Annotated in this window: 47 protein-coding genes (2 of these 47 cut by a window edge); 25 read left to right on the top strand and 22 right to left on the bottom strand. The window is 63.1% G+C overall.

The genetic code is table 11. The features are described from left to right. Nucleotides 1-1096 carry the 5' portion of a 5-methyltetrahydropteroyltriglutamate--homocysteine S-methyltransferase gene (gene metE / locus ACODTW_RS03365; RefSeq protein ID WP_488944479.1) on the bottom strand. Its footprint begins 1199 nt before the window's first position, so the window shows 1096 of its 2295 coding nt (coding positions 1-1096); the start codon lies at nucleotides 1094-1096; its stop codon lies beyond the left edge, outside the window. Nucleotides 1097-1206: 110 nt separating this feature from the next. Between metE and ACODTW_RS03360 the strand changes: the two genes are divergently transcribed. Further along, on the top strand, nucleotides 1207-2112 hold the full coding sequence (locus ACODTW_RS03360; protein ID WP_488944478.1) for a LysR family transcriptional regulator: 906 nt from the start codon (nucleotides 1207-1209) through the stop codon (nucleotides 2110-2112). Between the two features lie 507 nt (nucleotides 2113-2619). On the opposite strand, the gene ACODTW_RS03355 is transcribed toward ACODTW_RS03360, so the two are convergent. The 3 genes from ACODTW_RS03355 to ACODTW_RS03345 form a co-directional block, all read right to left on the bottom strand. After that, on the bottom strand, nucleotides 2620-2757 hold the full coding sequence (locus ACODTW_RS03355) for a hypothetical protein (protein ID WP_488944477.1): 138 nt from the start codon (nucleotides 2755-2757) through the stop codon (nucleotides 2620-2622). A gap of 117 nt (nucleotides 2758-2874) precedes the next feature. Further along, a complete protein-coding gene (locus tag ACODTW_RS03350) occupies nucleotides 2875-3819 on the bottom strand; it encodes an MmgE/PrpD family protein (protein WP_488944476.1) in 945 nt (314 codons plus the stop codon). Then, nucleotides 3816-4229 (bottom strand): acyl-CoA thioesterase, encoded by a 414-nt coding sequence (locus tag ACODTW_RS03345; RefSeq protein WP_488944475.1) that lies wholly within the window; start codon nucleotides 4227-4229, stop codon nucleotides 3816-3818. Before ACODTW_RS03345 ends, ACODTW_RS03350 begins: the two co-directional genes overlap by 4 nt. 135 nt (nucleotides 4230-4364) lie before the next feature. Here ACODTW_RS03345 and ACODTW_RS03340 point away from each other — a divergent pair, with 135 nt between their 5' ends. Beyond that, nucleotides 4365-5786 carry a short-chain fatty acyl-CoA regulator family protein gene (locus ACODTW_RS03340; RefSeq protein WP_488944474.1) on the top strand — a complete coding sequence of 474 codons (1422 nt, stop codon included), beginning with the start codon at nucleotides 4365-4367 and terminating at the stop codon, nucleotides 5784-5786. A gap of 103 nt (nucleotides 5787-5889) precedes the next feature. Here ACODTW_RS03340 and maiA read toward each other — a convergent pair whose 3' ends face one another. The 6 genes from maiA to ACODTW_RS03310 all read right to left on the bottom strand — a co-directional run bounded on the left by maiA (nucleotide 5890) and on the right by ACODTW_RS03310 (nucleotide 11923). Beyond that, nucleotides 5890-6516, bottom strand: a complete 627-nt coding sequence (maiA, locus tag ACODTW_RS03335) for a maleylacetoacetate isomerase (protein ID WP_488944473.1) — start codon at nucleotides 6514-6516, stop codon at nucleotides 5890-5892. A 13-nt stretch (nucleotides 6517-6529) separates the two neighbouring features. Next, nucleotides 6530-7849 carry an MFS transporter gene (locus ACODTW_RS03330; RefSeq protein ID WP_488944472.1) on the bottom strand — a complete coding sequence of 440 codons (1320 nt, stop codon included), beginning with the start codon at nucleotides 7847-7849 and terminating at the stop codon, nucleotides 6530-6532. Between the two features lie 50 nt (nucleotides 7850-7899). Beyond that, nucleotides 7900-8598 (bottom strand): fumarylacetoacetate hydrolase family protein, encoded by a 699-nt coding sequence (locus ACODTW_RS03325; protein WP_488944471.1) that lies wholly within the window; start codon nucleotides 8596-8598, stop codon nucleotides 7900-7902. Further along, a complete protein-coding gene (gene gtdA / locus ACODTW_RS03320; RefSeq protein ID WP_488944469.1) occupies nucleotides 8595-9641 on the bottom strand; it encodes a gentisate 1,2-dioxygenase in 1047 nt (348 codons plus the stop codon). Before gtdA ends, ACODTW_RS03325 begins: the two co-directional genes overlap by 4 nt. A 337-nt stretch (nucleotides 9642-9978) precedes the next feature. Beyond that, nucleotides 9979-10749, bottom strand: coding sequence for an IclR family transcriptional regulator (locus ACODTW_RS03315; RefSeq protein ID WP_488944468.1), 771 nt, complete (start codon nucleotides 10747-10749; stop codon nucleotides 9979-9981). A gap of 103 nt (nucleotides 10750-10852) precedes the next feature. Further along, nucleotides 10853-11923, bottom strand: a complete 1071-nt coding sequence (locus tag ACODTW_RS03310; protein ID WP_488944467.1) for a LacI family DNA-binding transcriptional regulator — start codon at nucleotides 11921-11923, stop codon at nucleotides 10853-10855. A 366-nt stretch (nucleotides 11924-12289) separates the two neighbouring features. Here ACODTW_RS03310 and ACODTW_RS03305 point away from each other — a divergent pair, with 366 nt between their 5' ends. The 8 genes from ACODTW_RS03305 to ACODTW_RS03270 all read left to right on the top strand — a co-directional run bounded on the left by ACODTW_RS03305 (nucleotide 12290) and on the right by ACODTW_RS03270 (nucleotide 26189). Further along, the gene (locus tag ACODTW_RS03305) at nucleotides 12290-14692 is read left to right on the top strand and encodes a TonB-dependent receptor (RefSeq protein ID WP_488944466.1); all 2403 of its coding nucleotides are present in this window, start codon (nucleotides 12290-12292) and stop codon (nucleotides 14690-14692) included. An 85-nt stretch (nucleotides 14693-14777) separates the two neighbouring features. After that, complete coding sequence (locus ACODTW_RS03300; protein WP_488944465.1) at nucleotides 14778-16679, top strand: sulfatase-like hydrolase/transferase; 1902 nt, start codon at nucleotides 14778-14780, stop codon at nucleotides 16677-16679. A gap of 13 nt (nucleotides 16680-16692) precedes the next feature. Beyond that, nucleotides 16693-18432 carry an arylsulfatase gene (locus tag ACODTW_RS03295; RefSeq protein ID WP_488944464.1) on the top strand — a complete coding sequence of 580 codons (1740 nt, stop codon included), beginning with the start codon at nucleotides 16693-16695 and terminating at the stop codon, nucleotides 18430-18432. Further along, on the top strand, nucleotides 18429-19889 hold the full coding sequence (locus ACODTW_RS03290) for a sulfatase family protein (protein ID WP_488944463.1): 1461 nt from the start codon (nucleotides 18429-18431) through the stop codon (nucleotides 19887-19889). The genes ACODTW_RS03295 and ACODTW_RS03290 overlap by 4 nt, the downstream gene beginning before the upstream one ends. A gap of 27 nt (nucleotides 19890-19916) precedes the next feature. After that, a complete protein-coding gene (locus ACODTW_RS03285; RefSeq protein ID WP_488944462.1) occupies nucleotides 19917-21824 on the top strand; it encodes a glycoside hydrolase family 3 protein in 1908 nt (635 codons plus the stop codon). Nucleotides 21825-21870: 46 nt separating this feature from the next. Then, on the top strand, nucleotides 21871-23508 hold the full coding sequence (locus ACODTW_RS03280) for a sulfatase family protein (RefSeq protein WP_488944461.1): 1638 nt from the start codon (nucleotides 21871-21873) through the stop codon (nucleotides 23506-23508). A gap of 40 nt (nucleotides 23509-23548) precedes the next feature. Then, the gene (locus tag ACODTW_RS03275; RefSeq protein WP_488944460.1) at nucleotides 23549-25159 is read left to right on the top strand and encodes a sulfatase; all 1611 of its coding nucleotides are present in this window, start codon (nucleotides 23549-23551) and stop codon (nucleotides 25157-25159) included. A 28-nt stretch (nucleotides 25160-25187) separates the two neighbouring features. Next, the gene (locus tag ACODTW_RS03270; protein ID WP_488944458.1) at nucleotides 25188-26189 is read left to right on the top strand and encodes a formylglycine-generating enzyme family protein; all 1002 of its coding nucleotides are present in this window, start codon (nucleotides 25188-25190) and stop codon (nucleotides 26187-26189) included. A gap of 44 nt (nucleotides 26190-26233) precedes the next feature. On the opposite strand, the gene ACODTW_RS03265 is transcribed toward ACODTW_RS03270, so the two are convergent. After that, on the bottom strand, nucleotides 26234-26560 hold the full coding sequence (locus tag ACODTW_RS03265) for a hypothetical protein (protein WP_488944457.1): 327 nt from the start codon (nucleotides 26558-26560) through the stop codon (nucleotides 26234-26236). A gap of 305 nt (nucleotides 26561-26865) precedes the next feature. Beyond that, nucleotides 26866-27504: a hypothetical protein gene (locus ACODTW_RS03260; RefSeq protein ID WP_488944456.1), complete on the bottom strand. Its 639-nt coding sequence runs from the start codon at nucleotides 27502-27504 to the stop codon at nucleotides 26866-26868. A 42-nt stretch (nucleotides 27505-27546) separates the two neighbouring features. Between ACODTW_RS03260 and ACODTW_RS03255 the strand changes: the two genes are divergently transcribed. From ACODTW_RS03255 to ACODTW_RS03245, 3 genes are all read left to right on the top strand, one after another. Next, entirely contained in the window at nucleotides 27547-27960 is a 414-nt protein-coding gene (locus ACODTW_RS03255) for a helix-turn-helix transcriptional regulator (protein WP_488944455.1), read from the top strand. A gap of 235 nt (nucleotides 27961-28195) precedes the next feature. Beyond that, a complete protein-coding gene (locus tag ACODTW_RS03250; RefSeq protein ID WP_488944454.1) occupies nucleotides 28196-29419 on the top strand; it encodes a serine hydrolase domain-containing protein in 1224 nt (407 codons plus the stop codon). 61 nt (nucleotides 29420-29480) lie between these two features. Next, on the top strand, nucleotides 29481-31694 hold the full coding sequence (locus ACODTW_RS03245) for a TonB-dependent receptor (RefSeq protein WP_488944453.1): 2214 nt from the start codon (nucleotides 29481-29483) through the stop codon (nucleotides 31692-31694). A 687-nt stretch (nucleotides 31695-32381) separates the two neighbouring features. On the opposite strand, the gene ACODTW_RS03240 is transcribed toward ACODTW_RS03245, so the two are convergent. Continuing rightward, complete coding sequence (locus tag ACODTW_RS03240) at nucleotides 32382-33317, bottom strand: LysR substrate-binding domain-containing protein (RefSeq protein ID WP_488944452.1); 936 nt, start codon at nucleotides 33315-33317, stop codon at nucleotides 32382-32384. 108 nt (nucleotides 33318-33425) lie between these two features. Here ACODTW_RS03240 and ACODTW_RS03235 point away from each other — a divergent pair, with 108 nt between their 5' ends. From ACODTW_RS03235 to ACODTW_RS03210, 6 genes are all read left to right on the top strand, one after another. Then, a complete protein-coding gene (locus ACODTW_RS03235; protein WP_488944451.1) occupies nucleotides 33426-34808 on the top strand; it encodes an MFS transporter in 1383 nt (460 codons plus the stop codon). Between the two features lie 2 nt (nucleotides 34809-34810). Then, complete coding sequence (locus ACODTW_RS03230) at nucleotides 34811-35698, top strand: VOC family protein (protein WP_488944450.1); 888 nt, start codon at nucleotides 34811-34813, stop codon at nucleotides 35696-35698. 29 nt (nucleotides 35699-35727) lie between these two features. Continuing rightward, a complete protein-coding gene (locus ACODTW_RS03225; RefSeq protein WP_488944449.1) occupies nucleotides 35728-36777 on the top strand; it encodes a class I SAM-dependent methyltransferase in 1050 nt (349 codons plus the stop codon). After that, nucleotides 36774-37088, top strand: a complete 315-nt coding sequence (locus tag ACODTW_RS03220; protein ID WP_488944448.1) for a hypothetical protein — start codon at nucleotides 36774-36776, stop codon at nucleotides 37086-37088. The genes ACODTW_RS03225 and ACODTW_RS03220 overlap by 4 nt, the downstream gene beginning before the upstream one ends. 11 nt (nucleotides 37089-37099) lie before the next feature. Next, entirely contained in the window at nucleotides 37100-37924 is an 825-nt protein-coding gene (locus ACODTW_RS03215; protein WP_488944447.1) for a cupin domain-containing protein, read from the top strand. 65 nt (nucleotides 37925-37989) lie between these two features. Further along, nucleotides 37990-40272, top strand: a complete 2283-nt coding sequence (locus tag ACODTW_RS03210; RefSeq protein ID WP_488944446.1) for a TonB-dependent receptor — start codon at nucleotides 37990-37992, stop codon at nucleotides 40270-40272. A 143-nt stretch (nucleotides 40273-40415) separates the two neighbouring features. Here ACODTW_RS03210 and ACODTW_RS03205 read toward each other — a convergent pair whose 3' ends face one another. The 4 genes from ACODTW_RS03205 to ACODTW_RS03190 are packed head-to-tail and all read right to left on the bottom strand — an operon-like array spanning nucleotide 40416 to nucleotide 42885. After that, nucleotides 40416-40586 (bottom strand): hypothetical protein, encoded by a 171-nt coding sequence (locus ACODTW_RS03205; RefSeq protein ID WP_488944444.1) that lies wholly within the window; start codon nucleotides 40584-40586, stop codon nucleotides 40416-40418. Further along, nucleotides 40555-41136, bottom strand: a complete 582-nt coding sequence (locus ACODTW_RS03200) for a type II toxin-antitoxin system VapC family toxin (RefSeq protein WP_488944443.1) — start codon at nucleotides 41134-41136, stop codon at nucleotides 40555-40557. Before ACODTW_RS03200 ends, ACODTW_RS03205 begins: the two co-directional genes overlap by 32 nt. Beyond that, complete coding sequence (locus ACODTW_RS03195) at nucleotides 41129-41950, bottom strand: hypothetical protein (protein WP_488944442.1); 822 nt, start codon at nucleotides 41948-41950, stop codon at nucleotides 41129-41131. The genes ACODTW_RS03200 and ACODTW_RS03195 overlap by 8 nt, the downstream gene beginning before the upstream one ends. Before the next feature lie 14 nt (nucleotides 41951-41964). After that, a complete protein-coding gene (locus tag ACODTW_RS03190; RefSeq protein WP_488944441.1) occupies nucleotides 41965-42885 on the bottom strand; it encodes an IS1595 family transposase in 921 nt (306 codons plus the stop codon). Between the two features lie 377 nt (nucleotides 42886-43262). Between ACODTW_RS03190 and lhpI the strand changes: the two genes are divergently transcribed. Next, entirely contained in the window at nucleotides 43263-44225 is a 963-nt protein-coding gene (lhpI, locus tag ACODTW_RS03185) for a bifunctional Delta(1)-pyrroline-2-carboxylate/Delta(1)-piperideine-2-carboxylate reductase (RefSeq protein WP_488944440.1), read from the top strand. A gap of 42 nt (nucleotides 44226-44267) precedes the next feature. Here the strand turns inward: lhpI and ACODTW_RS03180 are convergent, their stop codons facing one another. The 5 genes from ACODTW_RS03180 to ACODTW_RS03160 all read right to left on the bottom strand — a co-directional run bounded on the left by ACODTW_RS03180 (nucleotide 44268) and on the right by ACODTW_RS03160 (nucleotide 52043). Next, nucleotides 44268-45551 carry an NAD(P)/FAD-dependent oxidoreductase gene (locus ACODTW_RS03180; protein ID WP_488944438.1) on the bottom strand — a complete coding sequence of 428 codons (1284 nt, stop codon included), beginning with the start codon at nucleotides 45549-45551 and terminating at the stop codon, nucleotides 44268-44270. A gap of 222 nt (nucleotides 45552-45773) precedes the next feature. Next, nucleotides 45774-47459 (bottom strand): GMC oxidoreductase, encoded by a 1686-nt coding sequence (locus ACODTW_RS03175; protein ID WP_488944437.1) that lies wholly within the window; start codon nucleotides 47457-47459, stop codon nucleotides 45774-45776. Further along, nucleotides 47456-48079: a gluconate 2-dehydrogenase subunit 3 family protein gene (locus ACODTW_RS03170; protein WP_488944436.1), complete on the bottom strand. Its 624-nt coding sequence runs from the start codon at nucleotides 48077-48079 to the stop codon at nucleotides 47456-47458. The genes ACODTW_RS03175 and ACODTW_RS03170 overlap by 4 nt, the downstream gene beginning before the upstream one ends. Before the next feature lie 37 nt (nucleotides 48080-48116). Beyond that, the gene (locus ACODTW_RS03165) at nucleotides 48117-49679 is read right to left on the bottom strand and encodes a carboxylesterase/lipase family protein (RefSeq protein WP_488944435.1); all 1563 of its coding nucleotides are present in this window, start codon (nucleotides 49677-49679) and stop codon (nucleotides 48117-48119) included. Between the two features lie 81 nt (nucleotides 49680-49760). Next, nucleotides 49761-52043 (bottom strand): TonB-dependent receptor, encoded by a 2283-nt coding sequence (locus tag ACODTW_RS03160; RefSeq protein WP_488944434.1) that lies wholly within the window; start codon nucleotides 52041-52043, stop codon nucleotides 49761-49763. A 292-nt stretch (nucleotides 52044-52335) separates the two neighbouring features. Here ACODTW_RS03160 and ACODTW_RS03155 point away from each other — a divergent pair, with 292 nt between their 5' ends. The 5 genes from ACODTW_RS03155 to ACODTW_RS03135 form a co-directional block, all read left to right on the top strand. Further along, entirely contained in the window at nucleotides 52336-53010 is a 675-nt protein-coding gene (locus tag ACODTW_RS03155; protein ID WP_488944433.1) for a TetR/AcrR family transcriptional regulator, read from the top strand. Between the two features lie 91 nt (nucleotides 53011-53101). Then, a complete protein-coding gene (locus ACODTW_RS03150) occupies nucleotides 53102-54568 on the top strand; it encodes an MFS transporter (RefSeq protein WP_488944432.1) in 1467 nt (488 codons plus the stop codon). A 125-nt stretch (nucleotides 54569-54693) separates the two neighbouring features. After that, the gene (locus ACODTW_RS03145; protein WP_488944431.1) at nucleotides 54694-55845 is read left to right on the top strand and encodes a Gfo/Idh/MocA family protein; all 1152 of its coding nucleotides are present in this window, start codon (nucleotides 54694-54696) and stop codon (nucleotides 55843-55845) included. A gap of 20 nt (nucleotides 55846-55865) precedes the next feature. Beyond that, entirely contained in the window at nucleotides 55866-56918 is a 1053-nt protein-coding gene (locus ACODTW_RS03140; RefSeq protein WP_488944430.1) for a sugar phosphate isomerase/epimerase family protein, read from the top strand. 282 nt (nucleotides 56919-57200) lie between these two features. After that, a protein-coding gene (locus ACODTW_RS03135; protein ID WP_488944429.1) for a sugar phosphate isomerase/epimerase family protein crosses the window boundary here: on the top strand, nucleotides 57201-57671 show its 5' portion. 534 nt of this gene lie beyond the right edge of the window; 471 of the gene's 1005 nt are visible here — the first part of the coding sequence; it begins with the start codon at nucleotides 57201-57203; its stop codon lies off the right edge, out of view.

Below are 57671 nucleotides of genomic sequence, written 5' to 3'. Positions count from 1 at the left end.
CCAGCAGCTTGATCTCTGCCAACTTCTGGATGGCGAAAGCCAGCCAGGATTTGACTTCATCGTCCAACTGGCGCTCGCCAGCCAGATCGACGGGGACGTGCAGCAGCGAGCAGGAGGGGGCAATCCACAGCCGGTCACCCAACTGCGCGGCCGCGGGCTCCAGCCAGTTCAGCACGGCAGCCAGGTCGGTCTTCCAGATGTTGCGGCCATTGACAACACCCAGGGAGATCACCCGGTCGGATGGGACAGCGCGGATCAGCGCGTTGACCTCGTCACGGGCATTGATGGCGTCCAGATGGATGCCCTGGACCGGCAGCCCGGTGACCAGGTCCAGGTTTTCGCGCAACTGACCGAAATAGGTGGCCAGCAGCAGCTTGACGCCACTGTCCTTCAACGCCGCATAGGCCTGGGTGAAGGCGTCGCGCCATGCGCCATCCAGTTCGGTGACCAGGATGGGTTCATCGATCTGCACCCATTCCACGCCTTGGCCGGCCAGGGCCTTCAGCAACTCGGCATAGACGGGCAGCAGGCGGGGCAGCAGGGCCAGCTTGTCGGAGCTATCCTTGGACTTGCCCAGTGCCAGGTAGGTGACGGGGCCGACGATCACCGGCTTGGCCTTCACACCCAGCGACTTGGCCTCGGCCAGCTGTTCCAGCAGGCGCGACGCGTCGAGCTTGAACTCGGTGCCGACATCGAATTCCGGAACGATGTAATGGTAGTTGGTGTCGAACCACTTGGTCATTTCACCGGCGGCCACACCGCCGCAGCAGGCGGCATGGTCCTCGGTGCCCTTGGCCGAGCGACCGCGCGCCACGCGGAAGTAATTGTCCAGCTTGTTGCCATGGAAGCCCTGTACCCGCTCCGGCAGGTTGCCCAGCGTGAAGCTCATGTCCAGGACCTGGTCGTAGAAGGCGAAGTCGCCCACGGGCACGAGGTCCAGGGCGGCCTGGTCGCGCCAATGGCGGGCGCGAAGCTCAGCGCCGACGGCGATCAGCGCGTCACGGGAGGAGGCACCCTTCCAGTAGGCTTCCTGGGCGAATTTCAGTTCGCGCTTGGCGCCGATGCGGGGGAAGCCGAGATTGTGGGTCGTTGCCATGGTCTTCACCTTGGGAATGGGGAACGACCCGGACCATATGACCTGTAAATGATGAAGAAAAATGGTATGATTTCATGATTCAATGAAACAGATTCATGCTTGGAAACATCATGTCGATTCTGGAGCGCATTCATCTTTCCATCATCCGTGAGGTGGATCGCCAAGGCTCGCTGACCGCCGCCGCCAGCCAGTTGAACCTGACGCAATCGGCGCTGAGCCATTCCATTGCCAAGCTGGAGAAGCAGATCGGCATCGCCATTTGGCATCGGGAAGGGCGCAGCCTGCGGCCGACCCAGGCCGGGGAATGGCTGCTGGCTGTCGCCAACCGGTTGCTGCCGCAACTGACCCATGCCGAAGAGCGGTTGCGCCAGTTCGCCAAGGGGGAAAGGGGCAACCTGCGCATCGGCATGGAATGCCATCCCTGCTATCAATGGCTGCTGAAGATCGTGGCGCCCTATCTCGACACCTGGCCCCTAGTGGATGTGGATGTCCGGCAGAAGGTGCAGTTCGGCGGCATCGGTGCCCTGTTCGGCTATGACATCGACATGCTGGTGACGCCGGACCCCTTGTTCAAGCCGGGCCTGCGCTTCGAGCCGGTGTTCGATTACGAGCAGGTGCTGGTGGTGGGACCGGACCACAAGCTGCGCGACGCCGACTATGTCGAGGCCCGGCAGGTGGCTGAGGAAACGCTGATCACCTATCCGGTGCCCACCGATCGGCTCGACATCTACACCCGTTTCCTGATGCCGGTGGGTGTCAACCCGAAGCGGCACAAGGAGATCGAGACGACGGACATCATGCTGCTGATGGTCTCCCACGGTCGCGGCGTGGCCGCCCTGCCGCGTTGGATGGTGGAGGAGTTCGGGCCCAGGTTCGGCGTATCGCCCGTGCGGTTGGGGCCTGACGGCGTTGACAAGCAGATTTTCCTGGGTTTCCGGGAGGCCGACGCCGATATCGACTATCTGCGTGCATTCGTGGATATGGCGCTGGCCCACCGGGAAGCGTCGGAGAAATGAGCCTGCCGATGGCCCGGTCCATCTCCATCAGGACGTCCTTGGGAATCGGAGCGTGATCCAGCAGAAGACGCGCCTTCTCCTTCGGTTGCCATATGGTCTTGCCAAGCCGGCGCAGGCGTAGATCAACGCATTGCCTGAGTTCCCGCTCTCGGGGCCTCATACCAGGTTGCGGTGAGTGGAACTCACCGCAACCTGGTTGGCGCGGTACGAGCGCTCGCGCGCCCATGCGCGCGTGAGCCAAGCCGCCGGATGGCGGCGCCCGGCGCATGAGGGCTGCATGGATCAGGACCGTAGGTTCTGATCCATGCAAATAGGTATCAGTCCCAGGCATTCCATCAAACATCCGGCAAGGTGGAAGTGCCAACCCTGGGCATCCCGCTTGATCTGGAAGAAACGGCTTTGGGGCAACGCCGATCGCCTGGGGGCCGCGCCAAGCTGCCGTCGTTCATCGGTCATATAGGCAACCTGCGAACACTGGTGCTGGAGGCGGAAAGATCATCGTGGAGGTCAGGCCTGATCGTGCTGGCCGCGCTGGCGCTGTGAAATGAAGGAACCGATGACAAGCCCCAGCCCGGCCCCCAGAGTCGGGCCGAACGGTGCGGCGTTGCCCCGCAGGGGGCCGAACAGGATGCCGGCTCCGGCCACCCTGCATCATGCCCGAATGGCTGCTCAGCGGTCGTTCTTTCGCGGATCATGGTGCTCAAGATAATTCACCATGATCCAGGGTGCTGGGACAGTCCGGGCCTTGAAGGGGCTGGGACCTTATCTCTTGCGGTCGAACAGGCCGGTGCCGCCGCGTTGAAGGATGTCGGGATCGACGGTGAAGCCCAGCCCGCCCAGTTCCTCAGCCTTCAGATCTGGCAACCGGTCGACAGCCCTGAGGAACCGGTCCTGTTCGGGTACGGAGATGATCCCGTCCGCCAGGGCACGGAATTTTTCGACGCACTGGTCGCGGGTGAAATAGACACTCTCCAGTACGGCGCGCCGCCGCTCGTCCTTTTCCGGCAGGATGGAGATGCCATTATTCCCATCCTCAAGGGCAGATGGTGCCGCACCTTCACCGCGAAGCGCCCAATCCACGGCTTCCACCGACATCTTGCCGGCAAGGGCCTGGGCGTGGCCGCTGGAAGCCGCATCCCGTGACGGTGTGGGGATGACCAGCCGGGCGGCCCGCTGGATTACCGTCCTGCCCAGGCCCAATGCCGCGCCGATGCCCGCAATGGCACCGGGTGCCAGATGAGCCCCCTGTCCGTCCAGGCTTTTGACAAGCCCAACCTGGATTTCCCAGGCAACTGCCACGCCCCGTACCAGGTCGGCGCCCGTCAGCCCCCAATGCTGAGTTGCCGCCAATATGGGCGGGATACTGCCGCCCTGATGGGAGGCGCCGTGCAGTTCGTCTCCACAAACGGCCAAGCCGTTTGCCCATGCAACCCATTCCGGGGAATAGCGGCGGTAGGGCGACAGGCCGAACAGAATGGCGCCCGGTTGATGCGGATGGGCGATGGCCTGATCGCGGCTGCTAACGACAGGGGCATTGTTCAGGGAGGCAGCAGCCACGGCGGCATTGCCGATGATGAGGTTGCCAACCGCTATCGCCATCTCGGCATCGACCGGCAGGGTGTCGATTGCCGCGGACGCGATCCTTCCGGCCAGTTGCTCCTCCTGGGGCGTGTTCTCGGCGAATTGGTGGCGCTGATACTGGGTCACCGGGGCGTGCTCCTGCGGTGGGTCGAATGGTTGGTGTTATCGACGGCGATCATCTGGAAATAGCCGCTCAGTGCCAGGGTGCGGCGGCCGCCGGCCGGCGATTGGATCATCCCGTCGACCAGGATGGTCATGGCGGTTTGGTTTGTGTGGATCACACGGGCCGTCAGTTCCAGGATGTGGCCGATGGGCACCGGCTGGTGGAAACGCAAGTTGTCCGTTCGCGCCATCGTCACCTTGCCGTTGGTATGGCGGCTGGCGGCGGCCAGCGCGGCCTTGCCCATGAGGCGCAGGGCGTTACCGCCGAACAGCGTGCCGTCATGGTCGCCTGCCTCGGCAAGCACGGTTTCCATCAGCACGGCGCTGGTTTCCATCGGCAGTTCTTCAGCCGCCATCATTGCGGTCACGGGCATGTTGCTCTTCCAATCCGCTTGCCAATTGCGTCGTCATTCTCAATATTTGCAAACGCAGGGCAGGGAAATGCCTGAAGTGGTGAACGTTTGCGCAGGATGTTCTGCGAATTTGTGAATGATGTGAATGGCGGGGTCATGCGCAAACAATTCGTCGGTGTCCGGTTGCGCCGGTTGCGGGAGGAGAAGGGGCTGAGCCAGGCGGCGCTGGCCCGGGCGCTGGAGCTGTCACCCAGCTATTTGAACCAGTTGGAACAGAACCTGCGACCACTGACGGTCCCGGTGCTGCTGAAGATTAACGCCGTGTTCGGCGTCGATGTGCAGCTTTTCTCCGAGGATGAGGAGGCGCGTCTGGTCGCCGACCTGCGCGAGGCGTTGACCGAGGCCGGTGTGGCTGACGGCGTGGCACTGGCGGAGTTGAAGGAACTGGCATCCAGCATGCCGTCGGTGGGTAGGGCACTCCTGTCCCTGCATCGCCGGTACCGCGAGGCGTCGGGGCGGCTGGAACAGGTATCGGCTCGGCTGGGGGAGGAATGGCAAGCCACGCCCAAGCCCCTGATGCCGTTCGAGGAGGTGCGCGATTTCTTCTATGCCCGCCACAACCATGTCGAGCCGCTGGACATGGCGGCGTCGATGCTGCACCGCAGCGCCAACCTGGCTGTCGGCAACATGGCGCCCGGCCTGCTGGTCCATTTGGCCCGTCGCCACGATGTGCGGGTGGTGATGGTCGAGAGTGGCGTGGAAGGCGACCGCGCATCCCGCCGTTTCGACCGGTCCAGCCGAACGCTCTACCTGTCCACAGATCTGACGGCGGGACAGCGGGCCTTCCACATGGCGACGCAGGTGGCCTTCCTGGAGCAGGCAGACGAGTTGGACCGGCTGACAGCCCAGGCCGACTTCTCCGGGGAGGAGGCGCGGCGCCTGGCCCGCATCGGTCTGGCCAACTATTTCGCGGGTGCGGTCATCCTGCCCTATCAGCCCTTCCTCGCGGCCGCGGAAAGCCTGCGCTATGACATCGAACGGCTTGAGCGGCAATTCGGCGTGGGGTACGAGACCATCTGCCACCGGCTTTCCACCCTGCAAAGGCCCGATGCGCGCGGCGTGCCCTTCTTCTTCGTGCGTGTGGATCGGGCCGGCAACATCTCCAAGCGGCAGTCGGCAACCGATTTCCACTTCTCCCGCGTCGGTGGCTCCTGCCCGCTCTGGAATGTGTATGAAGCCTTCGCCCAGCCCGGTCGCATCCTCATCCAGCGGGCGCTGATGCCGGACGGACGGCAGTATCTGTGGGTGGCGCGCACGGTCAGCCACGGGGCCGGCGGTTATGGCGCGCCCGCCAAGCAGTTCGCCATCGGCCTGGGCTGCGACATCCGCCATGCCGGACGGCTGGTCTACACCAAGGGAATGGATTTGTCGGACATGGAAGCGGCCACGCCGATCGGTGCCGGGTGCAAGGTGTGCGAGCGGACAGATTGCGCCCAGCGGGCCTTTCCTGCCATCGGTCGGCATCTCGCGGTGGACGAGGCGGTAGCGCGTTTCGCCCCCTATCGGGCGGAGGCCTGAAAATTCCCTGCTGCTTCACGCGGGAGGAGGGGGCGTCTCTATGGAACTGACTTCGCGCTCATCCAGGGAACGGGGGCTGCACCGTGAACCGGTTGGCAACTCATCACTCAGCGTCCGGCTGCTGTTCGGGCGATGCGTTGATGAAGGGGGCAAGTGCGAGACAGCGGGCTTCGATATCCAGCAATTTCTGCCATTTTAGGGTCAGGCCGAAGCGGCGGGCATTCACCAATTGCGGGACGAGGCAAATATCCGCGAGGCTGGGGCTGTCGCCGAAACAGAACGGATCGTTGCGGTCATCAATGAGGGCAGCACAGGCCGACAGGCCTTCCTCAATGGTGGTCCTGGCCCAGTTCGTCACTTCATCCTCCGCGATGCCCAGCCCCCGGAGGCGTGCCAGAATCTTCAAATTCTGGATGGGATGGGTGTCGCAGGCAATGATCTGGGCGAAGGCGCGCACCTTGGCCCGCAGCAGCGGGTCTGTGGGAAGCAGCGCCGGCGTTGGCACGGTTTCATCAAGATATTCACAAATGGAAAGGGATTGCGTCAGCACATCCTGCCCAACCTCCAGCGCGGGCACCAGACCCTGTGGATTGAGGCGGAGATAGGCGCTGTCATTCTGCTCGTTCCGTCGCAGATGGTGGAAGGCATCCTGATAGGCAATGCCCTTCAGGTTCAGGGCGATGCGGACGCGATAGGACGCAGTGGAACGGAAATAGCCATGGAGGATCATGTCACTTCTCCTGTCAGCGTTTGGGGAGGAAGAAAACGACGGAAGCGGCCAGCAGGGATGGGATGACTGCGACCAGGATCAGATCACGACTGGACCAACCCAGGCCTAGCAAGGTGCCCCCGGCCACCGGCCCCAGGATCGAGCCGACACGCCCCACACCCAGCGCCCAGCCCACACCGGTGGAGCGGATGGAAGTGGGATAGGAGGACGCCGTCACGGCGTTGAGGGCGATCTGGCCGCCGACAATGCCGAACCCCGCCAGTGCGGCGCTGGCGAGTAACAGTGGGACGTTCGGTCCCGCCAGTGCGATGAGGGCGATGAAGCCGGCTGAGCCCGCATAGGCAATAGCCAGGATGGTGGCCGGTTCATGCTGGTCGATGACGCGGCCCAGGATGATCGCCCCGCAAACGCCGCCCAGATTGAGCAATGCCGTGGAAAGGATGGCGGTTTCCAGGGACAGGCCAAGAGAGTGCAGCAGGGAGGGAAGCCAGTTGACCAGGAAATACATGACCAGCAGGTTCATGAAGAACGCCACCCAGACCAGCAGCGTCAGTCTGGCCCGGCCGGCAGCGAAAAGCTCGATCAGCGGGAAACGGGGAGGTGCGGCGGCACTCTCCCGCCGCACCTCCATCATGAACTGGTCGACAGAGGCGTCGGGATCGATCCTGGCCAGAATCCCGGCGAGCTTGCCGCCGGCATCGCCCCGGAGCGCCAGGAACCGGGCCGATTCCGGCAGCAGGACATAAAGTGCTGGCAGCAGGATCAGCGGCAGGAACCCGCCCAATATGAAGACTGACTGCCATCCATACTGCGCGATCAACGGTGCGCTGATGATGCCGCCGATGGTGGAGCCTAATGGAAACCCGCAGAACATGGTCATGACCAGCGTCGCCTTGAGCCGGGCTGGCGCATATTCGTTGGTCAGCGCGATCAGGTTGGGCATGGCGCCGCCAAGCCCGATGCCGGTAAGCAGACGATAGACCAGCAGTTGTTCCGTGTTACTGGCGGTCGCGGTCAGCAGACCGAAAAGCCCGAAGATGGCGCAGCAGAACAGGATCACCGCCTTGCGTCCGATACGGTCGGCAACGGGGCTGAGGGTGAAGGCACCGATGGTGAGGCCCAGCAACCCGGCCCCGAAAATGGGGCCGAACGCCGCCTTGTCCAACTGCCAGGCCTCGGCGATCGACGGCGCGACATAGGCGATGGCCTGCGTGTCGAAACCGTCAATGCCGGCGATGAGCGCACATAGTGCCGCGATACCGAACTGGAACGCACCAGGACGTGCATTATCGATGGCTGAGGCCGAATTGGCCTGCCCGGTCATTCCTGCCATTTCCATCCTCCCAGGGCTGGCGCTTCAGGTCGCCTTCGCCGTTATCTTGTCTATTCCCCCGCCGGCGCGCCGATCGTGATCCGGAGCGGGGTCAGGCCGTCGATGGACACCGTTATTTCGTCCCCCGGGACGACGGGGCCCACACCGGCCGGCGTACCGGTATAGATCAGGTCACCGGGCTCCAGCCGGTAGAACCGGGAGACATAGGCGACAGTCTCCGGCACATCCCAGATAAGATCGGCGAGGTCAGCATCCTGCCGGACCTGACCATTCAGGCTCAGCATGATCCGACCCTTGGCCAGGGGACCGGTTTCCGATGCGGGATGGATCAGCCCCAGCGGCGATGATTGCTCGACATTCTTGCCGGTGTCCCACGGACGCCCCTTGTCGCGCGCCTCCAATTGCAGGTCGCGGCGCGTCATGTCCAGGCCAGCCGCATAGCCGAATACATGGTCCAGCGCGGCTTCACTGGCAATGTTGCGCCCCGGCTTGCCGATGGCGACGACCAGTTCTGCTTCATAGTGAAAATTGGCGGTTTCCGGCGGATAGGCGATCACGGTGCCTGACGGAACCACGGTTTCCGCCCATTTCGTGAAGAAGAAGGGTGGTTCGCGGTCCGGATCCCGGCCCATCTCGCGCGCGTGCGCGGCGTAGTTGCGACCGATGCAGAAGAGCCGCCGGACCGGGAAAACCCGCCCATCCGTGGTGGCGGCCAGTGTCGGCGCCGGAGCGGCGAAAAGCGAGGTCATGCACAATTCTCCTTGAAGAGGCCGAGTTTCTGCTGTGCCGCCTTGTCCGAGTAACCAAACAGAACCAGATCGGTGCGCGCCTGCAGACGCAAGGCCTGCCAGGAAGGCACGACCACGATGTCCCGCGGCGCGAGCGGCATGTCCATCCCGTCGAGCGTGGCGGTTCCGCTGCCTTCAACGACGACGAACACCGTGCCGTCGGTTGAACGCCGGCTTTTTGTCTCGAAGCCTGCGGGCAGAAGCCGGACATGCGCCGATATGGTCGGCATGACCGGGCCGCCATCCGCTGGGTTCACGAATTCTAGGGCATGCCCCAGATGCGGATCGATGGGCGCCGAGCGGGCCATTGCGTCCAGGGCCGGCCGCCAGTTCTGATAAGGGTAATGAAACAGAGCCTGATGCGCCGGCCGGCGGTCGGCGGCGGAGCCGCGCATCGGACGCAGATTATGGCCATAACTGGCCAGGGTTGCGCCGGGCCCCGCCGTCTCCGGATGCACCTTCTGATCCAGATGTTCGGCGAAGCTGGCGTCGAAATGCCTGACCGTCGGGATGTCCAGCCCATCAAGCCAGATGATCGGCGTACCGGTATTGTTGCCATGGTCGTGCCATTGCCAGGACGGTGTCAGGACAAGGTCGAACGGATGCAGGATCGCCTTCTCCCCATCGACGGCCGTGAAGGCCCCTTCGCCTTCCATCACAAAGCGCAGGGCGGATTGCGAATGACGGTGACAGGGCGCGATCTCTCCGGGAAGGACAAGCTGCAACCCGGCATAAAGGCTTGGCGTGATCGCCGACTGTCCTGGAAGCCCTGGGTTCTCCAGGATCAGGACGCGGCGTTCAGCCTGTTCGGCACTGATCAGATCACCCGCCCGCAAGAGATAGGCGCGCACCTCGTCATACTGCCACCGGCGTGCCCGGGCCGGTGATTGCGGTTGTGGGCGCACAAGCTGGCTCAGCGACTCCCACAGCGGTGTCAGGTGATGCGGGGCCATTTCCTGGTAGAGCCGGTCCAGCAGCGTGCGCTGGTCATTGGCCAACAACATTCGGGGTTCCTCCCTGGAACGCTGGATATGCCGACATGTTGAAGGCGTTATACATTGGAGAATGAATTATGCAATGAGTAATTTATGGGTGCGGCACAGGAATGGAAATCCACAGGGGGGCGAGGCCGACGTGGACAGGTCCTGTCCCGCGCCGGCATCAAAATGCCGACGGCCTGGCTTTCGTCGGCCTTGTTTCGTGTTCCCTCAGGTGCCGGGCGCCGCCATCCGGCGGCTTGGCTTGCGCGCCACGGGGCGCGGGCCGGCGGTCGTCGGCCTCCAATCCGCCTAAAGGTCAACCTTTAGGCGGATGGTATAAGTAATTGATGGAGAACCAGTTTTATCCCTGCCAGCCAAGCTGGCGGCTGATGTCGCGGCAGAGTGTGGCGAGTTCAGCCTTCGTCCCGTCCTGTTGGCGGGAATGGGAAGAGTCGGGCTGCAGCACCGTGGCGGTGAGCGCGACGCGCCCCTGCAGGTCGAAAATCGGGAACGCCGTGGCCCGGAGTCCCGGCACCATCATCCCGTCAACATAGGCAAAGCCGTCCGCACGGACCTTCGCGCGCAGCTTCTCTGCGTCGCCTTTGTTGACCGGGCCCTCCGCCAACTCACGCGAAGCCAGATGTTCGGTCTCCGCCGCCGGCATGAAGGAGAAGAAAACCTGGCCGGTTGCAGAGGACAGGAGCGGCAGCACCGACCCGACAGTGAAGGAGGTCATCACGGGCGGGCGGCCCATCAGCCAACGGACAATGGTCGGTCCCAGCGGGCCCAGGGCCGCAAGCTGCACGGTCAGGCTGGTGCGGCGGACAAAATCGGCAATCAACGTGTCCGCGATCTGGAAGGCATCGACCCGCGCCAAGGCCGCCAGGCCGAGTTTCAGGGCAGCAGGTCCCAAATCATACCGTCCTGAGTCGGGATGCTGCTGTGCCATTCCTGCCGCTATCAGGCTTTGGAGATAGCGATGGACCTGGGGTGGCGGCATGTCCGTGGCGTGGGCGATGGTGCTCAAGGGTGCGGCACCGCCCAATGCGGCAAGCGCTTCCAGAACGCGCAGCCCGATCTCCACGGACTGGATGCCGCGACGGCGCGTATCTCCCCCAGATTGGTCGCTCACCCGTCCAACTTCCTGTCAATGTCCCACCAACATGCCTCGGAATTTAGCCGTAGCCCAGGCGGGCGTCCATGAATCCGTTGGCGGCGAAGACCAGAAGGGACGGTTAGGGACCGGGCGGCCGCATGACCCGCCGCCGTCGGGGCGGTTGCGCCGTGCTGTTGCGGATCACCAGTTCATGAGGGAAGAAGGGCATGGGGGCCGGGCAACGGCCTGTCCGGCTGGCGGTGACGATATAGGTGGCCGCAGCGGCGCCCATGGCCACCATTGGCTGGCTGACGGTCGTCAATGTGGGCCAGACACTCGACGCCAGGGGGATGTCGTCGATACCGGCGACGGACAGGTCCGTGGGTACCCTCACGCCCTTCTCCTGGGCCACCGTCATGACGCCGATGGCCATGTTGTCATTGCCGGCAAAGATGGCGGTGGGGCGGTCATCCAGCGCCAGCAGTTCGGCACCCGCGATCCGCCCCGATTCCCGCGTGTAATCCCCGCTGCGGACGAGTAACGGGTCGAACAGGCCGGCCGCCAGCATGACATCCCGGAACGCCTGCAAACGCCGCTCGGCCGAGCCGAGATTGGAACGGCCGCTGATGAAGCCGATGCGGCGATGCCCAAGGTCCAGCAGGTACCGCGTCATGTCCGCCGCCGCCTTGTAATCATCGATGCGCACCATCGCCGGCAGATCGTCCGATTCCACGCCCGGACTGATACGGACATAGTGGCCCGGCCTTTCCTTCAGCAATGCCAGCAGCCTTGGATCATCGGCCAGGCCCGGCATGATGATGAACCCGTCGACCGTCGGCATGGCGATCAGCCGCGTTGCCCGGTCCGTAAATCCTTCCTCCATGAGTTCAAGCGGTTCCACCAGAAGATGGAAGCCGGCCGCACGGGCCGCCGTCACCGCCCCCACCTGCAAGGCAGCGATATACTCGTTCTGCAAGGACATATTGGGCTGTTGAGGATTGCTGCCGAAGACGAAGGCAATCATGAAGTTACGCGATCCCGACAGGCTGCGGGCCGACAGGTTCGGGGCGTAGGCCAGGGAGGCGACGGCCGCTCTCACCCGTTCCCGTGTCGCCGGGCTAGCCTTGGTCTCGCCGTTCAAGACCCGGGAAACGGTCTTGATCGAAACACCGGCCACACGGGCCACATCATAGATGGTGGGCTTGCTCACGAAACGATGCTCTCCGGCTGATCGTTACCTGGATAGGCTTTTACCCGGCATTGGAACATTCGGCAACAGAAGGGGACAGCGCTGGACATTTTGCTTGCGAGGGCACATGGTTGGTGATAGCAAAAATTGGCCGGCAGAGACGCTGGTCTTTTTTTAGCCAAAGGGGACAGCGGTGTCCCCTTTGGCTATCAGATGAGAGAGAACCCCTAAAGGGGTCGTGGCAGGGGGGATGACAATGACAATATCCAAGCGCCCGAATTTGGCTGCCTGACGCTTTGCGCGGTTGCCTATTCCTCACCTGGCAGGGCGCCGGGTATTTCTTGCTCACCTCCCGCGACGGTCAAAAGACGAGAAGGGAGTGACACGATGTACAAATCCCGCTTGATGCTGGGCGCGACCATTCTTTCCCTGGTCCCCGCCCTTGCCGCACAAGCCCAGACGAATGATACCTCGGTTCAGCTTGAGGAAATCATCGTCACGGCACAGAAGCGAGCCGAGCGTCTTATCGATGTTCCTCTTGCCGTCTCGGCGGTGGGGGGCGAGATGCTGGAGAATCTGCGGATCAGCGACAGCAACAGCCTGACCAACGCCGTCCCCTCCCTGACCTATCAGCAGGGCGCCAACCCGACGAACACCAATTTCCGTATTCGCGGCATCGGCACCCAGCTTTTCGGGCAGGGCACGGAGGCTTCGGTTTCGGTTGTTGTGGACGGTGTTGTCTCGGCGCGTGGGGCGCAGGGCTTTGCCGAACTGGCCGATATCGAACGGGTCGAGGTTCTGCGGGGTCCGCAGGGCACGCTGTTCGGCAAGAATGCCACGGCCGGCGTGATCAATGTGGTGACGGCCCGTCCCTCCGACGAGTTCGGCGGCCGGGCCGAACTGACCATTGCGGAAGGCGACGAGTACCGCGCCAAGAGCACCGTTACCGGCCCGTTGAGCGATACGGTGCGGGCACGGCTGAGCGGCTACTACACCAATGTCGGCGGCTATGTCCGCAATGTCACGACCGGCAAGGACGTGCAGGGGTCGGAAGGCTGGGGCGCCCGCGGCAAGCTGGAATGGGATGCCAGCGACAATCTGAATGTCCTGTTCGCGGCTGATTACCGCAAGCAGGACGCCGTGTGCTGCGCGTCGGTTCCGATTCAGCTGACCAACGCCACCATGGTCAGCATCAATGCCCCCGTCGTCGCCTCGCGCACGAACCGGCAGATTTCCGAGAACACGGAAACCTACGCGAATACCGAGCAGTTCACGGGGTCAATCCAGGCCGACTGGGACATCGATTTCGCGACGATCACCTTGATTTCCGCGTTCCAGAAGTTCAATCTTGAGAACAATCAGCCGATTGACCGCACCAACTCCAGTCCGATCCGGTTCCTGGGTGGCCCGTCCGTGGCGCCTTATTCCGCATGGGATTATAACGCGGGCGAAGTCCGGTTGAAGCAGTTCTCCGAGGAACTGCGCATCGGCTCCAATGGTGGCGGTGACTTCACCTATGTCGCCGGTCTGTTCTATAACCATATCGACATTACCCGTCCGTTCAACCGTCGCCGCGCCGCCTGTGTGCAGAATGCCGCCGGGCAGACACCGCTGGCGGTGGGCGCCACCTGTCCCACGGCAAACCTGCGCTGGCAGTCCAGCGGCACCGAGTCCAACCTGAAGCAGGACGGGGTCGCGGCCTTCGGTCAGGCCGAATGGCGCCTTATCGGTGACCTGAAGGCCATCGGCGGCCTGCGCGTCCAGTATGAGCGGGGCAAGAACAGCGGCACCCAGTTCGGTCCGCTGGTTGCAGGCGATGCCATCCTGGCGGGTACCACCTATCGCCCTGGTGGGGTGAACAGCGGCAGCTTCGTGGCGTCCGACTGGGCAACGACAGGCAAGGCCGGCCTTCAGTACGAATTCGACCGCAATTTCCAGACCTATGGCACCTATACCCGCGGGTACAAGGGCCTGGGCTATGAGATGGAAGCCGGCGCCGATTTCGTCAACCAGAGCGCGCTGGAACCCGAACACGCCAACGCCTATGAGCTGGGTGCCAAATATGTCACCGATGACCGGGTGTTCAGTGTCAATGCGGCAGCCTTCCTGACGAAGTTCACCAACCTGCAGGTCCAGGCCAACCGGGGCGACCCCACCTTGGGCATCGTACGGTTCCAGTCGATCAATGCCGGCAGTTCGCGCACCAAGGGCCTGGAGCTGGAAACGACGTTGCGGCCGACGGACGAACTGTCCATCAACACCTCGCTCACCTATGCCAAGTCGACCGTCAATGTCGATGGTCTGAACTGCCCGGTACAGTTCCAGGCCGGCGCGCCGGTGGTGCCCAGCACCTCTGCCGTGCCGTACAATACCTGTGTCCGGCGCACCGCCGGCGGTACGGCGTTCCAGAATCTTCAGGGCGCCACGTTGCCGTCGTCCCCGAAATATCGTCTCGTGGTGTCCCCCCGCTATGAACGCGATATCTCGAATGATATGGCCGGCTTCGTCCAGATGAATGTCAGCTACCAGAGCGCGGTCAACTTCACGATCGAACAGGACCCGCTGACCCGCCAGGGCGGCTATTCGCTGGTCGATCTGACCGTGGGCGTGCATGAAATTGACGACCGCTGGACCGTCAGCCTGTTCGTGAAGAACCTGTTCGACAAGAACTACTTCACGTCCATCGGCCATGTGGCACTTCTCAGCTCCGTTGCCACGACCGATCTGGTTGGCACCTTCAACAAAGATGCCGACCGCTATTTCGGTGGATCGGTCGCCGTGCGCTTCTGACAGGAACGGGCCAGGCCTCACGGCCTGGCCCGTTCCTTTCCGCCAAGGCTGCGGATGGTTTGGTGTGACCATGGGGAAGAATGGAATGAGCGGAAACAAGCTGCACCGGCGCGCCGTGCTGGCCGGTGGTTGCATCGGTGTGGCGGCGTCCGCCCTGCCATCCGTTGCCACCGGCAACCGGATGCCCAACATCCTGTTTCTGGTGAGCGAGGATAACAACCCGCTCATCGGTGCCTATGGCGACCCGCTGGCACACACCCCCACCATCGACCGTCTGGCGCGCGAAGGCGTGCTGTTCCGCAATGTCTACAGCAATGCCCCCGTCTGTGCCCCGTCGCGCTTTGGCATCCTGACGGGGGTCTATCCGGAATCCTGTGCCCCGGCCAACCATATGCGGGCGACGGCCCGATGGCCCAAGCCGCTGACGACTTATCCGGAGCAGTTGCGCCAGGCCGGCTATTTCTGCGCCAACAATGCCAAGACCGACTATAATTGTGATGTTGTGCCGGACGCCATCTGGGACCAGCAGGGTGCGGCCGCCCATTGGCGGCAGCGGCCGGCCGGGCAGCCCTTCATGGCTGTCTTCAATTACATGACGACGCATGAATCCCGTCTTTTCAAGCCCACGGCGGGACGGGTGACTGCGGAGCAGATCACGCTGCCTGCCTATCTGCCCGACACGCCGGCGATCCGCCAGGATTTTGCCAGCTATTACAACCTGATGGAGAAGATGGATGGACAGCTGGCGGAGCGTCTGGCCGAACTGGAGGCTGACGGGCTGGCCGATGACACCATCATTTTCTATTATTCGGACAATGGCGGCGTGCTGCCGCGATCCAAGCGCTATTGCTATGACGAGGGGCTTCGCTGCGCGCTGGTGGTGAAGGTGCCGGCCAAATGGGCGCATCTGGCACCGGGCAAGCCGGGCACGGAACGGACCGATCCCGTCAGCTTCATCGATCTGGCCCCGACCCTGCTGTCGCTGGCCGGGATCAAGGTGCTGGCGCAGATGCAGGGCCAGCCCTTCATGGGGAAAGGCCGCCGGGCCGCAAAGCACTATGCCTTCGGCATGCGCAACCGCATGGATGAGCGCTATGATTTCCAGCGCACCGTCACGGATGGGCGCTGGCGCTATATCCGCAACTACATGCCGCACCGCCCCCTGGGGCAGCATCAAGCCTTCGCCTGGCTGGCCAAGGGCTATCAGGATTGGGAGGCCGCGCACCGCGCCGGCACCCTGACCCCGGTGCAGGACCGCTTCTTCCAGCCAAAGCCGTTCGAGGAACTGTACGACCTGTCGGTCGACAAGGATCAGGTGAGCAATCTGATCGATGATCCCAAGGCCGCCCGCGTGCTGAAGGATCTGCGGTCGGCGCTGGACCGGCACATGCTGTCCATCAATGACAATGGCTTCATTCCGGAGGCATCGCCGGAGGAGGGCTGGTCTGAGAGCAATGACAAGGCCCGCTATCCGCTGAAGCAGATCATGGCGTTGGCGGCGACGGCCGCCCGCCGCGATCCCGCTGGCCTGGGGGAATTGCAGGCGACCCTGAAGCACGCAAATCCGATCCTGCGCCATTGGGCCGCTGCCGGCCTGCTGATGCTGGGCGAGAAGGCGGCGCCGGCGCTGCCAGAGCTGTTGTCCGCTATGCGGACGGACGAGCGGCTGCAGACCCGCATCGTGGCGGCGGAGGCTGTCGCCATGCTGACCCAGCCGGACGAGGCCGTCGGCGTGCTGGCCGACCTGTGTGCGCCGACGCAGCCCTGGCCGATCCAGCTTCAGGCGATCAACGCCCTGACCTTCATCGGTGACAAGGCCGGGCCGGCCCTGCCGGTGATCCGGCAGGCGGCGGAAAGCGAACAGGAATTTGTGCGCAATGCCGGGCGCTATCTGGTGGCCGTGCTGACAGGAACCTACCAGCCTTCAATGCCGATCTTCGATCTGGAACGGATGTTGAGCCGGTCGACGCCCGGCCGCGCCGGATAAGGGAGTAGAGGGAATGTGGAAACGCTCCATCCTGGCCGGCACCGCCCTGGCCCTGGCCCTGGCCCTTGGCCTGTCGGTTGCCGCCAGGGCTGCCGATCGTCCCAACATCATCCTGATCGTGCTGGATGATGTCGGCTTTTCCGATCTGGGCCCCTTCGGATCGGAAATCCATACGCCCAATATCGACGCGTTGGCCCGCGACGGTCTGCGCTACAACCGCTTTGATTCAAAGGCGGTCTGCACGCCCACCCGCGCCGCCCTGCTGACAGGCCGCAACCCGCAGACGGTGCGGATGGCGGATCTGCCGGCCGACAAGCCCGATCCAGCCAACATGACCAAGGATCGCGGCGAATTGCCGGTCAACGCCCAGACGGTAGCGCAGGTGCTGCGGACGTCCGGTTACCGGACCTATGGTTTTGGCAAATGGCATCTGGGTCCGGAATATGAGGATGGAACCGAGGGCAATAACGGCTCCTGGCCGCTGCAACGCGGCTTCGACCAGTTCTATGGCTTCTATCTGGGCTGGACCGATCAGTACCGGCCGACGCTGATCGAGGGCAACCGGTCCCTGCCCGATGCGCCTTTGCCGCCGGACTATCATTTCTCCGCCGATATCGTTGATCATGCGGTCACTGCCCTGGGCGATGGCGGGCAGGAAAAGCCGGCCTTCGTCTATCTGGCCTTCGGTGCAGGTCATTCGCCCATCCAGGCCCCGCGCGCCTATATCGACCATTATGCCGGTGTCTATGACCAGGGCTGGGACGCGCTGCGCGAACAGCGGCTGGCGCGGATGAAGGCGATGGGCATTGTGCCGCAGAACACGGTGCTGCCGCCCCGCAATGCCGGCGACCGCGCCTGGGACAGTCTGACGCCAACGGAGAAGAAGGTCTTCGCGCGGTTCATGGAGGTATATGCCGGCTTCATTGAGCATACCGACGCCCAGATCGGCCGGCTGGTGGCGCATCTGAAGCAGACCGGACAGTATGAGAACAGTCTGATCATGCTGGTGTCGGACAATGGGGCCGCCAGCGAGGCCGGGCAGAACGGCTTTTTCGAACGGCTGTACCGTCCCAACAATCTGACGCCGGAGCAGATGCTGGCCCGGCTGGATGAGCTGGGAACGGTCAAGACCCAGTCCGAATATCCCCGCCCCTGGGCCATGGCCGGCGTCACGCCCTTCCGCCGTTACAAGGTCTGGCCCTATCTGGGCGGCGTGCGGACGCCGCTGATCGTCAACTGGCCCAGGGCCATCCATGATGGTGGCAGTATCCGGGGGCAATATGTGGACGCCGTCGATATTGCGCCGACCCTGGTGGATGCCGCCGGCACAAAGTTCCCGACGGAAGCCGCCGGTCAGGCCGAAATCCCGGTGGCCGGCAAGAGCATCCAGGCCAGCTTCGCCCAGGCGAATGCCCCCAGCGTCCGGGACGCGCAATATTTCGAACTGCGCGGCAACCGGTCCATCCGGGTTGGCGACTGGCGGGCCGTGGCCCTGCATCGCCCCGGCACGCCGTTCGACAGCGATTGCTGGGAATTGTTCAATCTGGCCGAGGATTTTTCCGAAAGCCGGAATGTGGCGCGCCAGCATCCGGACAAGCTGCTCGAACTGCGCCGCCGCTGGTGGCAGGAAGCCAGACAGAACAGCCAGCCGGCCATCGCCGAAATGCCGGAACGCTTTGCCAGACGCGAACGCTTTGATCCCGCCGATGCACAGGCGGCCTGCGTCAGCAGCGGCCAGGGAGAGGGAAAATGATGAAAATGGATCATTCCGGCAAGGCCGGACGGCCCGGTCGCCGCGCAAAGCTGCTGTCCGTCACCTCGCGGCTGGTTCTGGCCTTGATGACCGCACCGGTTGCCCTGGGCCTGACGGCGGTGATGCCGGCATCGGCCGTGGCGGCGGAACAGCAGCAATCGGCCCAGCCCAACATTGTCCTGATCATGGTCGATGATCTGGGCGCGTCGGGGATCGGCAGCTATGGCGGCGAATATCCGACGCCGCGCATCGATCAATTGGCGCGGGAAGGGGCGATGTTCGCCAATGCCCATGCCACGCCGCTCTGTACCCCGTCGCGTACCCGCATCCTGACCGGTATAGAGAATGCCCGGAATTATGAGGCGTTCGGCTATCTGAACCCCAATGCCCGCACCTTTGGCCATGTGCTGAAGGAAGCCGGCTATGCGACGGCGATCGTGGGCAAGTGGCAATTGTCCGGCAATGGCTTCGATGGCCGCGTCGGCATGCAGCCGCTGAAGGCCGGTTTCGACGAGGCGCTGTTGTGGCAGGTGGCCAACGGGCCGGCCAAAGGCTCGCGCTATTGGGGACCGACCCTGTGGAACAATGGCCGCACCAAGATCAACGAGTCCGGCTTCGGCCCCGATCTGGCCAGCAGGTTCGCGCTGGATTTCATCACGCGGAACAAGGACAAGCCCTTCTTCCTTTATTATCCGATGGTGCTGCCGCACTCCCCCTATGTGCCGACGCCCGACAGCATGGATGCCGATACAGCCAAGGCCAAGTTCACGGGCATGGTCGGCTATATCGACAAGCTGGTGGGACAGGTGTTGGACCGGCTTCAGGAATTGGGGCTGGATCAGAACACGGTCGTCATCTTTACCGGTGATAATGGCACAGGTGTTCAGATTGAGGGCATGCGCAACGGTGTCTCCGTCCGGGGTGGGAAGGGAAAGCCCAGCATCGCCGGCACCCATGTTCCCATGATCGTCCGCTGGCCGGGCAAGGTTCAGCCGGGGTCGCAGCCGCAGGGATTGTTCGATTTCACCGACATGCTGCCGACACTGGCCGACATCGGCCATGGCAAGATCGGTCCCGACCCGATTGATGGTGCCAGCCAGGTTCCCGTGCTGACAGGGAAGAAGGACAAGGTCCGGGAACAGATCTTCATGCATTACGCCCCGGGCTGGGTTCATGAACCCGCGCGCTTTGTCTTCGATGCGCGCTGGAAGCTCTACGGCGATGGCCGCTTCGTGGCCCTGGACCCCGTGCATGACACGGAGACCGAGGTGAAGGAGATGACGCCCGAGGCCAGGCGGCGGCTGAAACAGTTCCAGGCGATCCTGGACAAGGCGGGGGACGGTCCGCTGAACCCGGTGCGCTTCCCCATGTGTGCCGGCAAGCCGTCATTGAAGGAGGGGGTCATTCCGGAAATTGCCGGTTGTCCGCGCGAAGGCGACGGCGACGCGAACGAATAACGAAAGTTTGGAGGAATGATGCGCGGCATGGGATATCTGTTGGGCGGTGCGGCCGCCCTGGCATTGATATCGTCGCTTTCCTATGCGACGCCGGGTTTCCGCGATCTGAACCATAATGGTCAGCTTGATCCTTATGAAGATCCGCAACTCTCGATTACCCGCCGGCTCGATGATCTTCTGGGGCGCATGACGCTGGAGGAGAAGGTCGGTACCATGATGCATGGCTCCCTGCGGGCCGTGGATTCCGTCGTCGGCGCGTCCAGCAAAGGGTACGATCTGGCAGCGGCGGAGCACGTCATCAAAGAGACCGGGGTGAACAGCTTCATCACCCGGTTGACGATGCCGGCGGCGGAGTTCGCCCGTCAGAACAATGCCATTCAGAAAATCGCGGAGAGCAGCCGTCTCGGCATCCCGGTGACCATCAGTTCCGATCCCAGAAGCCATTTCCTGACCGTGGTCGGTGCCAGTTCTTCGGGTGGCGGCTTCTCCATCTGGCCGGAGACCCTGGGCCTGGCGGCCATCAACGACCCGTCGCTGGTCCGCCGGTTCGGCGATATTGTCCGCCAGGAATATCGGGCGGTGGGCATCCATATGGCCCTGTCCCCGCAGGCCGATCTGGCAACCGAACCGCGCTGGGCCCGGGCGGTCGGAACCTTTGGTTCAGATCCGGAAACCGTTTCCACCCTGGCTGGCGCCTATATCCAGGGCTTCCAGGGCGGCGCCAGGGGGCTGACCCCGGCGGGCGTCGCGACGGTGGTGAAACACTGGGTCGGCTATGGCGCGGAGCCGGACGGTTTCGATGCCCATAATTATTATGGCCGCACGGCCCGGCTGGACGATGCCAGCTTTGCCCTGCATGTCGCGGCGTTCAAGGGGGCGTTTGCCGCCGGGTCGGCGGGGATCATGCCCACCTATCCGATCCTGGACGGGGTGAGTGTCAATGGACAGCCCCTGCCACCCGTCGCCGCCGGCTACAGCAAGCCGCTGCTGACGGATCTGCTGCGCGGTACCTATGGCTATCGCGGCGTCATCATTTCCGACTGGGCCATCACCAAGGACTGCCCGGCCGAATGCACCGGCCCGTCCGCGGAGAAGCCGCAGACAGCGGCCGCTATCGCCATGCCCTGGGGGGTGGAGGGGCTGTCGCAGGTGCAGCGTTTCGCCAAGGGTGTGGAGGCCGGGCTGGACCAGTTCGGCGGTGTCGATGATCCGTCCGCCCTGCTGGCGGCCGTGCGCGACGGCAGGGTCAATGAGGCGCGGATCGACGAGTCCGTGCGCCGTATCCTGATGCTGAAATTTGAACTGGGGCTGTTCGACGACCCCTATGTTGATCCCGACCGGGCGAGCATTGTCATCGGTGACCCGAAATTCCAGGCAGAGGCGGAAGCGGCGCAACGGCGCGCGCAGGTGCTGCTGGAGAACAGGGGCCATCTGCTGCCGCTGAAACCAGCGAAAGTGTGGCTGTACCAGGTGGATGCGGCCGTGGCGCGGGCGGCGGGCTTCACCATTGTGGAGGATCCGGCGCAGGCGGATGTTGCCATCGTGCGGACGCGCACCCCGTTTGAAAAGCTGCATCCCCATCATTTCTTCGGCGCGCGCCAGCATGAAGGACGACTGGATTTCCGCGACGGCGATGCCGATTATGAGGTCATCAAGAAGCTTGGCGCGAGGGTGCCGACGGTGGTGGTGGTCGATATGGACCGCCCGGCCGTCCTGACGAACATCAAGGACAAGGCCCGCGCGCTGCTGGTGACCTTTGGCGCCAGTGATGGGGCGGTGATGGATATCGTGACGGGGCGCGCCCGCGCCGAAGGCCGCCTTCCATTCGAACTGCCGTCTTCCATGATGGCGGTAGAGGCGCAGAACCCGGCCGTGCCGGATGACAGCAATCAACCACTCTATGCCCGTGGGGCAGGTATTGGGCCACGCCGCTGAAATCGCGGACAACAGACGGGATGGTAACACCATGGTGAGGCAAAACATGAAGCTGCGGACCCTGGCACTGGCCGCCACGGCGCTGATGGCGTTGTCCACGACGGCGCGCGCGGCGGACAAGGCCGCTGACAAGCCGAAGAATATCGTCTTCGTGCTGGTCGATGATCTGCGCTTCGATGCCATGGGTTTCCTGACCCCGGGGCTGAAGACCCCCAATATCGACTATCTGGCCAAGAACGGCGTCTATTTCCGCAATGCCGTGGTGACATCCTCTCTGTGTTCGCCCAGCCGAGCCACCATCCTGACCGGCCAGTCGGCCCGCAATCACCGGGTCATCGACAATAATAATTCCTCCGAAGAAGGCCTGATCTTCTTCCCCTCCTACCTGCAGAAGGCCGGCTATCAGACCGGTTTCTTCGGCAAATGGCACATGGGCAATGATACCGATGCGCCGCGCCCCGGCTTTGACCGCTGGGTCAGCTTCAAGGGCCAGGGCACCTATTTCCCGACCCAGGGATTGCCGCCGGCCGCCGTTGCGGCAGGCAAACGCCAGACCTTGAATATCGACGGACAGCATGTCGACCGCACCGGCTATATCACCGACGAGCTGACCGATTACGCGGTGGACTGGCTGGAGAAGGGCCGCGACCCCAAGAAGCCCTTCTTCCTTTATCTCAGCCACAAGGCCGTGCATTCCGATGCCGAGCCGCCGGAACGGTACAAGACGCAGTACAAGGACCTGGATATCCGGCTTCCCGCCAGCATGGCCGACACGCCGGAGAACAATCAGGGCAAACCGCTGTGGGTGCGCAACCAGCGCAACAGCTGGCACGGCGCGGAATTCCCCTATCATACCGACAAGCCCCTGACCGAGATGGTGCGCGACTATTACCGCACGCTCTCGCCGGTGGATGACAGTCTGGGCCGGATCATGGCCAGCCTGCGCAAGCAGAAGATCGACAAGGACACGGTCATCGTCTTCTACAGCGACAATGGCTTTCTGATCGGGGATCATGGCCTGATCGACAAGCGCAATGCCTATGAACCGTCGGTGCGCGTGCCGATGGTCGTGCTGGCCCCCGATCTGCTGCCCAAGGGGAGCACGAACGACGCCGTGGTGCGCAATCTGGACCTGGCCCCGACCTTCCTTGACCTGGCCCATGTGGAAAAGCCCGCCCAGATGGAAGGGCGCAGCATTCTGCCGGTGGCGCAGGGGAAGATCGATGCGCAGGAGTGGAACAAACAGGATTTCGTCTACGAATATTATTGGGAATGGTCATTCCCGCAGACCCCGACCACCTTCGCCATCGAGCGGAACCGGGTGAAATACATCCAGTATCACGGGGTCTGGGATATCGAGGAACTGTATGACCTGAACAAGGACCCTGATGAGATGCACAATCTTGTCAATGATCCGGCCTATATGCAGACGAAGATCGAGCTTCGCCACGGCCTGTTCACCCAGCTGGCCAACAAGGGGAACGACCATGTCGTGCCCTTCACGGAAAAGACCAGCACGGGCCTGGTCAACCGCGATCAGGCCGGGCCGCGCGCTGCCGATTTCCCGGCGGAATGGTATGTGAAACCCAACCTGCCCACCAAGATGAACGGTCTGTTCCCGGACAGCGAGGCCAAGGCCAAGGCGGATGCCGAAGGGCGGGCCTATTTCCCGCAGCGGCACTGAAGGCGGGCGTCACGGATTGTCCCGCGGGAGTGAGGAGAGAATGATGAACTGGCGTCGATTGGGAAAAAGTTCTGCCCTGGCCCTGGCCCTGGGCGTCAGCACCATGGCGCTGGGCACCGGTGCCGGTCTGGCGGCCCCGCCGGCCGCTGCCAATGCCGGAACCGCGACACGGGCCGAACGGCCGATGAATGTCCTGTTCATCATTGCTGACGATATGGCGGCGCGTCTGGGTTCCTATGGCGCGCCGGTCCGCACGCCCAACGTGGATCGGCTGGCGTCGCAAGGCGTCAGCTTTGACCGTGCCTATGCGCAGTTTCCCTGGTGCGGGCCCAGCCGCGCTTCCTTCCTGACCGGCACGCGGCCGGACACGACGCGTGTCATGGATCTGTCGACGCCGTTTCGTCAGGCGCTGCCCGACATCAAGACCTTGCCGCAATATTTCAAGGATCAGGGCTATTATTCCGGCCGCGTCGGCAAGATTTTCCATCAGGGCGTGCCCGGCGATATCGGCCTGGGCGGCCCCGACGACACCCAATCCTGGACCGAAGTGGTCAACCCGCGCGGCCGGGACAAGGATGCGGAGAATGGTACCCTGATCAACATGACGCCGGGCATCCCCTATGGCTCGGCCATGGCCTATCTGGCTGATGACGGCGCTGACGAGGAACAGACCGACGGCAAGGTGGCCACCGCCGCCATCGACATGCTGAAGGCGAACAAGGACAAGCCGTTCTTCATCGGTGTCGGCTTCTACCGGCCGCATGTGCCGGAAGTGGCGCCGAAGAAATATTTCGACCTCTATCCGCTGGAAAAGATCCGTATCGCCGACGAAACGCCGGACTCCCTGGCGAAGGTTCTGCCGGCGGCCAAGGCCTGGACGCCCGATCATTTCGGCATGAGCCCGGATGAACAGCGGCGCATGATCCAGGCCTATTCGGCCGCCACCAGTTTCATGGATGCCCAGGTCGGGCGCGTGCTGGCAACGCTGAAGGAACTGGGGCTGGAGGACAATACCATCGTCGTCTTCACCAGCGACCATGGCTTCATGCTGGGCGAGCATGGACAATGGATGAAGAATATCCTGTGGGAGGACAGCGCCCGCGTCCCCCTGATCGTGCGCACACCCGGCATGGCCAAGGCGGGGACACGGTCGGACCGGACGGTGGAACTGCTGGACCTGTATCCGACCCTGACCAGCCTGGCGGGCCTGCCGCATTATGACCGCAACGAGGGGCAAAGCCTGGAACCGCTGCTGACCGACCCGGCCGATCCCAAATGGACCAAGCCGGCCTTGTCCCAGGTTCGCGGCGGGCGCAGCGTGCGGACCGCGCGGTGGCGCTACACGGAATGGGAGGAAGGCGGACAGGGCCGCGAACTCTATGATCATCAGGCCGATCCCGGCGAACATCGCAATCTGGCCCCGGACCCGGCCTATGCGGCGACTGTAGCGGAGCTGAAGGCCCTGCTGCCCAAGGGGCCCGTGGAAAAACGGCCCAAGCCCGTGAGCTATGACCCGGTCCGCGACTGCCTTGTCCGCCCCCTGTCGAAAGCGCCCGAAGGCGATGGGAAGAAGCCGCCGGCCGGCGGAGAGGCAAAGGGTGGCGGGGAGGGCGGCGGTGCCGCCAGGGTTTGCAGCGAGATTGATCCATGATCTAACTGCGCCCACGGGAAGGCGATCGATGATGAGCGATGTGATGGACAATGTAGACGCCCGCTTCGAGGGCATGCGGCGCCTGGAGGGTGGGTCGTTCCAGATGGGGTCCAACCGGTTCTATCCCGAGGAGCGACCGGTCCGCCCGGTGCGGGTGAACGGCTTCTGGATCGACGAGGCGCCCGTCACGAACCGACAGTTCCGCCGGTTTGTCGAGGCGACCGGCTATGTCACCTTTGCCGAGATCGCCCCGGACCCCAAGGATTATCCGGGCATGCCGATTGAACTGGCCCAGCCCGGTTCGCTGGTCTTCCGCAAGACGCGGGGCCCCGTGGACATGCGGGACTTCAGCCAATGGTGGAAGTTCGAGTTTGGTGCCGACTGGCGGCATCCACTGGGCAAGGGCAGCTCGATCGAGGGCCTGGATGACCATCCGGTCGTGCAGATCGCCTATCAGGATGCCGAAGCCTATGCGATATGGGCCGGCAAGGAACTGCCGACGGAAGCGGAATGGGAATTCGCGGCCCGTGGCGGGCTGGATGGTGCCGAATTTGGCTGGGGGGACGAACTGGCGCCGGGCGGTGCCATGCTGGCCAATTATTGGCAAGGCGCCTTTCCCTATGCCAATGACATGCTGGATGGCTGGGAGCGGACATCGCCCGTCGGCACCTACCCGCCCAACGGTTTCGGCCTGTTCGACATGATCGGCAATGTCTGGGAATGGACATCGGACTGGTGGTCGCTGCCGTCCGTACCGGCAAAGCCCTTCAAGGGGGCCTGCTGCGTTCCTTCCAATCCGCGGGGTGGCAAGGAACGTGACAGCTACGATCCCTGCACCCCGCATGTCCGCATCGGCCGGCGGGTGCTGAAGGGGGGCTCGCATCTCTGTGCCCCCAATTATTGCCAGCGCTACCGGCCGGCAGCTCGCCACCCCCAGGCCATCGACAGCCCGACCACCCATATCGGTTTTCGCTGTGTCATCCGGAATATGGATAGCCCACAGCGGCCGGTGGAAACGACCGGAACTTAAGGGTGTGTGCTTGAGTGGCTGATAGAAAATTAGCCCGAGGTTTATCATCCTGTTGCAACCAGTTCGTTCGATGGCGGATCACCCCGGGCCATGATCTGGAATTCGATGATTGTGTGCGCTGCCTGCTGGCCGCCCCGCGTGAGCCGAACGCTGTGTTCGCAAGGGCCGAGTCCGGTCCGTTCCGTAGCGCCGATTGCGGTGCCACCTGGCATAAGATCGATTGCGCCCTGAACGGCTGCCGCTTCGGTGTCCATGATCATGATGTCGCCCTGTTCCCCGCCCAACCGGGCGCGTCGAAGGGACAGGAGTTCGAACATGTCGGACTGGAACTGGATTGCGGCGGTGATTTGGTAGATCACGTCCAGCGCCACAAGGCGGCCCTGATCGTCGCGCTGGCGCTTTCAGTTCCTCTCGGGCGCAGGCCGCCGTCAGAGTGACTTTCCAGTCAAAGGAAAGCCACTCTGACATTACACACAGATGAATTTTTCAGAATAAACTGATATGAATCGCTTGTGCGAAGCTCATGACGGGGTGGTCATGAAAATTCACGGCGTGTGGACAGGCTTTCGCATCTTATTGACTGTGATTGAAATACCTGATGTCGGGGCGGAGTATAAAATAATAACAATGCGTTGAGGGGGTCATGCAGGAGTTGCTTCTGGATTTGTATGCCTGCTCATCCGCGCCTGACCGGTGGCCGCTGGCGCTTGACCACCTTTGCAAATACCTGTCCATCCGCAGCGCGGTCGTTCAGGTTCTGGACTACAGGGCGGGGGTCACGCGTCCGATCTGGAATATGCGTGATACCTATTCGCTTTTGCATCAGCAGAACCATGACCGTATCCTCAATAACGACAGTAATCCCCGGCTTCGCATTCCGCCCACACAACATATGGTCGGACAGGTGGCCATTGAGCGGGATGAGGAGATATTTCCGGCAGGTTCCGTGGAGTTGAAGGAAATACAGCGTCGCCGCCAGATGCTGGAATTCGGGCCCAATCTCAGTGGCATCATCGAATTGTCCCCAGGGCGTTTCCTGGCCCTGATCCTTCATCAGCCGGCAACAACCGAGCAGCAGATGGGGCAGGAGGAGGAAAGGCTGACGCAACAGCTTCTGCTCCATCTGCGCCAGGCTGTCCAAATCAGTGGCCAATTGCAGGCGGCGGTGTCGCGCGCCGATCTCCTGATGGAAGCCGGCAATGCTCTGGGGGCCGGTCTTGTCCTGTGCAACGAAACCGGGTTCGTCTTGTGGGCAAACAGCGAAGCGCAATCCATCCTGGATCGCTCTCCGGTCCTGCGGGAAGTTGCCGGACATATCCGCGCCGTTCACCCCGGTGACAGCGGAGCCCTTCGATCCATGCTGGCGCAGGTGGCGGCCGATGACGGGGAGCGGTCACCACAGCTGACGCTGGGCCGGGCGGATGTGGAAACATCGGTGCAGGTCATGGCCCTGGGGCTCCGTTCGCAGTCGGACCAGGGGGCACGGGATCTGTCCGGAACCGTGGTGCTGCTGCTGCGGGAACCGGGACGCCCCCTGAACATCTCTCCGGCGGCTGTGGCATCATTGTTCGGTATGTCCAACGCGGAGGCGCGGTTGACGGCGGGCCTTTGCGATGGCCTGTCGCTGCGTGACTACGCCCAGCAGCGCGGGATTTCGGAAGGCACGGCCCGCATCCAGCTGAAAAGCGCCTTGGCCAAGGCCGGTTGCCCGCGGCAGGCGGAACTGGTTCGGCGGGTATGCACCTCGCTCGCCATGCGGCTCAGTCAGTGACGCTGCGGGCATGGGCATCGCCCCGACGAAATTTCAATATCCCCGATCCTGGCCGTTCACGCCGTCTGGCATGACGCACATAAATCCGCGCTGATTGCCACTGCGATATCCCATATGGGAGTCGCCGGTCATCCGTCACTTCCCCAACAATGCAGGCACGAAAGCGAACGGAGGCGCCATCCAGGCTCCGGTTTCGCAATGGTGCGGCCCAAAGCCGCCTGTCAGGGGGGAAGTCATGAAAACTGGTCGAATTCTTCGCAACGGTGCGTTGGCGCTGATGGTCGCGCTGGCGCCCTGCGTGGTGCTGGGATACCCGGCGCCCGCCCCGGACCCGACGCTGCCGGCATCGACCGTGCCGCCGGCGATCCAGGATCTGCGCCGCAAGATGAATGACGCGGACGTCAATGCCCTGACGTTCCACGAGATGGATTTTCTGTTCACCACGCGCACCGTGGCCCGGTCCGGCCGCATCTGGGAATTGCCCCGCGCCGACCAATTGCTGGATTTCACCTATACCTATAAAGGGCAGCAATATACGCCCGAACAGTTCCTGGAGCGGAACTACACAAACGCCCTGCTGGTTATGAAGGATGGCCGGATCGTTTCGGAGATTTACCGGAACAATACCAATGCCCAGACACGGTTCATGGCCTGGTCCGTCACCAAGTCCATCACATCGATCCTGATCGGCGTGGCTGTGCAGGAGGGGCGTATCAAGTCCCTGGATGACAAGATCACCGTCTATCTGCCGGAACTGAAGGGCAGCGGCTATGACGGCGCGACGGTCCGTCAGGTATTGCAGATGCGGTCGGGTGTCGATTACGAGGAACGGTATGATTTCGCCAATCCCGGCATCGCCGCGCGTAATCACGAACAGGCGCTGGTGTCCAACGTCATCCGCTTTGTCGATGCCGCCAAGACCATCAAGCGTCAGCACAAGCCGGGCGAGGTCTTCCAGTACAAGACCCTGGACACCGCCGTTCTGGGTCTGCTGCTGGAACGGGTAAGCGGCGGCAGCACCATTGCAGCCTATGCCGCACAGCGTCTGTGGGAGCCGTTGGGGATGGAGCGCGACGGCTTCTTCATCATGGATGGCCAGCCCGGCATCGGGCGGGAATTCAATGGTGCGGGCTTCAACGCCACTGCGCGCGATTTCGCCCGCATCGGCCAGATGATGCTGCAGGACGGCCAGGCGAACGGACGTCAGATCGTGTCGCCGGAATGGGTGCGGGAATCCACCAAGGCCACGGGTGGGCCTGGGCCCGGTTATGGTTATCAATGGTGGATCCCCAACGATCATTCGTTCCAGGCGGTGGGGCTACAGGGCCAATACATCTTCGTCGACCGGGCGACCCGCACCGTTGTGGTGAAGCTCAGCTATTTCCCCCCCGGTAATGATGAGCCCCATGACGAAGCCGATGCGTTCCTGGCCGCCGCGTCGGCATGGACGCCCCGGTGAGGGCCAAAGTCCTTAATCCGTTGAAAACAAAAATAGCAACATGACAGGGAGGAAATGAACGATGACGAAGGTCCATCGGAAAGTGGCGGGCTTGACCCTGGCCACAGCTACCGCGATCAGCACCGCCGCATTTGCACAGACAACGCCCCCGGAGGCCGACGAAAAACCAGGGTTCGCGCTTGAGGAGATTGTCGTCACGGCCCAGCGGCGTTCGGAAAACCTGCAGAAAGTGGCCATTGCCATTACGGCGCTGGACGCCAGTCAGCTGGAAGCCAAGGCGGTGGTGCAACTGGCTGATCTGCAAAGTGCTACCCCGTCGCTGTCGATCACCAATGCCGGCCAGACCCAGTCCGTCAACATTCGCGGCATCGGTCTGGCCAGCAATTCCCCCAACGCGACGGCCGGTGTCGCTACCTATGTGGATGGTCTGTTCCAGCCGCCGATCGTGCAGTTCAACAGTTTCTATGATCTGGCCAGCGTGGAGGTGCTGCGCGGGCCGCAGGGCACGCTGGTCGGCTCCAACTCCACCGGTGGGGCGATTTTCCTGACGTCACGCAGCCCCAAGATTGATGATCAGGGTGGTTATGTCACCGCCGGCTATGGCACCGACAACACCTATTCGCTGGAGGCCGCGACTGGTGTGCCAGTCAGTGATACGCTGGCGCTGCGCGTCGCGGGCTTCGTGCGGGGGCACGACAGCTATTACAAGGATGATGGGCCGTTCAACAACAAGGCGGGCAAGCTGGAGGAAAAGGGTGGTCGTATCGGCCTTCTGCATCAGACCGACAGTTTTCAGGCCCTGGCCAAGGTGCAGTACAACGACATGCGTAATGGTGGTTACGCATACCAGCCCATTCCCGGCACCTATTTCGCGCCTTACACCCCCCGCGATTATTTCGGGCTCAGTTACGACACCCCGACCATGCATCGGGAAGAGGCGCTGATCACCAGCCTGGAACTGCGCAAGACCTTCGCCAACGATATCGTCCTACGTTCTGTCTCCGGATTTCAGGACAAGACCATCACAAGTCTGGACGATATTGATGGTACCCGCGCGCCGGCCTCTGTTGGCGGGCAGGTGGCCTGGGACTATTATGCCAATGAAAAGCAATATAGTGAGGAACTGAACCTGATCTCCCCGGAGGAGGACCGGTTCAACTGGATTCTGGGTGGCTATTTCCAGCGCAACGTCATTGATGTCCGGATCCTTGAGAACAGCGGCGGGTTTCCCACCGACATCCTGCCCCAGAACAAGCGGACCACGACCGGTCTGTTCATGCAGGGCAATTATGACCTGAACGACCAGTTCGAGTTGCAGCTGGGCGGGCGTTATTCTCACTACAAGGCGACGGGGACGGGCGGTGTCATCATCGGGCGCGGCATTCCGGGCTTTCCCCCAACGGGTGTGGAGGTCAGCGACCTGTCCGGCGCGCACAGGGAGTCCGTCTTCACCGGCAAGGCCAACCTGAATTTCAACATGGACGAGGATAATCTCCTCTATGTGTTCGCCGCCCGTGGTTACAAACCCGGCGGGTTCAATTCGATGGATTCCCGGTTCCGGGCGGAGACGGTCTGGGATTATGAAATGGGCTGGAAATCCACCCTGTTCGACGGGCATGTCCGCACGCAGGTGGCCGCCTTCTACAATGACTATTCGAACTTCCAGTTTGATATCCTCGACACCGCTTCCGGCCAGGCCGGTATCCGGAATATCACCAACGCCACCATCAAAGGGCTGGAGGCGCAGGTGGAAGGGCAGTTCGGCGGCTTCCGCTTCGATGGTGGTGTGTCCTATGTGGATTCCCGCCTAAATGGCGGCGTCCCCTATGTCAATACCCGCCCGCTGCCGCCGGGCACGTTGGGCCCGCAATGCCCCGCCGGCACGCCGTCGACACCGCCGCTGTGCTTCAACTATATGCCTTTCATGGCGGTCACCAAGGCGGGACCCAGCCTGTATTCCCCGGCCTGGAGCGGCAATATCGGCGTCCAGTACACGTTCAGCATCGACGACCGGACCACGCTGGTCCCGCGTCTGAACTATTCCTATGTTGGCAAACGCTACAGCTATATCGGCTATTCACCGGTATCCGACCGGCTCGCCGCCTATGATCTCATCTCCGCCCGCCTGACCTTGAACCGGGATGACTGGCGCGTGGAGTTGTACGCTACGAACCTGACCGATGAACGCTATGTCGCGGGCATGGCATCGGCCTCCACCAACCAGTTCCTGGGCTCACCGCGGGAAATCGGCGTGCGTTTCGGGGTGGATTTCTGACCGGATGGGGTGGTGGCATCAGCCACCGCCCCTCAACGGAACACACGTCGCTCGCCGATCCACACCTCTGTTAGCGATCTGGCCAGTCCCGGCAGCGAGAACAGCCAGATCCACACCTCCCGCAGCAGGGGGCCGTTCCAACAGGAGGGGGCGCCCCACAAATGCGGCAGATCGAACATCCAGCGATAAGTTCCGCCCCTGCGCTCCAGCGTACCCAGCAGTTCTCCTGTGGCGGGATGGATATGCAGCCAGGCCCTGGCATCTGTCCGCTGTCCGCCCCTTTTGTCCCATAGGGGCTGACGGTAGGCATTCGGGCATAGGCATCGGTTGACTGAACTATTACCAGGTTGCGGTGAGTGAAACTCACCGCAACCTGGTTGGCGCGGTACGAGCGCCCGCGCGCCCATGCGCGCTGAGCCAAGCCGCCGGATGGCGGCGCCCGGCGCATGAGGGCTGCATGGATCAGGACCGTAGGTTCTGATCCATGCAAATAGGTATAAGGGGCGAGGGACGATGCCGGCCGGTGTGCCCGGCGCCGCTCGGATTGCGCCGCTGCCGCTTCGGTGCCCAGCCGCAGCGGGCGATCGATTACTGTCAGCGAATTGATATATTATTATATCTTTCGTGCCTACGCTGACCGGTACGTCAATGCGAAAAGGCTGATCCGGGCGCGGGCTTGCGACGGGATCAGCCCGCACCATCGCCGGTCTGCTGGGGGCTGATTTGTTCGCCGTTGATCTCCGCCATGGTTGCCGCGAAACAGCCGGTCAGCCAAGATCGGAAGGCAAGCGCGCTGGCGCTGGGCACGGTGCCGGCCTGCCAGACCAGATAGTAGCCATAGATATCCTCGGTCTGGATGTCGAACAGCCGGGTCAGGCGGCCCCGCTTGATCTCCTCCTGCACCATCAGACTGCCGGCCAGTGCCACGCCCTGGCCGCTGCTGGCAACTTCCACCAGCATGGAACTGTCCGACAGGGTCAGGCCCGCCGTCGGTTCGGAAAGCCGCAGCCCGGCGGCCCTCAGCCATGGCGACCAGCTTTGCCAGCCATGGCGCAGCAGCGTGCAGCGCCGCAGGTCTTCCGGGCTGCTTATGTCCATCCGGTCGCGATATTCCGGCGTGCAGACAGGATAGAATATCTCCCCGCCCAAGCGCAGGCTGGTGCAGTTTGGCCAGTCGCCGGACCCGTAGCGGATGGCCAGATCGACCCCGCGGACCAGAAACTCCTCCAGATCGGCGGTGGACCGGATGGTTACGGCCACACCGGGCATCGTTTCGGTAAACCCGCCCAGCCGTGGCAGCAGCCAGCGGGTTGCCAATGCGGGGTGAATGGAAACGACCAGGGTTTCCTCGCCGCTGCCGCGATGGTGGTTGGGAAAGGCGCGGTCCAGGATGGCCAGTGCCTGGCGGACATGGGCCAGAAGCGTCACCGCCTCCCGCGTCGGCACCATGCCGCGGCCCACCCGCCGGAACAGCGTGATGCCCAGCCGTTCCTCCAACTCCCGGATCCGGTGGCTGATGGCGCCATGGGTCAGGCCCAGTTCATCGGCCGCTGCCGAATAACTGCCATGGGTGGCAGCGCTGTCCAGTGCCCGCAGGGTCTGGATGGAGGGCAGGCTGCGCATCGGGGTCTCTACATATGTGAAAACGGCTCACATCGTAGTCCAAATCATATCGTTTGTCATCGCGGTCCGATTCCCGGACGCTACCCTTAACAAGCAAGGAGCACGTCAATGACGAGTGCCCTGAATACAGGTGAGACGGGTCAGGTGCAGATGGAACGGATGCGACAGTCGCTCCGGTCTGGCTGGTATATGGTAATCCTGCTCACAGCAGCGCAAATCGTCTCCTATATCGACCGTTTCCTGCCCAGCCTGCTGATCGGTCCCATAAAGGGCGATCTGGGGCTGACGGATTTTCAGGTGGGGCTGTTGCTGGGGCCGGCATTCGGCGTCTTCTACGTGCTGATGGGGCTGCCCATAGGCTGGATGGCGGATCGGTTCAACCGCCGGGGTATCCTGGCGGCGGGCATCACCATCTGGTGCTCGATGACGGCGCTGGCCAGTCTGGCGCGCGGCTTTCCATCCCTGTTCGCCACCCGCCTGGGTGTCGGTCTGGGAGAGGCTGCACTGGCGCCCTGTACCGTTTCGTTGATCAGCGATCGTTTTCCAAGAGAGAAACGGGCCCGCGCGCTCAGCGTCTTCATGTCCGGCACCTTTCTGGGGGCGGGGGCTGCCTTCCTGCTGGGGGGACCGTTGGTCCATGCCGTGGCCGGGCTGCCGGGGATTGTGTTGCCGCTGCTGGGCGAATTGAAGCCCTGGCAGCTCAGCTTCCTGATCGTGGGGCTTCCCGGCTTGATGCTGGCCGGGCTGATGTTCACCATTCAGGAACCGGCGCGCCAGGAACGGGCCGTGGACCTGGAATCCGGTCTGGACGGGGAAAAGGCGTCGATCCCCCAGGCCCTGCGCTTCATCACCCGCCGCTGGCGCACTTTCGGGGTGCTGTTCGTGGGCTCCGCGGCGACGGTGACCATGGGGTCGCTGGCTTTCTGGAACGCCACCCTGTTTGACCGCAGTTTTGGCTGGAACGTGCGGGATGTCGGCATTGCCACGGGCACGCTGTTCCTGACAGGCGGCCCCATTGGCACCATCGCCGGCGTCTGGCGGACCAACCGCTGGATCAAAGCAGGCCACAAGGACGCGACCATGCGGGCCCTGCGCAGCGGGCTGCTGCTGGCCGTGCCGGGTTTCGCCCTCTACCCGATCATGCCGACGCCTGAACTGGCCGTTACGGCCCTGTTCGTCGCCTTTGTCGGTCAGGCCATGGCGGCCGCCGCCGGCCCGGCTTCCCTGAGCCTGATCGCGCCGGGCCAGATCAAATCGCAGGCGACGGCCATCTATTATCTGGTGATCTCCATCTCCGGGCAGTTGATCGGCCCGCCGCCCGTGGGCTGGATGACCGACCTGTTCGGTGATCCGCGCCGGCTGGGCTGGGCCATGAGCATCGAAGCCGCCACGGTCGGCGGGGTCGCGCTGATCATCCTGTTCATCGGATTGCCGGCCTATCGCCGCGGCGTGGAAGCGGTGGAACGCATGATCGGGCTGGAGGGGCGTTGACCATGGCCGAACTGACCTTGCCCCGACTGGGCACCATCCGTGCCGTCACCCATGTCGTTCCCGACCTGGCCGTCATCCGCGCCACCTATGGTGAGCTGCTGGGCTATCGGGTGGTGGAAGAGGGCAGGGTGCCGCAAGCCGTGGCGGCAGGCTGGTCCGCGCCGGCCATGGCGGGAAGGGCCTTTTTGACCTTGGCACCGGCCTGCGGCACCCCGGTCTGGCTGCGCTTCATCGAAAGCAAGGCGGCGACGGGCTGGCAGGCGCTGACCACCCATGGCTGGAACGCGACCGAAATTGTGGTGCAGCAGGTGGATGAACTGGCCGAACGTCTGGAAGGCAGCGCCTTCCGCATCATCGGCCCGCCCAAGGGTCTGCAACGGTTCCCCATGATCCGGGCCATGCAGGTGCTGGGACCCGCCGGGGAATGTCTTTATTTCACGCAAGTGGGCGATGGCAGCGGGCTGGATCTGGCCCAGGCGCGTTCCTTCGTCGGCCATGTCTTCATTGTCGTGGCCGGCGGGGCGGACCTGGGGGCCATGTTCGCCACCTATGCCGGCTTCGGCAACGCCATCGACCCGCCGGTATCAACCCGCGTCCAGGTCATCTCATTGGCCAATGGCCTGCCGCCGGAAACCGAGCATGCGCATGGGCTGATCAAGCTGCCGCAGGGCACGCTCATCGAACTGGATGCCTATCCGGATGTCACGCGGCCGCGCCCGCGCGCCGATGGGGAGCTGCCGCCCGGCATGGCGATGGTCAGTTTCGATGTTGATGCACCGGCCCTGTTGGGTGGTGCGGCGGTGCTGCCGGCCCTGCTGCCGGGCGGGGGAATTTCCACCTGCCGTCATGGTGCGGCCGGGGAATGGATCGAATTTATCGGGCCGGCCTGACCGGCCCCGCAACGGAAGGAGCAGTCCCCATGGCACTGGCACTTTCAGACCGGGCCAACCTGGATTTCGTGCTGAGTTTACGGCGCCACTGGGCGGCCACCCTCTATCCGCATCTGCGGGCGGAGTTCGATGCCATCGACCCGCCGCCGCCGGTGGTGAACGACCCGGCCGGCCTGGCGCCGCTGGTGCATGGGCTGCCGACATATCCGTGGTTTTCGTGGCTGGAGCGGGGATCGCAGAAGATGTTGTGGCGTGCCGTGACCGATGCAGTCGTGAATGAGGGACCCTTGCCCACCCCGCCCGCCGGCCCCGCCAGCGTTGAGGCGGACCCTGATCTGGTGCTGCCGCAATGGTACACGGACTGGGATATCCACCTGCAACCGGGCAGCTTCTGGTCCCATCATCTGGCGGGCCGCGTCTATGAGATGGGGGCCCGGCTGGTGATGCTGGGGGAGAATGATGATTTCTCCTTCCACCGCATCTTCACGGAGACGGCCGTGCCCAGGCGGGCCTATCGACGGATCGTCGACATGGGCTGTGGCTTCGGCAAGTCCGCCTGGCCGCTGAAACAGGCCTTTCCGGATGCCGAGGTGATCGGTGTCGATCTGGCGCTGCCCTGCCTGGAACTGGCGGCCCGGCGCGCCAGCGAGCGCGGTCTGGCCGTGCGCTTCCGTCAGGCTGATGCCGTGGCCACGGGGCTGGAGACGGGCAGTGCCGATCTGGTGACCTCCACCATGTTCGTGCATGAGGTGCCGGTCGACGTGCTGCCCGACGTGTTTGCGGAGGCGTCGCGCATTCTGGCACCGGGCGGCATCCTGCGTTTCCTGGATTTCCAGCGCACGGGCGACGGGCTGCGGGATCTGGCCATGATCGAACACGGCGCACGTAACAACGAGCCATTTCTGCCGCCTGTGGTCGCGGCCGACCTGTCCGCCATGGCCGACGCTGCCGGCCTGATCAATGCCCGTTGGGTTGGCTTCGACGAGCGCGGGGCCGGCCGGCAGGAGACATTGTCCTGGTCCCGCCGTGCCGAATGGCATTTCCCCTGGGCCGTCCTTGAAGCGGAGAAGCCGCAATGATCCCCCCCTTGCCGCCTATGCAGCCGGATACCGACCGGCTGACCGGGCTTCTGTTTGAACTGGCAGCACAACTGCATATCGAGCGTACCCGCCGTCTGGCGCTGGAGACGGCGTTGGAACGGGCTGGCCTGTTGCCGGCCGGCGCCATTGATGCCCTGGCGGGCGACGCTGACCTGCTGGCGCGGACGCGGGCGGAGCTGGAACTGGCCATGCGCAAGCTGATGCGCGTGCTGGGCGACGACCCCGACCCGCGCACCCCGCTTTCCGCCGATGTTCCGGCCGCCCCGGCCGCTCCCGTTTCCTCGAATTAGGAGCCACGATTTTGGCACGCCCATGGGTAGAGTTCGTCCAGGCACAGCATATTCCCTGGCAGCCGCATGACCTCTGGGGTCTGCGGCCGGGGGTGGAAGCGCGGCTGCTCAGCCGGGATGATGAGACCGGCGCGGTCAGCATGCTGGTCCGCTATCCCGCCGGTTTTACTGTGCCCGCCGCGATCCTGCCGGTGGACGAGGAGTTCCTGGTTCTCGACGGGGCACTGACCGTCGATGGGCAGGCTTACGGCCATCTCTGCTACGCCCATCTTCCGGCCGGTTTCCAGCGCGGGGCGCTGGCCTGTGCCGACGGGGCGATCGTGCTGACCTTCCTGTCGGCCGATCCGCGTGGTGTCACCGCACCGGCGACCTATGATCCCGAACGGCTGGTGCTGCGCACCGATGGCTATCAGGTTCCCTATACCGGTAATTTCCATCCGGAATTCCCGCCCGGTGCCGGGCGCAAACTGCTTTACAAGGACCCGGTGACAGGGGACGTCACCTGGCTTCTGGGCACGCTGCCGGTACGCTGGGCCGAACGGTCGGAGGTCCACCCGACCGTGGAAGAGATGTACCTGCTGAGTGGTGAGGTGCATGGCAATCGCGGGATCATGCGGCCCGGGGCCTATTTCTGGCGTCCGCCAGAGGCCCCCCACGGTCCTTACGGCACGCTGACCGGCAATCTCTATTTCTTCCGCACCAAGGGCGGTCCGCTTACCACCAGTTATGTGCCGCCGGAACGGCCCTTCCAATGGTGGCCGCCCTATGACCCCGTCCTGCCGCCCGCCCTGGAAGGGGCCCGTGGCGAGGCGCCGGGTACCCCGCTCGCTTTCTGAGGTTCGGTGAACAAGGCGCAATCGCCGTCACCACGATCAACAATCAAGACAAGGGATGTATCATAATGAAGGCTAAAATCTTCGGAACCGCGGCTTTAACCCTGGTTGGCACCCTGTCCGCCACCACGGCCATGTCCCAGTCGGCACCCGCGTCGGGAGAGACGTTCCAGCTAGAGGAGATCGTGGTGTCGGCCCAGCGCCGCCTGCAGAACCTGCAGGAAGTGCCGCTGGCCGTGTCGTCGATCGGGGCTGGCGCCCTGGAGGATCGGCAGATCCGCAATACCATTGACCTGATCCGCGAGATCCCCAATCTGGTCGGCAACAGCAATGTCGGCCTGGGCAGTTCCAACACCTATTACATCCGCGGCATCGGCAACACGGAATCCATCGCGACACAGGACGTGCCCGTCGGCACCTATGTCGACGATGTCTATATCTCCCGCCAGAATGCCAATAATTTCGGCCTGTTCGATGTGGAACGGATCGAGGTGATGCGCGGCCCCCAGGGCACGCTGTTCGGCCGCAACACCACGGGCGGCGCCATCAACGTCATCATGAAGAAGCCGTCGACCAAGGCCGGCGGCTATCTGGAAGCCGGGGCCGGCCGCTTCGGTGCCGTCGATGTGCGGACCAGCATCGACGCGCCCCTGTCGGACAAGGTGCTGACCAAGATCAGCGCCTATCGCAGCGAAAGCGACGGCTATGTCACCCAGAAATCGACGGGGAACAAGCTGAACGGCATCGATGCCTATGGTGTGCGCGGCGCTGTCCGTCTGTTGCCCAACGACGAACTGACCATTGATCTGTCGGGCGACTATGTCGATCAGGAAGCGTCGAACCTGATCAATTATGTCGATCCCGTCACGGGCGATCGCGTCAGCAATCTGGGCATCGTCCAGGGTTCGCTTGCCAATTATTTCACGGGCTCCAAGGCGAAGAACAAGCCCGGCAACGAGACCGAGAACTGGTCGCTGGCCGCCAATATCGCCTGGGAACGCGACGGTGTGACCCTTAATTCGATCAGCGGCTACCGCGACACCACCCAGCGCTATTTCATCGACAGCAATCCGGCGGCCCCCAATCCCATCACCACGGGTGTCTCGCCGATTCTGAACTACAGCCGGCACAAGCAGTTCTCGCAGGAATTCAAGATCAACGGCCTGGCCTTCGACGACCGGTTGAACTACACGGCCGGGCTTTATTACCTGCATGAGAATAACGATACGGACCTTGGCACCGGCGTCGGCACCGCCACCGGCTTCACGGTCAGCGGCGATCGTACCATCTCCAACGACCTGGACTCCTACGCCGCCTATGCCCAGGGCGATTACAAGCTGACCGATGCGCTGACAGCCACGGTCGGCCTGCGCCTGTCGCGGGAGGAAAAAAGCCTGGAGGTCAAGACCAACGCCGGGGCCCGTGGGCCGGTGTTCGACACCGCTCTGATCCAGGCATCGGGCATTGCGACGGACCTGAAGAACACCTTCCTGACGCCGCGCTTTGCCCTGTCCTATCAGATTGATCCGGACATCATGGTCTATGCCTCGGCAACGCGTGGTGAAAAGTCGGGTGGCTGGAACGGGCGTGCGCTGTCCAACAGCCTGTTCTACGCCTTCAAGCCGGAAAAGGTCTGGTCCGAGGAGATCGGCATGCGCGCCGACCTGTTCGATCGCAGCCTGCGCCTGAATGCCACTGCCTTCTATAGCGAGGCGGAAGATGTGCAGATTTCTGCCGCCTATACCACGGCCCAGGGTGCCCGCATCTTCACCACCACCAACCCGGCGGGCCTGCGCAATTATGGTGGCGAGCTGGAAGCGCTGTGGATGCCGGTCAAGGGCCTGTCCATCAACGGCTCCCTGGGTCTTCAGCATGCCCGCTATATCGACATTTCCGCCGATGTGCAGGCGCAGGCCGTGGCCTGCCAGACAGCCTTGGCATCGGGCAGCGCGTCGGGCATTTCCGCCAGCTGCAACCGCGGCTTCGTGGATTTCAAGGGCCGTATCGCCCGTCCCGTGCGTGCGCCCGACTTCTCCGGCATCCTTTCAGCAACCTATGACATTGAAACCGACCCCGGCCTGGTCCGGCCGACGATCGGCTTCAATTACAACAATGGTTATGCCATTGGTAATGCTGGCAATACCGACAGCACCGACGGGGCTTGGACCCCGCACCAGATGCTGTGGAACGCCAGCCTTGCCTTCGAGCCGGCAGCCCTGCCGGACCTGACCCTGTCGGTCGGGTGTAAGAACTGCACGGACCAGAACTACAAGGTCTCGTTCCTGTCGGCGACGTCGATCTTCCTGAACGAGCCCATGACCTGGGACGTGCGGGCGCGTTATCGTTTTTGATCCTTCTTACTGGTGCCATTGACTTTTCCGCTTGTGCGGGCCCCGATCGCTTCGGCAGTCGGGGTCTTTTTTTGGCGTTTGTATACTTCGCAAACCCAGCGTCGCTTGAGGCGGTTGGCCCACAAGTCAGAAGCCACCGAGGATCACTCGGGGGCTTCGTCGTCTTCCGCCTTGGTGTCAGCCTCAGGCTTCGGCTTCACCTTCGCGATGCGCCGTAGCTTGTCCTCAAAGGCGGCTTCGCCCTCGTCGCAGCCGAGTTCGCGGGCGGCGGCCTTGAACTTATCAATCTGCGCCTTCTCGTTCTGGCTCTTCATGATGTTCAAAACCCATCTCTTTCTGTGCTTCTTCAGGGCATACTATGGGCAAACGATATTTGCCGCACAGTTTATCCTCTCCATTCCAAGCATAGAGGGAAACAAGAGGGATCTTGGTGCCGCGCTGACTGTCGTCCCTAGTGTGAAACTCCGTCGCCTCATATATGCTTGCGGTGGCTAGGTGAATCGCATCTCCGCTATCTAGTATTTTTGCCGGCCTTCCCGTCGCCTCATCCGGAGGCCTGTAATAATAATCTTTGATTTCGCGCGCTCTCAACAAAATATTCCTGCTGATTTCCACATCAACAAAGTGTGATCCATCAAATAATGAAATGTACTTGCTTTCGGCATCGGCGGACTTTCCGTCGAGCTTTCTCGGTATCACCTCAAGGTGCGTGACAATGGATGTCATAATCACATTGCCGCCCTTCTTGTTTTCTTCAAGAATATTTGATGCAGCCTTTTTTCGTTCAGAAGAGGCTGGCTCATCTCCGAGCACCTCGTAGAACATGCATGAGTCCCAATAGTACTTTGGCTTGTCGTTAGACATCGAATAACTCACCAAAAGAAGAATTGGGACGCGGCATTCCTTTGAACAGCCCTCTGAGGTCAGTCAGGTGCGGCGACTTGCTGGTTGCAGTGGCCTCGATATGGTCCATCTCAATCAAGAACGGGAATGGGCTGCTCTCCCTATAGTGAAGCTTCCCATGAACCCTCACGGTCTTGAATAGGAGGAGGTTCATATCATCACGCTTACGCTCCGGGAACGTACACTCAATTTGAGACGGTCCAACTGCGGGCATAATCACAAACTGATGCTCGCCATCGACATCAGATACTCGGCGCAAGTCCCCAACAACAGATCCCAAAGACACGCCAGTTGTCCAAGCAAACGCCATTCTCTTGCGGCGCATCTCGGCGACATGAGTGGCGCGTTCCCTGAATTTTTCATCGAAGCGAACGCATGTTTTCCCGCGCTCAATCCAGAACCTGCGGTATTCATCGTCGCGCTGGCGGGAGGCTAATCCAGCCAGTGTTTCTGCAAGATTGTCGTCGATGCGGTCGTCAACCTCGCCGCCTTCGGCGAGCTTTTCAAGCTGTTCAATTGTCCACTGAAAAGCGGGGATTGGATCGTAGTTCTTTACGCTCGGAACCGGGCGAAAGCTCATCTCGGTTGGATTGTATTTTCTGGCGTCTACAATCTCGTAGTCAGTTTGCTTGCGGTTGAGCGCGCCGTAAGTCCGCTCCATCTGGCTGAGCGCGTTCATTAGCCTGCCGAGTTGGCGCGCGAACGCATGCCCCAGCGCGTTCCCGCGGTGGGCCTCGTCCCCCTCCATGCAAACCCTGAATTCACGCTCGTTCATAACGTCAACGGTCCTCAAGCCACCGACGAGTCCCGGTACATAAGCCGCTTCCCGACAATCCCGGTCAGTGCCGCTACCGTGCGCTCGCTGTCAGTGATTCTACGCTCGTTGTACCGGAAATCAAACTCCGCCAGATAGCGGTGCAGATGCTTCTTGGCGCAGTGCTGGTACACGCCCTTCATGCCGCGCTTGAAGATGCTGAAGAAGCCTTCAATCGTGTTGGTGTGGATCGCGCCGCGACCGTACTCGCCGATGCCGTGACGCACCACGCCATGCGCGGCGAACTCGTTGCCCAGGTGGACGTACTGGCCGGCTTCGTCCGTGCACACCGTGCTCTCCTTAGCGATGTTCTCGCGCAGGATCGGGGTCAGGTCCTTGGCCTTCAGGCTGTCCACCACCATGGAGCGGGCGCGGCCGGTCTTGCGGTCCACCAGCGCCAGCACCTTATGCTTGTGGGCGTAGCCACGGCCCTTCTTCTCACCCTTGGGCTTCACGGTGCGGTCGTTGCCGATGAACGTCTCGTCCACCTCGACCGTCTCACCCTCGCCGCCCATTGGCTCGAAGCCCAACGTGCGCATCGCCTCACGGAGACGGTGCGTCATGAACCAAGCCGTCTTGTAGGTCACCTCAAGCACGCGGTGGAGTTGGTGGGAGCTGATGCCCTTCTTGGAGGAGCACAGCAGGTAGCAGGCCTGGAACCACTTGTAGAGCGGAACGTGGGAGGATTCGAAGACCGTGCCCACCTTCACCGTAAACTGCTTGCGGCACCGGTAGCACTTGTGGACGCCGATGCGGGTAGCGCTGCCCTTCAGCTTGCCGATCCGCTCCACGCCGCCGCAGTGCGGGCACACCGGGCCGTTCGGCCACACGATGCTCTCCAGCTTCGCGTAAGCGGCTTCTTCGTCGTGAAAGTACTGAGCGGACAGGACGGACATAGGGGCATCTCCTCTATGCCCGTACACTACCGCTCCAGCTTGGGTTTGGCAAGTATATAATCGCCCTTTTTTTGCAAGTGTCGGGACCACTTTTGACCGCGATGTAGCGAACGTCGTCGCCAATTGCGAAAAGGATCGGCGGCTGATCGAAGCGCTGGCGGGCGGCACCGCAGGGCAGCATGCGCGCCTGTCTCATCCCCCCTGGATTTGGCGTTGGGGTGCCCGGTCCGGGTGAGCCGGCGGTTGAGACCATTTTCGACACCGCCTATGCCAACCTGCACGTTGCGACGGAACGGTCAGGGCCGCTCCGTGCTCGCCTTCCGGCGCTGAGTTTGTCACCTTGCAGTCTGGCATGAATTGACCTGGGGAGATGCACAATGACGACGGACAGGCAGCCGGTATTGTTCTCCAGTCGGGATGTCCATGCCCTGGCCACACCACCGGATCTGGTCAGCGCCTTGCGAATGGCATTTGCCGAGGGCGTCACGGTGCCGGACCGGTTGCACTACACGCTGCCGGGCGACGGTCGGAACATGTTGCTGGTGATGCCGGCCTGGCGTGACGGCGGGCCCACGGGTGTGAAGGTGATTACCTATATGGCCGGCAATGCCGGGATCGGCTTGCCCAGCATCAACGGCTCCTATCTGCTGCTCGACGGTCACACCGGCATCCCGGCGGCGATCTTCGATGCGGCGTCGCTGACCCTGGTGCGGACCGCTGCCGTTTCGGCCCTGGCGTCTTCCCTGCTGTCCAATCCCGCATCGGAAACGCTGCTGATGGTGGGGACGGGCAGTTTGGCGCCGCACATGGTGGCGGCACATCTGGCGACACGACCCATCCGTCACGTCCGGCTGTGGGGCCGGGATCCGAACAAGGTGCAGTCTCTGGCGCGCAGCCTGGATCACCTGGCTTGCGATGTGTCGGTCGTCAGCCAACTGGGCCGGGCTGTGGCGGAGGCTGACATCGTCAGCTGCGCCACCTCCAGCCGGGTGCCGCTGGTGCAGGGGGCCGATGTCAGGCCCGGTACGCATGTTGATATGGTCGGCAGCTTCACCCCGTCCATGCGGGAGGCGGACGATGGTCTGATGGGGATGGGCCGTGTGGTCGTAGATAGCTGGACGGCAACGACAGAGTCCGGTGACATCGTCACGCCGCTGGCCGGCGGTGCGCTGAGCCATGATCGGATCATCCTGCTGGAGCAAGTGATCCGCGATCCTGCCCTGGGCCGCAAGTCCCCCCAGGACATCACCATCTTCAAGTCCGTGGGCACCGGCTTATCCGATCTGGCGGCGGCAGAACGGATCCACCAGCGCTGGCTGGGGAAGCAGTCCCAGGTCTGATCACGGCCAGGCTGCCGCGGTGTCCGGACAGATGAACCGGGCCTACCAGCGCGCCGAGGCCGCATGCACAATCTGGGCGCCGGCCTCATAGCAGGCTTCCCGGAGCCAGCCCAGCCGTGGACGGTCGATCGGCGTTGCCGGAAGCGGCAGGTCGCCATCCGATATGGTGCCCTGCATCAGCGCCGCCGCCAGTTTGCCGAAAACCGTGCCGGGCGCAATGCCGCGGCCGTTATAGCCGCTGAAGCTGATCACATTGTCGGCCAGACGGTGAAAGCGGGGAAGGTTATCGCCCGTCATGCCAATCTGGCCATACCATTCCGCTTCGAATGTTACAGGGCCAATCTGGGGAAACATCCGCTGCAGGGCGCGCCGTGCCCAGGATCGGTGGATCGTGGCACCCCTGCCGCGCAGGGCACCGACGCTGCCGAACACCATCCGACCCGCCCGATCCATGCGGAACGAGCTCAACACCTCACGCGTGTCCCATGCCCCTTCACGGCCCGGCAGGATGGTCTCGCGGATGTCGGCGGGCAGCGGAGTGGTGGCAATATTGAAGTAGGGCAGGTGGACCTGTTCGGTTCGCACCTGCGACCAGGGGCCGGTGGCATAGGCATCGGTGGCAACGATCACGCGGTCGGCCAGCAGGCTGCCCTGACCGGCGGATAACAGCCATTTCCCACCTTGTGGCTGTGCCTGTGTGACGGGGCTGGTGTTGAATATCCGGGCGCCCGCCCCCAAGGCGGCCTGCGCCAATCCGCGGATATAGGCCAGGGGCTGGATCGTGCCGGCACGCATATCCAACAGCGCGCCTTCAAAGGCTGACGATCCCGTGCGGATGCGCGTCTCCCGCGCGTCCAGCAATCGGACGGCCGCCCCGCGACGGGTCCATTGTTCATGGCGCTGCTGGATTTCCGCCAAACCTTCACGACCGACAGCGCAATGCAGCGTACCCCGCCTTTCGGCCTCGCAATCGATGCCGTGCTGTTCCACCAGCGCAAAGACTTGCCGCGGCCCGTCACCCAGCAGATTCAGCAACCGTTCGCCATGCATTGTGCCCAGCACACGTACCAGCTGGTCGGGCATGACCCACATGCCGGCATTCACCAGGCCGACATTCCGGCCGGCCCCACCGAAGCCGGGCTCCACGGCTTCCAGCACTGCGGCGGCAACACCGGCTTCGGCGAGATGCAAGGCCGCGGACAGGCCTGTGTAACCGCCGCCAATGATGGCCACGTCTGTCCGCTGGTGGCTGCGCAGCGGTGCGCAGGTGGGAGACGGGGGCGCGGTCTTTTCCCAAAGGCCGTGGGATCGGGCGTTTCCCAGCATCTGTCGTTCCAACTTATACCTGTTTCCAGTGCCATGGGCCGATCGCGGCGCCTCATCTGCCGGCGCCGCCATGCCCAGTCCCGACAAGTTGGACTTACCGGGCTGCCTTGGAGGATGCCGGTCAGCCGGAGGCGCCACAAGCGCGATCAGTGCTGAACCTCCCAGAAGTGTCCACCGTCAGCCCCTCAGATCTTCAGCAAGACCATTGCCGGGGTTCGTGGATCAGATCCGGCCTTCCTTCAGCATTTTCACGGCGGTGCCGCAGGCCCGCGCCGTCAGGGCCATGTAGGTCAGCGACGGGTTCTGACAGGCAGAGGACGCCATAGCGGCACCATCGGTGACAAAGACATTGGCCACATCATGCAACTGGTTCCAGCGGTTGGTGACGGAGGTGCGGGGGTCATTGCCCATCATGGCCCCACCCATTTCATGGATGGCGCTGCCGCCTACCCCCGGACGGTCCAGCGACAGGACAACCTTGCCCCCGGCGGCGGTCAGCATGGCGCTGGCTTCCTTTGCGGCATCGGCCAGGGCCTTGCGTTCATTCTCACCATGGGTGAAGTCGATCTGCAGGACCGGCGCGCCGAACGGATCGACCTTGACCGGGTCTAAGCGCAGACGGTTGGTTTCGCGCGGCAGGCTTTCGGCGAAGGTGACCAGCACCATGCGCCAGGGGCCGGGCCCGCGCAGATTGTCCTTGAAACCCTGGCCGATCCCTACCTCCCGCTTGCCACGGGTCCAGGTGCTGCGCAGGGCGCCGCCCTGATAGCTGTAGCCGCGCACAAAATCCCCTTCCGGCTGGTCACCCAGGTTGCGGAAGCGCGGAATGATGACGCCCGTGGGACGGTTGCCGAAGGTGGTGCGGTCCTGAAACCGGTCGAACAGGGCGATGGCGCCCACCGTGCTGGCATGGTCCATGATATGCGTGCCCAGCCGGCCGCTGCTATTGCCCAACCCGTTGGGGAACGTGTCGGACCGGGAACGCAGCAGCACATGGTTGGTGTTGAAGGCGCCCGCATTCATGAAAATGATCCGGGCCGTATAGCGGCGCCTTTCGCCCGTCTTGATGTTCAAGACGGAAACGCCGGTCGCCCGCTTTTTCCGGACATCATAATCCACTGTTTCGACGACGGTGTCGGTCACCAGGGTCAGGTTGCCCGTGGCCTGTGCTGCCGGCAGGGTAGAGCTTTGCGTACTGAAATAGGCGCCATAGGAACAGCCGCGCGGACAGATCATCCGGTTCTGGCAGGCGCTGCGCCCTTCCTTTTCGTGGGTCAGGTTGGCGGTACGACCGATGGTCAGGCGTCGGTCGGGCCATTGTGCCTCTATCGTGGCCTTGGCGTGCTTTTCCAGCACATTCAACGCCATCGGCGGCTGAAAGACGCCATCGGGCAGGGAAGACAGGCCCTCCGCCTGACCCGACACGCCTATGAATTTCTCGACATGGTCATACCAGGGTTTCAGATCGGCATAGCGGATAGGCCAGTCCACGCCGTGACCATCCTTTTTGTTGGCGCCGAAATCATGATCGCTCATCCGATAGGACTGGCGCCCCCAGGTCAGTGACCGCCCGCCAAGCTGATAGCTGCGCCACCAGTTGAATTCCGTGCCCTCGGCCACGGAATAGGGGTTTTCGCGGTCATTGATGAAGTGGTTCTGGGTATATTCGTTGAAATGCCGGTTCTTCGACTGAACGGCGAAATCGCGCTCATAAAGCTGCGGATCGCCCACACCCCGGAACGGCATGTCCCAGGGGGTCTTCATTTCGGTCACATAGTCGCTGCCATGTTCGATATGGCGGCCGCGTTCAACCATCAGGACCTTCAGGCCCTTTTCGGTCAGTTCCTTTGCCGCCCAGCCGCCGGTGATGCCGGAGCCGACGACGATCGCGTCGAAATCTGTGTTCATCCGAAGTCCACCGCTGTCCAGTCGCTCGACCAGGCCCGCTCGTTGGGGCCGACGGCCACATCCGGGTCGAAACGACCCGGCACCAGTTCAAAGCGCAGTTCCTGGCTGCCTCCGATTTCCGACGTGTAATAGCCGGTGACGATCAGGCCCTTCAGGACACGCCAGGGTGATTTTTCGCTCCCCTTGGCATAGGCGGCGGTGTCCAGGGCGGCCAACGCTTCCTGCTGCACGTCCCGCCTGGCCGACAGAAAGGCGCCACCCGCCTTCAGGTCCAGCTCGAACTCCAGCCAGTCCAGCAGGCCGGCATCCGCCGGTGCCTTGCCGCCGGTGAACAGGGCCGCGGCCACCGGCGCCTTCGACCGGGCGATATCATGGGCGATGGCCAGCGTTACGAAGGCCGGCACACCGGCCTTCACCGCCCCCGGCGTGTCAGTGTCGGGAATGGTCAGATCACAGACCCGGCCCAGCAATTGCTGCCCCCGCGGTGGCAGCGGGGAAGGGGGGGCCGCCGCCACCTGCGCCCAGACCTGCGCGGGGGTCAGCGCCATACCGGCCAGGGCCAGGCCTGCGCGCAGAAGGCCACGGCGGCCGGAAGCAGGCGGGATATCCGCATTGCGCATCGGGTTCATCCTTCGTATCGGGTTCCCTGGACCGGGATCAGAAAAGACTGAGCCGTCCACCCTTGGCCGTGAATTCAGTGTAGGCGCGCCGCTTCGCCGGCTCCAACGGTTCGATGGCGGACACCCGGTCGCCCAGGGACATGATCTGTCCCGTGGACAGGCGGGGCCACGGCGCCATGCCCTGGCCGTTGGGATCGCCGCTGCGCACGAAATTCACCCAATAGGCGCCCATCGTGGCGGCGATCTGCTGATCGGTGCTGGTGAAGGGGCGGGTGGATTTGTTCAAGGTGCCGAACACATAGGGCAGTTCGGCGGAATGGAAGGTGCCGAAGCGGGCGGCATCACTTCCAGGCTGCGGATGCCGGAACAGATAGGCATGGACCGGGGCGGCCTTGCTGGACCGACCGGCCGCCCAGGACAGCATGGACGCCACAGCCTGTTCCCGCAGCAGGCTTTGCGCCGCCTCTGTAGCCGCATGGCCGTCCGCAGCACTGTAGAAGCGGCGGAAAGCCGCTGCCTGCGCCCCGAAACGCCGGTCGATCAAGGCGTCCAACTGCGCGCTGGTGGTCAGCGACCAGTCGCGGCCGTTGCTGCCCTCATCATTGGTCAGGCCGGTCAGGACGGGGATGTCCTGGCGCTGCTTGTCCGGGGCCGGCAGCACCGTCGCTTCCACAATCGGGCTGAAGCGGATGCCCGGCGGACCCAGTGCGGGGTCCCTTGCCGCCTTGGCGACGGCCTCGGCGGGCATTTGGCGTAGAGCGTCGATCGTCTCTGCCCCCGCGGCGATGCGCAGTTTTTCGCCCAGGGCCTCCGCGCTGTTCAGGGATAGCATGGGGATGCCCATGCCGGACCCGCTTTGGGCGATGGCCCGTGCGAACAGCCCTTCCGCCTGTGGCGATGCCAGCAGCGCATGGACCGACGCGGCCCCGGCCGACTGTCCGGCAAGGGTCACCTGTGCCGCGTCGCCGCCAAAACTGGCGATATTGTCCCGGACCCAGCGCAACGCCGCGATCTGGTCCATCAGGCCGTAATTGCCCGATGATCCAGCCTCCGCACTCAGGGCCGGATGGGCCAGGAAACCGAAGACACCGACCCGGTAATTTACGCTGACAACGATGATCCCGCGCGCCGCCAGCGCCGACCCTTCATAAAGCGGGACGGAGCCCGACCCGCCGCTGAACCCGCCGCCATGGATCCAGACCATGACCGGCAACTTCACATCCTTACGGTTGGCGGGACGCCAGATATTCACGAACAGGCAATTCTCGCTCATTGCCTTGGTGGGGAAATATTCCGCCGACCAGGGGGAACCGCCTGGGGGAACATAGGGCGGGTCCTGCTGACAATCCGCCCCGAAATCGGTGGCGTCGCGCGACCCGGTCCAGGCCACCGGCGGTTTCGGTGCCCGCCAGCGGTTCTGGCCGCCCGTATCGTCGGCATAGGGTATGCCCAGAAAGGCGTCGACGCCGGCGACACGGGTTCCGGTCACGGCACCGGCCTGCGTCATGGCCGCCGGGGGCGGCGGCTGCGTCGCCGCCGTTCCCGGGGATAGGGCCAGCAGGGAAATGGCAAATGTCAGACCGATCATGCTGCGCGGCAACTCAACCCCCTGCAATCCAATCAGGGAAGGGCCAACGGCTACAGGCACCGAACCCGGCGCCTGCAGCCATCCAGGTTGGCCTCAGAAGCGATAGGTCCCCTGAACACCGAAGGTGCGCGGCGCACCGTAGATCGCGTTATAGATCAGCGACCCTGCCGCAGCGTTGAAGTTTGCAAAAGCCAGCGGCTGCTTGTCCTCCAGATTGCGGACATAGGCCTGGACCGTATAGTTGCCGTCGGCGGAATTATATTCCAGCGACAGATCGGTCATCATATAGCCCTTCTGGCGCATGCCGGCCCAGTTCACCACCGACAGGTAATGGGCCGACTTGTACCGGCTGAAGGCCGACGCCACGACATTCGCCCCGTCACCCAGGTCGAACGTGTGGCTGTACCCGGCGGACAGGGTCCATTTCGGGGCCTGCGGCGGGCGGTTGCCCTTCAGGTCGAACTGCTGGACACCGGCCGTGGCGGGATCGGCGTCATTGATCGGGCTGCCGCTGACGCCGATCAGCGAGGTGGCGAAGCTCTGCACCTTGGCGTCCAGATAATTGACGGTGAAGGACAGTTCGTCCTGTTCCGTCAGCAGGAAGCTGGTATCGGTCTCGATACCCCAGACGCGGGACTTGCCGGCGTTCAGCGTGCGGGCGCCGATATTATTGTCGACGAACACCTGGATCTGCTGATCCTTGTAATCATAATAGAAGGCCGAGGCGTTGAATTGCACGCGCCCGCCATTGAACCGGTTCTTGGTACCGACCTCATAGGCGACCAGCTTTTCCGGCTCGTAGGAGCCGACACTGTCGAAGCCACCGCTTTTATAGCCGGTGCTGACCTTGCCATAGACCAGATTGTCACGCGCCGGCTTCCAGTCGATGCCCAGATTGCCGGTAAGCTGATCAGAGGCGGAACGCGGGGTCAGGATGCTGGCCCCGGCCGAGCCCAGGGCCGGCGGCGTGGTGCCTTCACCCCGCCCGAAACGCGGGCCATAATTGTAGAAGGTGGCGCTTTTGGCATCGTCGGTATAGCGCAGGCCGCCGGTCACCGTCAGTTCGGGCCCGGCCACCGGCACCGTGACCTGCCCGAAGGCGGCCTTGGACTTGGACAGGATGTCGGGACGATAGAAATAGTTCAGGAAGGCCTTGGGCAATTCCAGATACAGGCCGCGCGACAGGTCGACCTTCTCATGGAAGTAGAAACCGCCCAGCTGATAGAACAGGCCGCTGTCCAGCGTGTTCGACAGGCGCAGCTCATGGCTCTGTGTTTTTGAGTTCAGCTTGTTATTACGGAAGGTGAAGGTCGCCGGCAGATAGCCGTTCAGCGGCAGGGCGCTGTTGGTTTCATTGTCGCGGTAACCGCCCAGATAGGCCAGCGTGCCCAGGTCGAAATCAACCTCAATCTTACCGCGCAGCGCGAACTGTTCGCTGTTGAAATTGCCCAGATCGCCCAGCGGGAAATTGCGGGTATTGATCCCGCTGAAGGTCAGGTTGGCGGGGATGCCGTTATTTTCCAGGGCCGGGGTGGACGGGATGGCGTCGATGACCCCGGATGCATAGGCCGGGTTGGTCAGAACACCATTCTGGGCCACCAGGATGCCGAACTGCGACGGCGGCAGCTGGTCGACATTCACATATTCGCCGGCGATATAGGTCCGGAAATTCGCGGTCGGTTCCCAACTGGCGGCGATGCGGGCCGCGTCCACATTCTGGTTCTCGCCACGGCCGACAGCACCGTGTTTGCGATAGCCATCATGGTCGGTATGCATGCCGGCCACACGGACCGCCAGCGTATCCCCCACGGGGACATTGACCGCACCCTCCGCCTTCTTGGCGTCGAAATTGCCATAGCCGACGGTCAGGAAGCCGGTGGTTTTGCCCAGCTCAGGCTTGGCGGCGATGATGTTGATGGCGCCGGCGGTGGCGTTGCGGCCATAAAGCGTGCCCTGCGGACCGCGCAGAACCTCGATCCGCTGCAGATCGAAGAAGCTGGCATTCAACGCAACGGGGCGGTTGATATATTCGCCATCGATACCGATGGTCAGCGCCGGATCGGAGGCTTCGGAAATATCCTGGCTGGACACGCCGCGGACCGAGATCTTCGTGAAGATCGTGTCATTGGTGACGTTCAGGTCGGGGGCAAGCCGCGCCAGGCCGTTCACGTCGGAGACACCGGTCTTGATCAGATCATCACCCGTGAAGGCGCGGATGGCGATGGGGGTGTCCTGGATGTTGGTTGCACGCTTGGTCGCGGTGACCACGATTTCTTCCAGCGTGATCCCGCTGCTGGTGTCGGTCTGCGCGAAGGCAGAACCGGCGTGCAAAGCGGTTGCCCCCGCAGCAAGCAGGAGCATCGAACGGATGCGCATTTACGTTTCCTCCCGTTGGGCCGGCCATTTTAAGCCGGCCTGGCTCTGGGTTCATTTTTAAAACAAGAACCCTGATTTCGAAATCATGTAAGCGCAGGATCGTTTGGGCGTCAAGCCATTCCGTGAGCCATCCGGTGTGGAATCATGAAGGAGGCCCTGTCCGCCAAACGGGTGGGGGATTTCTGCTGGCATAGTGCGGCCCTGGCGCCTATGATAAGCATATACAGAATCAATGCTTTATTTTTGGATAGGGCCGCTGGGGATTCGGGCGGCGGGATGATGGAGTGCCAACGTGTCTGCCGTCGATGAGATGCAGGAAGCCGAACCGTTGCTGAACCCCTCGGGGCGTGAACCCAAGCAGGGGCGTAGCCGGGCGTCGTTCGAACGCATGCTGGCGGCAGCGACGGATCTGTTGCAGGAGCGGGGCAATGACGATTTCGCGCTGACCGACGTGGCCAAGCGCGGGAAAGTGTCCATCGGCTCCATCTATTGCCGATTCGACAGCAAGGATGAACTGATCCAGGCTGTTCAGCGCCGCTTCATTGAAAAGATGGTCATCGAACAGTCGGAGATGGTCGACAGGTTGATGGAGAAGTCCACCGACCTGGATACGCTGGTCCGCAATTTTGTGGAAGAGCTGGCCGAATTCATGCGCCGCAATGCCCCTGTGATGCGTCCCATGATGATGCGCGCTTCCACTGATCCCGTGGTCAGCGCCCTGGGCAGGCGTGGCTATGACGATCTGGAGCAGAAGATGATGGCGACCCTGTTGGTCCGCCGGCAGGAGATCGGCCATACGTTGCCGGAACTGGCCTGTGAGATGACGCTGCGTATCGCCTATTCGGCGTTCGCCCGGTACCTGGGCTTTGGCACGACGGGCGATACGGGCACCAAGGCCGACTGGAAAAACCTGAAGACGGAGGTCGGCATCATGTGTTCGACCTATCTGCGGCACGGCACCCGATGACCGGTTGACGGCACCCGCTTTCCGTTTGTAAAAAGAATTTCGATTCTGATCTGATCGATCGCTGATCGGAGCCAACGGAAAGGCACATCCCATGGCATCCGCCGCCAGCCCCAGGGGCAAGCGGGGGCCGGTTCTCTCTGCCATCGACCAGGCTGCCGCCTTGACGCCGAAACGGCGACAATTGGCGCTGGTGGTGGTGGCCGGCGCCTTCATGATGGACCTGATCGACCTGACCATCGTCAATGTGGCCCTGCCGTCGATCCAGCGCGACCTGTCCGCCGACACCGCCCAGATGCAATGGATGGTCGCCGGCTATGCCGTGGCGTTTGCCATCCTGCTGATCACCGGCGGACGGCTGGGCGATACGCATGGTTATCGCCGTCTGTTCATGATCGGCATGGCGGGTTTCACCTTCACCTCGCTGCTGTGCGGCGTGTCGGTCAGCGCGCCGATGCTGGTCACCGCACGGCTGGCGCAGGGGGCGACGGCGGCCCTGATGCTGCCGCAGGTCATGTCGCTGATCCAGGTCATGTATCCGCCGGCCGAACGGATTGCGGCCCTGTCGGTGTTCGGCGTGCTGGGCGGCGTTGCCGCGGTGCTGGGCCCGGTCATTGGTGGTCTGCTGATCGAGGCGAACCTGTTCGGCCTGGGCTGGCGCCCCATTTTCCTGATCAACGGACCCTTGGGCATGGCCGGCCTTTATGCCGCCTGGCGTCTGCTGCCGGCCGGCCGGTCGCCGCATGGCGGCGGTGTCGATCTGCCGGGGACGGCCCTGGTTGCGGCGACCCTGCTGGCCCTGCTGCTGCCGCTTCTGCAGGGACGGCAGGCGGGATGGCCGCTCTGGTGCCTGATCCTGCTGGCCGCCACCCCGCTGCTGGTGCTTTTGTTCATCCGCCATATCCGGCGGCTGGCCGGGGCGGGGACGGGGCTGGTGCCGCCGGCCCTGTTCGTGAACCGTGGCTTTTCCATCGGGCTGGGCATGTCGCTCTGTTTCCAGGCGATGACGTCGGGCTTGCTGTTCATCCTGACCCTGACGCTGCAATATGGGCTGGGCTGTACGCCCCTGGAAACCGCGTTGGTCCATGTTCCCTATGCGCTGGGTGCCTCCGTCGCCATTGGTGGCGTGGCCAGGCGGGCCCTGCCGCGCATGGGGCTGCGCCTGCCCCTGCTGGGCGTGGCGGTGATGCTGTCGGGTCTGCTGGCGCTGTCCTTGCTGATCTGGGGGCAGGGGGGATTGGTGCCGCTTGGGCTGGCCCTGCTGCTGACCGGCACCGGCATGGGTTTGATCGGGGGACCGACGGGCCCGATCACCCTGTCGGATGTGGAACTGATCCATGCGGGATCGGCATCGGGTACCTTGAAGGCCGTCCAGCAACTGGGGGCGGCATCGGGGGCAGCCCTGATCGGCGGCACCTATTTCGCATTGGCGCAAGGGTTGACGGCAGAGACGGCGCGCACCGCCTTTCTGACCACAATGCCGCTGCTGGTCCTGCTGCTGCTGTTGGTCGGCTTTCTGATCACGCGGCTGCCGCGCGATCTGCGCCTGTTCAAGAAATGATACGAACGGTCAAACATCTTGACCGTTCGTATCGGCGGCGACGGCCGCCGCGCCGCACATACGGCGTAGCCAAGCCCGCGGATGTGGGCGTCGGCGATTGAGGGGTGGGATAGATGGAGGATGTGATGGTTGAGCCTGTTCTGCGCCTGGGGATGATCGGTGGGGGTCCCGGCAGCTTCATCGGCCCGGTCCACCGTATGGCGGCTGAACTGGATGGGAAAATCCGGCTGGTGGCCGGTGCCTTCAGCAGTGATGCCGATCGGTCGCGGCAGGCCGGCGCCGGTTACGGCATCGACCCGGCCCGCGCCTATCCCAGCCATCAGGCCATGATCGCGGCGGAAGGCGCGCGTCCGGACGGCATCGACCTTGTCGCCATCGTCACGCCCAATCATCTGCATGTGCCGGCCAGCATCGATGCCCTGACGGCAGGCCTGCATGTCATGTGCGACAAGCCCGCCGCCATCTCCCTGTCCGAAATGAAGCAGTTGGCCGGTGTGGCGGCGGGGGCCAGGGGGCTTTACGCCCTGACCCACACCTATACGGGCTATCCGCTGGTGCGGGAGGCGCGGGCGCTGGTGGCCGCGGGCCGGATCGGGCGGCTGCGCAAGGTGGTGGTGGAATATAGCCAGGGCTGGTTGTCCACCGCGTTGGAGGAAGCGGGCAGCAAGCAGGCCGGCTGGCGCACCGACCCGGCCCGGTCCGGTGCCGGCGGCTGCATCGGCGATATCGGTGTTCACGCCTTCAACCTGGCCGAATATGTCAGTGGCGCGCTGGTGCGGGAACTGTGCGCCGACCTGTCCACCCTGGTGCCGGGCCGGCGGCTGGATGATGATTGCAACATCCTGCTGCGGTTTGACGATGGCAGCGACCGTGGCGTGCCGGGCGTGCTGCACGCGTCCCAGATCGCGGCGGGTGACCGCAACGGCCTGCGCCTGCGCGTCTATGGGACGGAGGCGGGTCTGGACTGGTCACAGGAGAATCCGAACCGTCTGACCATCAACGGTCTGGACGGGCGGACGGAGGTGCTGCATGCCGGGGCGGGATATCTGGGCCCGGCGGCCCGTGGGGCGACGCGTCTGCCGACCGGTCATCCGGAGGGTTATATCGAGGCCTTTGCCAATCTCTACCGGGACTTCGCCGCCGCTATCCGCGCGGGTGCCCTGCCGGCCGATGGCAGCCTGCCGGGGCTGGAAGCGGGCTTGCGCGGCATGGCCTTCATTGAAACAGCGGTCGTCAACTCTGCTGCCCGCGCCGGCTGGGTCCGGTTGGATATCTGAACGATCACAGGGAGCTAAAGATGCGCACCATCAAGGGGCCGGGTATCTTCCTGGCACAGTTCGCGGGCGATGCCGCCCCGTTCAACAGCCTGGATGCCATTGCGGACTGGGCCGCGGGCCTGGGATACAAGGGTATCCAGATCCCGTCCTGGGACGGGCGCCTGTTCGACCTGCGGCTGGCCGCCGACAGCACGACCTATGCGCAGGAGGTGACCGGAAAGCTGGCCGCCAAAGGTCTGGCGGTGACGGAACTGTCCACCCATTTGCAGGGTCAGCTGGTGGCTGTCCATCCGGCCTATGATGCGCAGTTCGACGCATTCGCTGACCCGGCCGTGCGTGGCAATCCGGCGGCGCGCCAGGCCTGGGCCGTTGAACAGATGCGGCTGGCGGCCAAAGCCAGCGCCAATCTGGGCCTGATGGCGCATGCCAGCTTCTCCGGCGCGCTGGCCTGGCCCTATGTCTATCCCTGGCCGCAGCGTCCGGCCGGCCTGATCGAGGAGGCGTTTGCTGAGCTGGGCCGCCGCTGGCGCCCCATTCTGGACGCGTTCGATGAGGCCGGCGTGGATGTCTGTTTCGAATTGCATCCGGGTGAGGATCTGCATGATGGCGTCACCTTCGAGCGGTTCCTGGGCGCGGTGGATAATCACCCGCGCGCCAATATCCTGTTCGATCCCAGCCATTTCGTGCTGCAGCAGCTGGATTATCTGGCCTTCATCGACCATTATCACCCGCGCATTCGTGCCTTCCATGTGAAGGATGCCGAATTCCGGCCCAACGGCAAATCGGGCGTCTATGGCGGCTATCAGGGCTGGGTGGACCGGCCCGGCCGCTTCCGGTCCTTGGGGGACGGGCAGGTGGATTTCAAGGCGATCTTCGCCAAGCTGACCGCCCATGATTATGCCGGCTGGGCCGTGCTGGAATGGGAATGCGCCTTGAAACATCCCGAAGACGGGGCGCGGGAAGGGGCCGCCTTTATCCGGGACCATATCATCCGCGTCACCGACCATGCCTTCGATGATTTCGCGGGCAGTGGTGTGGATGAGGGTCTGAACCGGCGTTTGCTGGGCCTGTAAGGAACCCACCATACGGCGTCCCCCGCTCGCCATCGCGGCGGGGGACGAAATTCTCTCTTTCAAATCAAATCATTATCGGTTGGCACCTCGCGGCGCGAATTCCTTTGGTCCGTGATTGATTTGCCAAAAAAAGAATGATAATTCTTATATTGATCATTGGTGCGGTGATGATCAAGCCAGAGTGCCGATCCCGCCGCGCCGTTCCCCTATCGGGCTTTGCCTGAAACCGCCGCCATCCTTGGCCCCCGGCGGGGCCGCACCTGACAGGACAGGACCGGTTCCATGTCGAACTACGAAATCAAGAGAGGCGTAAGCCTTTACAGTTATCAGGAGGAATATTTCCTGGGCACCAAGTCGCTGGAGGACCTGATCAAGGTCTCCGCCGAGATGGGTGCGTGCGGGATCGAGTTGATCAGCGAACAGACCTTTCCCAATTATCCCAATCCGCTGGACCCGTCCGTCTATGACAATTGGCATGCCCTGATGGCGAAATATGGCACGACCCCGGTCTGCCACGATTTCATGCTGGATTATAAGAAGTACAAGAACCGGCCGATGCCGTTCGATGAACAGGTGGCCAATTGCAAGGTCGATATTGACCATGCCGCCCGCCTGGGCTGCCCCTATACCCGCGCCCTGGTGTCGATTGATCCGGAGGTGCTGGTCGCCTGCGCCGATTATGCGGAAAGCCGGAATGTCCGCATCCTGATCGAAGTACATGCGCCGCTGCATTTCGATCATCCCTGGATCATC

Source organism: Niveispirillum sp. FG148 (assembly GCF_057809655.1).
Note: the sequence above shows the minus strand (reverse complement) of the source record. Positions and strands in the feature narration are given on the sequence as shown.

What these genes read in the sequence shown, in the direction of transcription:
- ACODTW_RS03360 (WP_488944478.1), top strand. Translation starts at nt 1,207, where the DNA reads ATGTCGATTCTGGAGCGCATTCATCTTTCCATCATCCGTGAGGTGGAT.
- ACODTW_RS03345 (WP_488944475.1), bottom strand. Translation starts at nt 4,229, where the DNA reads ATGCCCGTGACCGCAATGATGGCGGCTGAAGAACTGCCGATGGAAACC.
- ACODTW_RS03340 (WP_488944474.1), top strand. Translation starts at nt 4,365, where the DNA reads ATGCGCAAACAATTCGTCGGTGTCCGGTTGCGCCGGTTGCGGGAGGAG.
- maiA (WP_488944473.1), bottom strand. Translation starts at nt 6,516, where the DNA reads ATGATCCTCCATGGCTATTTCCGTTCCACTGCGTCCTATCGCGTCCGC.
- ACODTW_RS03330 (WP_488944472.1), bottom strand. Translation starts at nt 7,849, where the DNA reads ATGGCAGGAATGACCGGGCAGGCCAATTCGGCCTCAGCCATCGATAAT.
- ACODTW_RS03325 (WP_488944471.1), bottom strand. Translation starts at nt 8,598, where the DNA reads ATGACCTCGCTTTTCGCCGCTCCGGCGCCGACACTGGCCGCCACCACG.
- gtdA (WP_488944469.1), bottom strand. Translation starts at nt 9,641, where the DNA reads ATGTTGTTGGCCAATGACCAGCGCACGCTGCTGGACCGGCTCTACCAG.
- ACODTW_RS03305 (WP_488944466.1), top strand. Translation starts at nt 12,290, where the DNA reads ATGTACAAATCCCGCTTGATGCTGGGCGCGACCATTCTTTCCCTGGTC.
- ACODTW_RS03300 (WP_488944465.1), top strand. Translation starts at nt 14,778, where the DNA reads ATGAGCGGAAACAAGCTGCACCGGCGCGCCGTGCTGGCCGGTGGTTGC.
- ACODTW_RS03295 (WP_488944464.1), top strand. Translation starts at nt 16,693, where the DNA reads ATGTGGAAACGCTCCATCCTGGCCGGCACCGCCCTGGCCCTGGCCCTG.
- ACODTW_RS03290 (WP_488944463.1), top strand. Translation starts at nt 18,429, where the DNA reads ATGATGAAAATGGATCATTCCGGCAAGGCCGGACGGCCCGGTCGCCGC.
- ACODTW_RS03285 (WP_488944462.1), top strand. Translation starts at nt 19,917, where the DNA reads ATGGGATATCTGTTGGGCGGTGCGGCCGCCCTGGCATTGATATCGTCG.
- ACODTW_RS03280 (WP_488944461.1), top strand. Translation starts at nt 21,871, where the DNA reads ATGAAGCTGCGGACCCTGGCACTGGCCGCCACGGCGCTGATGGCGTTG.
- ACODTW_RS03275 (WP_488944460.1), top strand. Translation starts at nt 23,549, where the DNA reads ATGATGAACTGGCGTCGATTGGGAAAAAGTTCTGCCCTGGCCCTGGCC.
- ACODTW_RS03270 (WP_488944458.1), top strand. Translation starts at nt 25,188, where the DNA reads ATGATGAGCGATGTGATGGACAATGTAGACGCCCGCTTCGAGGGCATG.
- ACODTW_RS03260 (WP_488944456.1), bottom strand. Translation starts at nt 27,504, where the DNA reads ATGTCCGGCAACTTCCCGCAGGACCGGAGAGCGATCCAGGATGGATTG.
- ACODTW_RS03255 (WP_488944455.1), top strand. Translation starts at nt 27,547, where the DNA reads ATGCTGGCGCAGGTGGCGGCCGATGACGGGGAGCGGTCACCACAGCTG.
- ACODTW_RS03250 (WP_488944454.1), top strand. Translation starts at nt 28,196, where the DNA reads ATGAAAACTGGTCGAATTCTTCGCAACGGTGCGTTGGCGCTGATGGTC.
- ACODTW_RS03245 (WP_488944453.1), top strand. Translation starts at nt 29,481, where the DNA reads ATGACGAAGGTCCATCGGAAAGTGGCGGGCTTGACCCTGGCCACAGCT.
- ACODTW_RS03240 (WP_488944452.1), bottom strand. Translation starts at nt 33,317, where the DNA reads ATGCGCAGCCTGCCCTCCATCCAGACCCTGCGGGCACTGGACAGCGCT.
- ACODTW_RS03235 (WP_488944451.1), top strand. Translation starts at nt 33,426, where the DNA reads ATGACGAGTGCCCTGAATACAGGTGAGACGGGTCAGGTGCAGATGGAA.
- ACODTW_RS03230 (WP_488944450.1), top strand. Translation starts at nt 34,811, where the DNA reads ATGGCCGAACTGACCTTGCCCCGACTGGGCACCATCCGTGCCGTCACC.
- ACODTW_RS03225 (WP_488944449.1), top strand. Translation starts at nt 35,728, where the DNA reads ATGGCACTGGCACTTTCAGACCGGGCCAACCTGGATTTCGTGCTGAGT.
- ACODTW_RS03220 (WP_488944448.1), top strand. Translation starts at nt 36,774, where the DNA reads ATGATCCCCCCCTTGCCGCCTATGCAGCCGGATACCGACCGGCTGACC.
- ACODTW_RS03210 (WP_488944446.1), top strand. Translation starts at nt 37,990, where the DNA reads ATGAAGGCTAAAATCTTCGGAACCGCGGCTTTAACCCTGGTTGGCACC.
- ACODTW_RS03205 (WP_488944444.1), bottom strand. Translation starts at nt 40,586, where the DNA reads ATGAAGAGCCAGAACGAGAAGGCGCAGATTGATAAGTTCAAGGCCGCC.
- ACODTW_RS03200 (WP_488944443.1), bottom strand. Translation starts at nt 41,136, where the DNA reads ATGTCTAACGACAAGCCAAAGTACTATTGGGACTCATGCATGTTCTAC.
- ACODTW_RS03195 (WP_488944442.1), bottom strand. Translation starts at nt 41,950, where the DNA reads ATGAACGAGCGTGAATTCAGGGTTTGCATGGAGGGGGACGAGGCCCAC.
- ACODTW_RS03190 (WP_488944441.1), bottom strand. Translation starts at nt 42,885, where the DNA reads ATGTCCGTCCTGTCCGCTCAGTACTTTCACGACGAAGAAGCCGCTTAC.
- lhpI (WP_488944440.1), top strand. Translation starts at nt 43,263, where the DNA reads ATGACGACGGACAGGCAGCCGGTATTGTTCTCCAGTCGGGATGTCCAT.
- ACODTW_RS03180 (WP_488944438.1), bottom strand. Translation starts at nt 45,551, where the DNA reads ATGCTGGGAAACGCCCGATCCCACGGCCTTTGGGAAAAGACCGCGCCC.
- ACODTW_RS03175 (WP_488944437.1), bottom strand. Translation starts at nt 47,459, where the DNA reads ATGAACACAGATTTCGACGCGATCGTCGTCGGCTCCGGCATCACCGGC.
- ACODTW_RS03170 (WP_488944436.1), bottom strand. Translation starts at nt 48,079, where the DNA reads ATGCGCAATGCGGATATCCCGCCTGCTTCCGGCCGCCGTGGCCTTCTG.
- ACODTW_RS03160 (WP_488944434.1), bottom strand. Translation starts at nt 52,043, where the DNA reads ATGCGCATCCGTTCGATGCTCCTGCTTGCTGCGGGGGCAACCGCTTTG.
- ACODTW_RS03150 (WP_488944432.1), top strand. Translation starts at nt 53,102, where the DNA reads ATGGCATCCGCCGCCAGCCCCAGGGGCAAGCGGGGGCCGGTTCTCTCT.
- ACODTW_RS03145 (WP_488944431.1), top strand. Translation starts at nt 54,694, where the DNA reads ATGGTTGAGCCTGTTCTGCGCCTGGGGATGATCGGTGGGGGTCCCGGC.
- ACODTW_RS03140 (WP_488944430.1), top strand. Translation starts at nt 55,866, where the DNA reads ATGCGCACCATCAAGGGGCCGGGTATCTTCCTGGCACAGTTCGCGGGC.